Genomic DNA, 57,671 nt, shown 5'->3' on the forward strand with positions numbered 1-57,671 from the left:
GCATGGGGATGCCCAAGGCGGTTTCGGCCCAGGTCGAAGAAATGGTCAACTCCGCGAGCCTGTCGTTCGGTCTGTACCCGATGCTGACCGCCGGTGCTTGCCTGTCGATCAACGCCCACGCCAGCGACGAACTGAAAGCCGCTTACCTGCCGAACATGTACGCCGGCGTCTGGGCCGGTTCCATGTGCCTGACCGAGCCTCACGCCGGTACAGACCTGGGCATCATCCGCACCAAGGCTGAGCCTCAGGCGGACGGTTCCTACAAAGTCAGCGGCACCAAGATTTTCATCACCGGCGGCGAACACGACCTGACCGAGAACATCATTCACCTGGTACTCGCCAAACTGCCGGATGCACCGGCGGGGCCGAAGGGCATTTCGCTGTTCCTGGTGCCGAAGTTCATGGTCAATGCCGATGGCAGCCTGGGTGCACGTAACCCGGCGACCTGCGGTTCGATCGAACACAAGATGGGCATTCAGGCCTCCGCGACTTGCGTGATGAACTTCGACGAAGCCGTGGGTTACCTGGTCGGCGAGCCGAACAAAGGCCTGGCGGCGATGTTCACCATGATGAACTACGAGCGTCTGGGCGTCGGTATCCAGGGCCTGGCCTCTGGTGAGCGCTCTTACCAGAACTCCGTTGAATACGCCCGCGACCGCCTGCAAAGCCGTTCGCCGACCGGCGCGCAGAACAAGGACAAAGTGGCCGACCCGATCATCGTCCACCCGGACGTGCGTCGCATGCTGCTGACCATGAAAGCCTCGAACGAAGGCGGCCGTGCTTTCTCGACTTACGTGGCCATGCAACTGGACACCGCCAAGTTCAGCGAAGATGCGACCACCCGCAAACGCGCGGAAGACCTTGTGGCGCTGCTGACCCCGGTAGCCAAGGCGTTCCTGACTGACCTCGGTCTGGAAACCACCGTTCACGGCCAGCAGGTTTTCGGCGGCCACGGTTACATCCGTGAGTGGGGCCAGGAGCAACTGGTTCGCGACGTGCGCATCACTCAGATCTACGAAGGCACCAACGGCATCCAGGCGCTGGACCTTGTCGGGCGCAAGATCGTTGGCAGCGGCGGGGCGTTCTACAACCTGTTCGCCGACGAGATTCGTCACTTCACCGCGACGGCCAGCGCTGAGCTGGACGAGTTCACCAAGCCGTTGAACGATGCCGTGACCACCCTCGACGAATTGACGGAGTGGTTGCTGGATCGGGCGAAAAACAACCCGAATGAAATCGGCGCGGCTTCGGTCGAGTACCTGCAAACTTTCGGTTACGTGGCTTACGCCTACATGTGGGCACTGATGGCCAAGGCCGCCTTCGGTAAAGAAGCGCAGGACGATTTCTACGCGAGCAAATTGGGTACGGCGCGGTTCTATTTCGCACGCCTGCTGCCGCGTATTCACTCGTTGAGTGCGTCGGTGAAGGCCGGTAGCGAGTCGCTGTTCCTGCTGGACGCGGCGCAGTTCTGACAATGTAACGTCATGTAAGCATTCTCTTACATGACGTGCTGCTTTTCTCCCATAGATGCAAATTGGATCCACGGCTAATCTACTTCACATGGACGTCGCGCAGGAAGCGCAAAGCAACAACACGGACACGTAGGATTCTGCCAGGACGGCGGAGTGAAATGGATGTCAGGGAAACAGTCTGCAAAGCCCCGCTTCGGCGGGGTTTTCTTTTGCCCGCAGAAAAGTAGTCAGCTCATCCCGTCCAGGGTTGTCGGGACGTCATTCGGGCCATTCATCACTTCTTCAAGCAAGGTCCGCAACAACGCCAATGACGCTTGTTGCCGTTGCACATCGCGACACACCAACCCGACTTTCAATGGCACCCGTGGCTCGGTCAGCGGCTTCCAGAGCAGTTCGTCATTGCCCAGCATCTTCTGCGAGCGGCCGGGCAGGACAGTCGCCAACCGGGTGTGCGGCAGGCTGTCGAGAATCCCCGCCATGTTGTTCAGTTCGGCCTGCACTTGCGGGCGTCGCCCCAGGCTGGCCAGTTGCGTCTGCCAGATCTGTCGCACCTGAAACTCTTCACCCAGCAGTAACATCGGCAACTCGGCGGCCTGACTCATGGAGACTTTCTTGAATTCACGCAGCGGATGATCCGCCGGGATGACCAGTGTCAGTTCATCTTCGTACAGCATCACGCCGTGTAGCCCCGGCTGACGGGGCGGCAAGTAACTGATGCCGATGTCCAGCGAACCGTTGAGCAGCCGTCGTTCGATTTCCAGTCCCGTCAGTTCATAGATCTGCACCACCAGGTGCGGCTGCGCCTTGCGCACGCGTTCGAGCATCTGCGGCACCAGGCTGGTGTGGACGGTTTGCAGCACGCCAATGGCCAGGGTGCGCAGCGCTTGTCCCTTGAAGTTGCCCAATGCTTCACGCGCCCGTTGCAGGCCGTCGAGCAAGGGCAGGGCGTGGTTGTACAGCGTGTGTGCGGCCAGGGTCGGCAGCAAGCGTTTACTGCTGCGCTCGAACAGGCTCACATCGAGGTGTTGTTCGAGCTGGCGAATCTGTTGGGAGAGTGCCGGTTGGGAGATTGAAAGCCGCTCGGCGGCCCGGCCCACATGGCCCTCTTCGTAGACCGCGACGAAATAACGCAGTTGTTTAAAATCCATAAGTTTTACTTATTGAAAATGCTGGGAAATCGAAATGGCTCAAGGTCTTGCCTGAGCCTAGTCTAACCGCATTCACAGGGCTTACAGGGCCATAGAACGCGATGACTACCGTTTACGCCGAAGGTGTTTACATAGGTAAGGCAAAACACTTCACACGAGGTGTTTTCGGATGAATTTGTTCAATTTACGACGCAACGCTCCCAGCCTTGATGACCTGAGCGCGGACACTTTCCTGTCGTACAGAAGTGACAATCTTTCCAGTGAGTGCCTGATGCCCAGTGTCGAGCGGCCGAAACAGATTTTTGTGCGCGGTCAGGGCTCCTGGTTGTGGGACAGCGAAGACCGCGCCTATCTGGATTTTTCCCAGGGGGGCGGGGCCAATAGCCTCGGACATAGCCCTTCGGTACTGGTCAACGCGATCACGGCGCAAGCTCAATCGCTGATCAACCCCGGTTTCGGCCTGCACAATCGCGGCATGCTCAACCTCGCCGAGCGGCTCTGCGTCAGCACTGGCAGTGACCAGGCGTACCTGCTCAACAGTGGCAGTGAAGCCTGTGAAGCGGCGATCAAACTGGCGCGCAAGTGGGGCCAGCAACATCGCGGCGGTGCGTCGCGGATCATCGTGGCCAACAACGGTTGCCATGGCCGTAGTCTCGGGACGATCCCGGCGTCGGACAGCTCCAGGCTGACCAACCGCTTCGAGCCGCAACTTCCAGGCTTCAGCCACGTACCGTTCAATGATCTGGCCGCTCTGCACGCCGCCGTTGATGCCCGGACCGTGGCAATCATGCTTGAGCCGATCCAGAACGAAGCCGGGGTCATTCCCGCTACCGAGGATTACCTCAAGGGTGTCGAACGCCTGTGCCGTGAGCTTGGCATCCTGTTGATCTTCGACGAAGTGCAAACCGGTCTTGGTCGACTCGGCACCTTACTCGCGGAACAGTCCTACGGTGTGCGAGCCGATATCGTCGTCCTCGGCAAAGGCCTGGGCGGTGGTGTGCCCTTGGCGGCGCTGCTGGCACGTGGCAAAGCCTGCTGCTTCGACGTCGGCGAGCTGACGGGCACTCACCATGGCAACGCGCTGATGACCGCTGCTGGCCTGGCTGTGCTCGATAGTGTGCAGGACAAGGGCTTTCTCGAGCATGTCAGGGAAACCGGCCAGCACTTGGGCGAAGGCCTGGCACGTCTGGCTCATCGCTATGGGCACGGCGAACTGCGTGGTCAGGGAGTGCTCTGGGGTCTGACTCTGTCCGACGATTCGGCTGACGCCGTAGTCAAAGCAGCGCTGTACGAAGGCTTGCTGCTCGACGCCCCGCAAGCCGATTGCCTGCGATTCACCCCAGCGCTCACGGTCAGCAAATCCAACATCGACGAAATGCTCCTGCGCCTGGCCCGCGCGTTTTCCCGCGTGCGCACCGCACAACTGCAATGCCGCAAAGGGATTGCCGTCTGATCAGAACCGCCCTACACGAATTCCCGAACCGTCTCGCGGTATAACGCATCGCCCCACGTTTGATTCTTTTGACGTGGGGCGTTTTTTTGTCTGCGAACTCATTCGGGCAACGACAGTGGGCCAAGACTCGAACTGAACCCTGACGAACGGCGCAGGTCGATTGGTTGTGTGGCTCACGTGAGCCCACTTCAATTCAGGAGCTGCCCCATGGACTTCATTCGCATCCTCATCGCCATTCTGTTGCCGCCACTGGGCGTGTTTCTGCAAGTCGGTTTCGCTGGCGCGTTCTGGCTGAATATTCTGCTGACGTTGTGCGGATACATTCCGGGGATCGTGCATGCGGTGTACATCATCGCCAAGCGCTAAGGTTCGCAGCGCAAGATAGATCGCATTCGCTGGCAAGCCAGCTCCCACAGAGTTTGTGCACGCTGAAGATCCTGTAGGAGCGTGGCTTGCCCGCGAAGGGAGCGACTCGGTTTCAGCTTTCGAGCGCCATCACCCGTCGATAAAACAACCACTCCTGCTCCAGCGCATGGGCCTGATTGCCGGCCTTGCGGAAGCCGTGACGTTCGTCCGCGTAATAGTGCGCCTGTACCAGAATGCCGTTTTGCTGCAGCGCCTCGACCATGCCGCGGGTCTGTTGCGGCACGACCACAGCGTCCAGTTCGCCCTGAAAGAAAATCACCGGCACGCTGATGTTGCTCGCATGCAGCAGGGGCGTGCGTGCGGCGTAGCGCTCGGCGTCCAGCTCAGGATCGCCAATCAGCCAATCCAGGTAATCGCCTTCGAACTTGTGGGTTGCGCGGCCCAGGGCAACGGGATCGCTGACGCCGTAAAGACTAGCACCAGCGCGAAAGACCTTCTTGAACGCCAATGCACACAGCGTGGTGTAGCCGCCGGCACTGCCACCGCGAATAAACGCCTGGTCGCCATCGATCAATCCGCGCTCGGCGAGATGGGCGACTACCGCGCAGGCATCTTCCACATCCACTTCACCCCAACTCAAATGCAACGCCTGGCGGTAAGCCCGGCCGTAGCCGCTGCTGCCACGGTAGTTGAGGTCGGCCACGGCGAAGCCGCGTTGTGCCCAGTACTGGATGCGCGGATCAAGCATCGGGTAGCACGCCGAAGTCGGACCGCCGTGGATGAATACCACCAGCGGCGGTTTCGCTTCGCCGGTCATCGCCGGGTAGAAGAAGCCGTGAGCCTCGCCCGAACCGCTCGGGTAGCGCAGGGTTTGCGCGATGCTGATCTGATCGGCGGGCAGCGGCGCGATTCCACCGGCCAATACCCTGACGGCTCGGGTCTTGCGGTCGATGGCGATCACGGCTGATGAACTGACCGGCGAAGCGGCGATGCAGTAGATGAATTGTTCATCCAGTGCGAGATGTCGGAATCGGCTGTAGTCCCCGGTGAAATCTTCTGTAGCGTCACCGCCAATGCCCAGTCGGCCGAATCCGCCTTCGGTCCAACTGGCCAGATAGCTGTTTTCACTCAAGGGCAGCCAAGTGCAACCACCCAACTGCCAGGGCGCGGGTCCATGATCCGCCGCAGCGCTGGGCAACGGGCGCAACGCATCGGAAGACTCCGCCCACGGCTGCCAGTAACCGCCGCGATCCGTCAGGCAAAGCAGACGGCCACGGTCATCAAATCGCGGTTGTTGCAACGACTCCTGAATATCTTCACCCGCCAGGCAACGCGTTTGAGCGTAACGGCCATCGCTCTGGCGCTCGGCAACCATCAGGCGCGTCGCGGTCCATGGCTGGTCCGGACGGCTCCATTCGATCCAGGCCAACCGTCGAGCATCGGGGCTCAGTGTCGGCGCGGCATAAAAGTCAGCACCCTCGGCCAACAGATGCCGCGTGCTGTCCGCCAGATCGATGGCCACCAGTCGATGCCGGTCCCGATGTTCTTCAACGGCCAACACTTGCCCATTGGCAAATTGCAGATCGCCGTAGCGGCATTCACCGGACGTCAGCGCTTCGGGCATTTCGCCTTTGAGCGATTGGCGATACAGCTGCTGATCCGCCTCGTTGACGAAAACTACCCCGTCATCTGTCAGACAGAACGCTCCGCCGCCATATTCGTACACCCGACTGCGCACGCTGAAACCCATTGGCGTCAGGCAATGGGCCTGGCCATCACGCCAATGCCAGATTCGACAAGCGGCGTCCTCGGGACGGTACTCGTTCCAGAACAGGCCATGCTGGCCAACCTGCAGTTCGGCAAAGTCGACACCGGCAGCGACCGCTTTGGCGGCGCTGAAGGGTTCAGCTTTTTGCGATGAGTCGTGAGTTTCGTTCATTGCGAAAGGCCAGTTGTTCGATGGTCTGGGTCGCGTGCTCGGCTTCTTCGCGGGCCTTGAGAATCACGCCGTGATGTTCCGACTTGCTGCACACCGGGTCGGCGTTGCTGGCGTCACCGGTGAGCATGAAGGCCTGGCAGCGGCAGCCACCGAAGTCCTTTTCTTTCTCGTCGCACGAGCGGCATGGCTCGGGCATCCAGTCGTAACCGCGAAAGCGGTTGAAGCCAAACGAGTCGTACCAGATGTGCTGCATGCTGTGGTCGCGCACGTTAGGAAACTGCACCGGCATCTGTCGGGCGCCGTGACACGGCAGCGCGGTTCCGTCCGGGGTTACTGTCAGAAAAATACTGCCCCAACCGTTCATGCAGGCTTTCGGGCGTTCTTCGTAGTAGTCCGGCGTGACGAAAATCAGCTTGCACGGATGCCCTTCGGCTTCCAGTTTGGCGCGGTATTCGTTGGTGATGCGTTCGGCCCGGACCAGTTGTTCCTTGGTCGGCAACAGACCGACCCGATTGAGCTGCGCCCAGCCGTAGAACTGGCACGTGGCGAGTTCGACGAAGTCCGCCTCAAGGGCGATGCACAGCTCGATGATCCGGTCGATCTTGTCGATGTTGTGCCGATGGGTGACGAAATTCAGCACCATCGGATAACCATGTGCTTTCACTGCGCGAGCCATTTCCAGCTTCTGCGCGAAGGCCTTTTTCGAGCCGGCCAGCAAGTTGTTCACCTGCTCGTCGCTGGCCTGGAAGCTGATCTGGATATGGTCCAGGCCGGCCTTCTTGAAGTCGCTGATTTTCTGCTCGGTGAGGCCAATGCCGGAGGTGATCAGGTTGGTGTAGAAACCCAACTTGCGCGCCTCGGCAATCAGTTCGGCGAGGTCCTGGCGCACCAGCGGTTCACCGCCGGAAAAGCCCAACTGCGCCGCGCCCATTTCCCGTGCTTCGCGGAACACCTTGATCCACTGTTCGGTGCTCAACTCTTTGCCTTGTTCGGCGAAATCCAGCGGATTGGAGCAGTACGGGCATTGCAACGGGCAGCGGTAGGTCAGCTCGGCCAGCAGCCACAACGGCAGGCCGATTTCCGGTTTGGGCGGTAACTTGTCCGACACGGAATCAGGCAAGTTCGATCCAGTGCTGAGCACGGGCGACCTCCATGAATTGCTCGATGTCATCACCGAGCTCCGGCACGCCGGGGAACTGCTCGTCGAGTTCGGCGATGATCGCCGCGACGTCACGTTCGCCGTCGATCAAACCGCCGATCAGCGCGGCGCTTTCATTCAGTTTGATCATGCCTTCCGGGTACAGCAGCACATGGCCTTTCTGCGCCGGTTCGTACTGGAACCGGTAGCCTGGACGCCAGGTTGGGGTCTTGCTGCGATCAAAACTCATAAGCTGATTCCTTTGTGCCAGACCCGTTGCTCGGTCACGCTGTGATACGGCGGGCGTTTCAGTTCGTAGGCCATGCTCATGGCATCGAGCATGCTCCAAAGAATGTCCAGTTTGAACTGGAGAATTTCCAGCATGCGCTCCTGTCCTTCCCGCGTCGTGTAGTGCTGCAGGGTGATCGCCAGACCGTGTTCCACATCGCGGCGCGCCTGGCCCAGGCGGGTGCGGAAATATTCGTAACCGGCCGGGTCGATCCATGGGTAATGCTGCGGCCAGCTGTCGAGGCGCGACTGGTGGATCTGCGGCGCGAACAGCTCGGTCAATGAGCTGCTGGCGGCTTCCTGCCAATTGGCCCGGCGGGCGAAGTTGACGTAGGCGTCCACGGCGAAACGCACGCCGGGCAACACCAGTTCCTGCGAGCGCAGTTGGTCCGGGTCGAGGCCGACGGCCTGTCCCAGACGCAGCCACGCTTCGATGCCGCCGTCTTCGCCGGGGGCGCCGTCATGGTCGAGCAGGCGTTGAATCCACTCGCGACGGATTTCCCGGTCCGGGCAGTTGGCCAGAATCGCGGCGTCCTTCAGGGGGATGTTCACCTGATAGTAGAAGCGGTTGGCGACCCAGCCCTGGATCTGCTCGCGGGTCGCCCGGCCTTCGTACATCGCCACGTGATAGGGGTGATGGATGTGGTAATAGGCGCCCTTGGCGCGCAGGGCGGCTTCGAATTCGGCGGGGGACAGTGGGGTGTCAGTCATTTCGGTCTCCGGGGAATAACCGGTGGATTCTGTTGTGTCTGTTCGGACGCTTTCGCGGGCAAGCCTCGCTCCTACAGGGATAGCGCTGCCTCTGTAGGAGCGAGGCTTGCCCGCGAAGAGGCCATCCGCTACAACACAATACTCATGCCGTCATACGCCACTTCAACGTCCCGCCGAACCAGCTCGGCGCGCTCCGGCGAATCCTCATCGAGGATCGGGTTGGTGTTGTTGATGTGGATAAGCACCTTGCGCTGCTTGGGCAACTGTTCCAGCACTTCCAGCATACCGCCGGGGCCGTTCTGCGCCAGATGGCCCATTTCCCGACCGGTGCGGGTGCCGACACCACGGCGCTGCATTTCGTCGTCGTCCCACATCGTGCCGTCCACCAGCAGGCAGTCGCTGCCGGCCATGATCTCCAGCAGCGGCGCGTCGACCTTGCCCAGGCCCGGCGCGTAGAACAGCTTGCCGCCGGTGTTCAGGTCTTCAATGATCAACCCGATGTTGTCGCCCGGATGCGGGTCGAAACGGTGCGGCGAATACGGTGGCGCGGCGCTGCGAAGTGGCAGCGGAGTGAAACGCAGATTCGGGCAGGCCGGGATGGTGAAGCTGCAGTCGAGTTCGATGCGGTTCCAGTTCAGCCCGCCGTTCCAGTGGGTCAGCATGGTGAACAGCGGGAAACCGGTGCTCAGGTCTTCATGGACCATGTCGGTGCACCAGACGTTGTGCGGGCAACCCTCGCGCAGGCTGAGCAGGCCGGTGGTGTGGTCGATCTGGCTGTCCATCAGGATGATCGCGCTGATACCGGTATCGCGCAGGGCGCGGCCCGGTTGCATTGGGGTAAAATTCTGGAGCTGGGCGCGGATGTCCGGCGAGGCGTTGCAAAGCACCCAGTTCACGCCGTCATCGGAAATCGCGATGGACGACTGGGTCCGCGCCTTGGCGTTCAGACTCCCGTCGCGAAAACCTGCGCAGTTCACGCAGTTGCAGTTCCACTGGGGGAAACCGCCGCCGGCGGCGGAACCTAGAATCTGGACAAACATGGGTGCTCCATCATTTAAACGCTGAAAATAAAAACGCCTCGGCAAACCGAGGCGCTGAACGGCAGGACAAGCTTAGCGGCTTGCGAAGTACATGGTGACTTCAAAGCCGATACGCAGGTCGGTGTAAGCAGGTTTGGACCAGGACATGGGAGCGCTCCTTCAGGTGATGGGACGGTTGAGATCTATACATATAGTCCACCTCCAGCCGGAGATGTTCAGATAGTTAGGTGGCTATGTTACTCAAAATTACAGAGCGATTGGCCTGCAATCTCGGAAAAAGCTAATTGCACCAGCGGTAATGATCATTTTGCCACTTGCCAAGGCGCCTCCGGTTGCGAACTGCTGGCCAGACCGCGCCAGCCGCCCTCGGCGTTGATCAGGCGTTGTGCGGCGGCGCGCAGGGCAGAACGATCGATGTCCAGAATGGCTTGGGGAAGCTGCGCCAGATAATCCGACGAGTGGCCGGCCAGCTTGCCCTGCCAGAGCAGTTCGGCGGCCTGGACGACGGGCAACGCAGCGATCTGGAATTGATCGGCCAAGGCCTGACGCTGGGCAACGAAGGTCGCCTCGTCGATGCCGTCGATCATTGCGGGCAAGTCGTTCAGAAAGTTTTCCATGTGTTGCAGCAGGTTCAGAGGCGCGACGCTCGGTGATTGCACGCCGAACAAAACGCCCGTCTGCCCATGGACCTGACGCAGCGCACTGAACACCGCATAACCCAGTTGCAACTCCACGCGCAGACGCTGGTAGAACGGTGTCTGACAAATATGCGCGAGCAAACGCCACGCAGCTTCGTCAGAGATTTCCTGCGTGGCCGTCGGACAGAACAGCAACAGCGCGTGTTCGCTGGAACCGGTGTCGAGGGCGGTCCACAGACGCTGCCCGTTGATCGAGGACGGCGACGACGGTTGAGTGTCCGCAATGCCGGGCACGCGACTCAGGGCGAAACCCATCGCTGCTTGAGTCTGTGCCGACAACCCGATTGCCTGGCCTTCCCAGCGCGCCGTCGACCACAGCTGCTGCAAGTCATCAGCGACTGAACTTTGCTCAAGGCAATGATCAGGCAGCGCTTTCAGCAGTTGTTTAATCGGTATCAATGCGGCGCTTTTCGGTTCTTCCTGTGAGAAACCGGCGTCAGGGTTTGTCAGCTCTTTCAGCGCATGTTCGAGGACGGTCGGCATCGACTCTTGCAGCCCCGTCATTTTCAGCAACCATTCATTTCCAGAAGCACTGAAGGAAAAGTCGACGCCCGCCTGACGGGCATCCTCGCGCAGCGGCTGCAGGCGGTTTTCCAGACCCTGCTGATGGCGGGGTTGAGGTCTGGACTCAAGTCGCCAGCGCAGATAAATCGCGCCTTCAGCGGTGTTGTCCGGCAGGGCCTGGCTGAATTGCATCGGCGAGTTTTCGCGACGGCTGCGCGAGCGATCCTGCGCAAATGTCCGCAGGCCACGGTGTTTGCTGGTCTGGCCGCGAATCAGGCCGGCATTTGAGGGGGGCGCCTCGGCGCGCAAGAACGGATTCGGTGTCGGCAGTTGCCATTCACCGCTGAAGTTATCCACAGCGCCGATTTTCTTCAGGATGTCCTTGAGCGCTGCAACGCCTTGCTCGGATAACCCGGTTTCAAGCTGTTCGCTGTCGAGTCGGGCCAGTTGCAGCGCACTGCTGACTTGTTGCTGGCGCTGAAGCACGGCAGCGTACTCGTCACGCAGAAGGGCCCAATCTTGCTGAGCTGCAAAAAAGCCCAGCCAATCCAGGAGCTTCTCGCTCAGGACGCTCGCCGATGCGGTCGTTGTGAATTCAACGTGCAGCACGGCTTGTCCGGCAAATTGATACAGCGGCTTGGCATTCAGATGCTCAGCCAAACCGCATTCGCGCAATACAGTCAGCAGCCCGCCGGGTTTCGCGGCGTTCAACCAATGGCACAGAAACGCCAATGCTTCGGTCGACGCATTGGGCAGTGCTTCGAAGGTAAACAGCAGATCCAGTCGACGCTCGCCAGCCTGTTGATAACTTGCGACTGAAGATTCCATCAGCGGCACAGGAGCCTGTTGCGGGAGGTTTTTTCCCTCGGAAATCACCGCACCGAACTTCAGCGCCATTTGCTTCAACTCTTCGATACTTTGCGGGCCGACCAGGCTCAGCGTCATCTGTCCGGTCTGATAAAACCGCTGATGGAAATCCCGCAGCGCTTGCTGAAACTCCGGTTGCTGCACGGGCAGGCTGTCGCGGTTGCCGGCATGAAAGCCGCGCAACGGATGAGTCGGCGAAAGCCCATCGAACAACGCCAGTTGCTGCTGTGCCGTAGGATCCTGCGACCAGGCGACAAACTCCGCGTGCAGCACTTCCCGTTCCCGCAACTGATCGTCCAGATTCATACGCGGATGAGCGAGCATGTCTGACAGACGCTGCAATCCTTCGTTGAAGACTTGAGGTGGCAACTCGAAAAAGAAGTCGGTGGTGCGCTCGCTGGTCCGCGCATTCACTTGCCCGCCATGACCTTGTACGTAGGCCATCAGCCCTTGTTCCGCAGGAAAACGCTCGGTACCGAGAAACAACAGGTGCTCAAGAAAATGCGCCAGACCTGGCCATGCCAATGGCACGTCATGACTGCCCGCGGCGACCCGCAACGCGGCCGCACAACGCTTCAGATTCGGGGCATGACGCAGCGTTACCCGCAGGCCGTTGGCCAGGGTTTCAGTGTGAGGGCGAGGGGGATTCAGCGCAGGCATGAGCACTTCCAGAACAGGGAAGCGCTAATGCTAGCGGATTACTGGGTGTCAGCGCTTGTTCAGCTCGCCGTAAAGCTCCGGGCGGCGATCGAGGAAGTAACGATTGGCGGTGCGGGAATCGATCATCAACTGGCGATCCAGCTCACCGACAATCAGCGCTTCATCGAGGCCCGCCTGTGCGATGCGGCTACCATCCGGCGCGGCGATGCTGCTCTGGCCGCAGTAGTGGATGTCGCCTTCGTTGCCGCAGTAATTGGCATAAGCCACGTAACACTGGTTTTCGAAGGCGCGGGCGCGGACGGTGACGTCGGCGATGAAGTCGTAAGGAATCATGTTCGCCGTCGGCACCAGAATCAGTTCGGCGCCGGCCAGGGCCAGACGCCGCGCGTTTTCCGGGAACTCCATGTCGTAGCAAATCAGGAAACCGAGCTTCCAGCCGTTGAGCTCCACCAGCGGAAAATCATCCTGGCCGGCGCTGAACATCGAGTGATCGAGGTCGCCGAACAGGTGAGTCTTGCGGTAGTTGCACAGGCGTTCGCCATTGGCGTCGATCAGTTGCACGGCGTTGTAGATCTGCCCGTCTTCGGTACGCTCGGGATAGCCATACAAAATGGCGATCCCCGCTGTCTTGGCAATGCGCGCGATCTGCTGCGCCGATTCACCGTTGTGCACCTCCGCCAGGACACTGACGGCATCGACGCCGATGTTGTAGCCGGTCAGGAACATCTCCGGCAGCACCAGCAAATCGGCGCCTTTGGCCTCCAGCGCCAGTTGATGCAGGCGTTGCAAATTGCCGGCGACGTCCAGAGGCAGCGGTGGACATTGGTAAAGGGCTACGCGCATTTCGAACTCCTTTTACTCGGGCAGGGCGATCGGACCGATCTCGTTGAACACATCTCCTGGACCCGGGTTCTCGGCGTGAGTTTCACCGCCAAAGTGTTTCATGATGCCCCACACCGCATTGAGCGAGGTCTGCACCGCGCCTTCGACCCACGCCGGTGTCCACGAAACGTCGTCGCCAGCGATGAAAATCCCGCGCTGTTCGGCTGGCATATCAGCCTGCATGAAGTGTGCGTACATGCGCTGGTTGTAACGATAATGACCGGGCAATGCGCCTTTGAAGGCGCCAAGGAAATGCGGGTCGGCTTCCCACGACACGGTGATCGGATCGCCGATGATTCGCGCGGCGATGTCGACTTTCGGGTAGATCTTTTTCAGCGCGTTCAACGCCAGTTCGACGCGTTTTTCCACCGGGTGCGGAAGCATTTTCAACGCATCGCTCATCCACGAGTACGACAGGCAAATCACGCCCGGCTTGTCGTCGCCGTTATCGAACAGATAGGTGCCGCGGGTCAGGCGATCGGTGAGGGTCATGCTCATCAGGTCGCGGCCGGTTTCCGGATCCTTGTCCTTCCAGAACGGGCGGTCGACCATCACGAAGGTTTTGGAAGATTGCATGTAACGGGTGCGGTCGAGGGCCATCCACATCTTTTGCGAGAACAGGGTTTCGTCGCACTCGATCTGGGTGGTCAGCAGCCAGCTCTGGCAGGTGGTCAGCACTGCCGCGTACTCGCGGGTATCGCCGTTGTTATCGGTGACCGCAAAGCGACCGTCCGCGGCGTGAGCGATTTTTTTGACCCCGGAGCGTGGAGCGCCTCTGTGCAGCGACTTGAGGCTGGTGCCTTCGGGCCAGTGCACGCAACGTTCCGGCGCATGGCGCCAGATGCCTTGCGGTACTTGTTCGACGCCGCCGACGACCAGGTGTTGGTGATCGTCGCAGTTAGTCATCACTACGCGGAAGATTTCCAGCATCGAGTTCGGGAAGTCCGAGTCCCAGCCGCCAGTGCCGAAACCAACCTGGCCGAATACTTCGCGATGATGGAACGACAGCTTGGCGAAGGCTTCGGAGGTGGCGACAAAGTCGTAGAAGGTGCGGTCGTCCCACAGCGGAACCAGGGTGTTCCACAACTCTTTGAGGCGTGGCACGTCACGGTCGCGGATCGCTTGCTGGATATCGGAGAACTGTGAGCCGGCTTCCAGTGCGTCCGCCCACGCGTCAGCCACTTCCTGGAACAGTGCCGGAAGATCCGCCAGTTTCTGTGCGTAATGGGTTTTGCCTTCCAGGTCGATGACGGTGCTGCCAGAGGCAGGGGTCAGCGGATTGGGAAAGGGTTTGGTCTGGAGGCCGAGCTTGTCGACGTAGTGGTAAAACGCGGTGGACGACACCGGGAAGCGCATGCCGCCCAGTTCAGCGACGATGCCATCGGTCCCGTTGAACGCCTGCGAGCGCAGACGGCCGCCCAATTTAGAGGCTTCATAGACGACGGGCTTGAGGCCCAGTTTCATCAGTTCGTAGGCCGCGACCAAACCGGCGATACCGGCGCCGACAATCGCTACTTCGGCGCCGTGGTTGTGCGCAGGAATGCTGCCGAGGCCGGCCGGGTGTTCGATCCAGTCGTCGAAGGCGAAAGGAAAGTCCGGGCCAAAAATGGTGACTGGTTTTTTACCGTCTGCAGGATGGCGATTGTTCTTGTTCATGGCTGACCTTGCTGGCGACCGGACGCGGGGTGCGCGTCTGAGTATAGGAAAAGATGGCAGCCATTCTAGAGAGCGTAGAACACGTTAATAAGACGCAATGTGTCGTCGTTTTGCTAATTAATTGAGCAAAATGACGAGCTATTGCTACACACCGTCCAGTGTGGGAGCGAGCCTGCTCGCGATGACGGTGTGTCAGTCGACATTGATAGTGATGGGTAAATCGATTCGCCGGCAAGCCAGTCTCGCTCCCACCTTGGCCGGCGTTAAACCGGCTGGCCGCGATCTATCTTGCTGCTGAGAATGATCGACGTGGTCGTCTTCTCCACCCCGTCCACACTGCCGATCTGATCCAGCAACTGATCCAGTTGCTCCGGCGAATCAGTGCGCAGCCACGCCACATAATCAAATTCGCCACTCACTGCACACAACTGCTGAACCTGAGCCATCGCACTCAACCGCCGCAACACCTCCTTGCCAGAGCGCGGTTGCACCGTGATCCCGACGTACGCCTGCAATCCGCCGTCCACCACACGCTGGCCCAAGCGCACGCCGTAACCGGTGATGACCCTGGCCTTTTCCAGCCGCGACAGCCGCGACGTTACGGTGGTGCGGGCGATGCCCAATTGCCGGGCGAGCATGGCCACGCTTTCGCGGGCATTGATTTGCAGGGCCGCGATCAATTGGCGGTCGATTTCGTCAAGAACGGGCGGGCGAGTGTCAGGCAATGGTCGTCTCCAGCAACACAAATCAGTGGGTCAGCATGTTACAGCACCGCTCGCATACCGGATGTTTGATCTAGCCTCAGTACCGTTCATGCCATTTTTGCCTGCGACAATTTGCCATAAGTAACTAGGTAGTACATTATTCCGCGCTTGTCACAAATGGGGAAAATTACCGACATGAATAATTCTGGGGCTGCCGGCGGCGGCAAATGGTTGCTGTCGGGGCTGGGTGTCCTGATTGCGTTGATCGGACTCGGCCTGGCCGGTGGCGGCGGTTATCTGGTCTCGCTGGGCGGTAGCTGGTATTTCCTGCTGATGGGCCTGGCGATGCTGGTGTCCGGGCTGATGATCGCCCGTCGCAAGCCGCAAGGTGCGTGGCTGTATGGCGTGGCGCTGATGCTTACCGCGATCTGGGCCGTATGGGACACCGGTTTCGAATACTGGCCACTGGTCTCGCGCGTGCTGACCTTCGCCGTGATCGGCGTGGTCGTTGCGCTGATCTATCCGACGCTGGTCCGTGCTTCAGGCGCGACTGCCGGCCGTGGCGCTTATGGCCTCGCCGGTATTCTGGGCGTCGGCGTTGTCGCAACGATGGCCTACATGTTCGTGCCGACCCATGTGGTCAAGGCCAGCATTGAACCGGCTGTTACGCCGGTCGCTCCGGGTACCGAGCAGAAAGACTGGGCCCATTGGGGCAACACCACCGCTGGCAACCGCTTTGCTGCGCTGGACCAGATCAACAAAGGCAACATCGACAAGTTGCAGGTGGCGTGGACCTTCCGCACCGGCGACATCCCGCAAAGCACCGGCGCTGGTGCTGAAGACCAGAACACCCCGCTGCAAATCGGCGACACGGTCTACACCTGCACCGCTTACGGCAAAGTCTTCGCGCTGGACGTCGACACAGGCGCCCAACGCTGGAAGTTCGACCCGCAAGGTACTGCGCCAAACTGGCAGCGTTGCCGTGGCCTGGGTTATTCCGAGACGCCAGTGTCTTCGGATAACCAGCCCACTGCCTGTACGAAACGTCTGTTTCTGCCGACCGGCGATGCCCGTCTGATCGCGATCAATGCCGAGACCGGCAAGCCGTGTGAAGAGTTTGGCAACAAAGGCACGGTCGATCTGACCACCGACATGGGTGAAGTGAAGCCCGGTTACTACCAGCAAACCTCGACCCCGCTGGTCGCAGGTGACGTGGTGATCGTCGGTGGCCGTGTGGCCGATAACTACTCCATCGGCGAACCGCCAGGCGTGGTCCGCGCTTACGATGTACGCAGCGGTGAACTGGTGTGGGCGTGGGATCCGGGCAATCCGAACACCACCAAACGTCCACCGGCTGGTGAGACCTATACACGCGGCACACCAAACGTCTGGTCGGCCATGTCCTACGACGCCAGACTCGGTCTGGTCTACTTGCCCACCGGCAACGCCACGCCAGACTTCTTCGGTGGCCAACGCACGGCATTCGATGACAAGTGGAGTTCGTCCATCGTCGCCATCGACGTGAAGACCGGTCAGGTGCGCTGGCACTTCCAGACCACCCATCACGACCTGTGGGACTTTGACCTGCCGGCCCAACCGTTGTTGTACGACGTGCCGGACAACAAGGGCGGCCTGCAGCCAGCCTTGGCGCAAGTCACCAAACAAGGCGAGATCTTCCTGCTCAACCGCGAAACCGGCGTGCCGATCGCGCGCGTCGAAGAGCGCCCGGTTCCGCAAGGTAGTGTGCCTGGCGAACGCTATTCGCCCACCCAGCCGTTCTCGGTGGACATGCCGTCCATCGGCAACAAGACCCTGACCGAAGCCGACATGTGGGGCGCCACGCCGTTTGACCAGTTGATGTGCCGCATCCAGTTCAAAGGCATGCGCCACGAAGGCGTCTACACCCCGCCGGGCATGGACCGCGCGCTGCAATTCCCGGGTTCGTTGGGCGGTATGAACTGGGGCAGCGTCTCGGTAGATCCAAACACGAACTACATGTTCGTCAACGACATGCGCCTGGGCCTCGCCAACTACATGATCCCGCGCAACAAGATCGCCGCCGGGGCCAGCGGTATCGAAATGGGCGTCGTGCCACAGGAAGGCACACCGTTCGGGGCGATGCGCGAACGCTTCCTCTCGGCGGTGGGCATTCCGTGCCAGAAGCCGCCGTTTGGCACGATGTCCGCCATCGACCTCAAGACCCACAAACTGATGTGGCAAGTCCCGGTCGGCACCGTGCAAGACACCGGTCCGCTGGGCATCCGCATGCATTTGCAGATTCCGATTGGCATGCCGACCCTCGGTGCTTCCCTGGCCACCCAGTCCGGCCTGCTGTTCTTCGCCGGTACCCAGGATTTCTACCTGCGGGCGTTCGATACGGGTAACGGGAATGAGATCTGGAAGTCGCGTTTGCCAGTGGGTAGCCAGTCGGGTCCGATGACTTACGTTTCGCCGAAAACCGGAAAGCAGTACATCCTGCTGACGGTGGGCGGTGCGCGTCAGTCAACGGATCGTGGGGATTACGTGATTGCGTATGCCTTGCCTGAGTAAAGGCTGAATCGCACGTACGAAAAAGCCGCGCGATTGCGCGGCTTTTTCATTTTTGAAATTACTCCGTTATCTGCCAGAACGGGTCTTGGTGCCACTCCTGTGGAAATCCCATTGCTCGCTGATTCAGACTGGGAAATTCCTGCATCAGCTCTAGTAAACGGCGATCCCAATGGGTGTGTGGGCTCACTTGGTGCATCAAGTGTTTAAGGATGCACAAAACCGAAAAAATTCGCGGATGCTGTCCCTGCTGAAGTAATGCCTGTGGCCATTGAAAACTGGTTTTCTTAGGCAGTTCCGGTCGTATCCCCAGCTCCCGATTCCACAGCCGCGCGTGATGGGCGCAAATGTTGCGAATGGTGGTCAGGGTATGCAGCCACGATTGCAGCAGAGGTGCAGGTAATGCAAGGTACTTGGCGATAACTTTCTTGTCTGCATCGCGGGCAAGTCCCTTGTACAGGTGAGAAAGATCTCCCAGGGTCAGCTCTTCCAGCATGGCCCATCCGGGCATCAGTGACGGCTGGTCGTACGTTACCGGATAGTGCCGGGCATAGCTTTCTTTCGCACGTTGCCGCTTAAGGTGATCTTTACGCCGGGTATCGGTTTGCAGGCGGTCTATCCGTTGGCATTCCTTTTCGTAATCGCGTTTGGCGGTGTTTTGCTTGGTGCGTATGGTCTCCATCAATCGGGCGTGGTCATAGGTGTGCTGAAATAGCCGGACTTCCATGTACCAATGCCCGCCGTGAGTGGGGCCCATGTGGTTGCTGATCAATGAACGAACGGCAACTTCGACACGCTCGATGGCATCCATTGCAAGTAGGCGCAGCCTGCGGTCGAACTCATAGAGCGTGGTCAGTTCACGAAATTCGGAACCCTTGCGGAAAGGGTGATCTTGATCGTCTGCATGCTGAAACGTACGCATGTAAGGTGTGAGGCGGAAGAAGCTGACAGCTTGCAGGAAGTACCGTGCTCGAGCCTCATCCTGGATTTGCAGGCCACGCTGCTTGAGCAGTTCGATTTGGGCAGTGATGTCGATCACCGGTTTACCAAAGACTCTCATGCCCTAAAAACTCCGGGCAAAAAAAACCCGCTCAATTTGTGCTTGGCTGCTGACGCAACTATAGGCATGGCGGGTGTGTTGCGGCGAAGACTAGGTAGAACCGCTTCGCTTTGCAAGTTTTTTGCTGAAAGGTCGATAAGCGGATAGGCCAGGTTTTGCATGAGGAATCTCGCTGTTTTTGTTGACGAGGAACCTTGTCTTTTTCAGGTTTTGAGACTGATTGTACTGGCTGTAAACACTGACCCGAGCTCGATAGGCCGCGTAACAGGGCCTATAAGAATAGAGCTTCAACAACTTGGGAATCTTCCTACTTCGCTCGACAGAATGGACACTAACAGTCAGTCGAATTCGAAGAGTGCGGGGCAATGGAAATGACAACGAAGATGTCTCCCGCTATACGGGATCACGCATTACAGATCGCCCATCACGAAATGGGCCACTACGTCGTGGCCCGCGCATTGGGGTTTGCAACCGGCGGCGTGACTCTGTCCGTGACCATGGACTTACGGCATCAAGGAGGCGCTGCCATTACCCTGGCGCGCCCGATTTCATCGATGGACGCAATGAAAGCGCACGTGGAAGCCCGAATAATGGTCCTGATGGCTGGCGCCATGGGGCAGACATTGTCTTCGACACATCGGTCCGGGAATCGCGTAGACAAGACGAAAGCCGTCACCATCCTGAAAGGTGCGCTGGGGGCGGAGCAGGATTACGCAAAAGTAAAAGAGCTTCAGCATTTGCTGCGCAACATCACCTGTCCCGATACGGACCCTGCGTCATCTGACCGTATTGCGGCTGAGCTTCAAGCGATGACTGATCGCATGTGGGGCCGGACTCAAGCAATCGTCGAGGACCTGGCGGACACGATTACCGAATTGGGGCGCGTGTTGGTTGACGCCATGGTCATCGTGGAGCAGTGGGGCAGGGCGGCGGATACGTATGAGGTGGTGTTTACGCGTGAGATGCTTGAGCGGTTGCGGCCAGTGCAGGCCATTCCAGCGTTGGGTGTTTGGGCGTAAGACAACGCGCCACCGATCATCCTGTGAAAGCCCCGAATTCTCGGGGCTCATTCCACGGCCCATCGGCCGTTATTTTTTGGACTTCGTATCGGTGCGATCAGGTCCACGCTCCAGCACCTTCATCACATCATCGACCACGGCTTTGCTCATCGACGTGAGGTAATGCGCTGCCCAGGCGTGGCGGTCGGTGTCTTTGGCGTAGGCGGCGTCCATGGTCAGCTCCTTGGCGAGGTACAACAGATTTGAGGCCTGAGCTAGAGCATCGGCGAGGGGAACGCCACTACTGACATGGAACAGCGGTTGGTTTGAGCAGTAGATGAAGGGTGTGAGGCCGATGGTTTTCAGTTCTGAGGGGTGGAGCGGATTTGTTTGGGGCATGGTTTACTCCAGGGTTCCAGGAGCTGCCATTTTTCGTTACCACACGAAAAGGTGGCAGCTGTACGCAGGGTGGTAAACCGGGAACCAAGGAAACCGGCACGCCCGAGGGCGTCCCACGCACAGCCGCCATATCAAGAATTCAGGCCTGAAAACTACCTTCGTTCGTAATGCGTGCATTAGTGCGCTGGTTTCGCCGGGTTACCACACCCGATCACTGCATTTGCAGCGACGTCCGGAGACTATCCCGTCGAAGAACAGCGCAACAAGGCATCAAAGTGCCCACAAAACACGATTCGGAGTTTGCCTACAAGGTCTGCGGACGTCATCCGATATTGCGCCACCTGAAGTAAACAAAACCAAACGCCAGAAGCCGAACACCCGCATCCCGCTCGAAACCGCCCTTAACAATTGCATTGGCAACCAAGGTGGCCGCACGGCCGCTAATGCCTAAAGTTATTCCCTTGAGATCATATTCCTTGGGTGGCATATTGGTATGGGTTGGGAAATTGAATACACCGATGAATTTGAAGGCTGGTGGGAGAGTTTGGACGCGAAAGAGCAGTCATCGGTGTCAGCCAGCGTCGATCTGCTTGGGTTACTCGGCCCGGGCCTGCGTTTCCCACATAGCAGCGACATTAAAGGTTCACGACTGGGCAACCTCCGAGAGTTGCGGGTCCAGCATGCAGGACGTCCCATTCGCGTGCTTTATGCGTTTGATCCACGCCGATGCGCGTTACTTTTAATCGGAGGGGATAAAACCGGGCAAAACCGTTGGTATGACGAGCATGTCCCGCTGGCTGAAAAACTGTATGACGACCATTTGGAAACATTGCGTAAAGAGGGCCGCAACGATGGCTAAAAAATTTGCTGAACTTCAAGCCCGTATGACGCCAGAGTCTCGCGCAAACGCAGAGCGGTTATTCCAGCAGCACCTGAAAGAAATGCCTCTGCACGAGCTGCGTAAGGCCCAGGAGTTGAGCCAGGAAACACTGGCCAAGATGCTGCATGTCAATCAGGCGGCGATTTCCAGGATGGAACGACGTACAGACATGTACATCAGCACGCTGCGCAACTACATACGCGCAATGGGTGGCGAGCTGGAAATCATCGCGACCTTTCCTGAGGGACAGGTAAAGATCGAAAATTTTGCGAACTGAGCGAATTAAAAAAATTAGCACTGCAAAAAGCACCCGCTCAGACACGAAAAAGCCGCGCATTAAGCGCGGCTTTTTTGTTTGGTGGGCCCACACGGACTTGAACCGTGGACCAAAGGATTATGAGTCCTCTGCTCTAACCAACTGAGCTATAGGCCCTCAGTAGGCCGCGGATTATAGCGACGGTTTCTCGGCTGTGCTATCCGAAAAATCCGATACGGCTATACGAAGAAACGTCGCGGCGAATTCGTCCGCCCGCAATGGCAAGCTGACGATGTAGCCCTGAATCTGTTCGCAGCCTTCTTCGGCGAGAAATAGTTGCTGCGCCAGAGTCTCGACACCTTCGGCTATCACGGTGAATTGCATGCTGCGACCCAGCGCGATGATGGCGCGAACGATTGCCGCATCGTGGGGATCATCCGGCAGGCCGCGGACGAAAGACTGGTCGATCTTGAGAATATCCAGCGGCAGGCGTTTGAGGTAGCTCAGGGAGGAATAGCCGGTGCCGAAGTCGTCGATGGCCAGTTGCACGCCCAGGTGTTTGAGTTGATGCAGCACCGCCAGCGCTTCCTCGGCCTGGCTCATGATGAAGTTCTCGGTAATTTCCAGTTGCAATAACCCGGGCTGAAGACCGTTGTCCTTGAGCAGTTGTTCGATCCGGCCGAGCAGGTTGGGTTGACGCAGTTGTGCGCCTGCGAGGTTGACCGACAGCGGGCCGAGGCATTCATAGGTCTGATTCCATTCGTACATCTGCCGACACGCGGTCTCGAGCACCCAGTCGCCGATTTGCAGAATCATCCCGTTCTCTTCGGCCAGCGGAATGAAGTGCTCGGGCGGCACGGCGCCGAAGGTCGGGTGATGCCAGCGGATCAGCGCTTCGGCGCCGACAAGGCGATGGTCCTCCAGGCTGATTTTGGGCTGGTAACACAGGGACAGCTCATTGCGCTCGATGGCACGGCGCAGCTCGTGCTCCAGTGCGACGCGCTCGCTGGCCTGGGCGGTCAGGTCGCGGGTATAGCTTTCGACCCGGTTACGGCCCTTGGCCTTGGAGCGATACATCGCCGCGTCGGCGTTTTTGACCAGCGTGGCGACGTCACAGCCGTCCTTGGGATACAGGCTGGTGCCGATGCTGGCGCTGATGAAGAACTCATGCTCGCCCGCCTGGAATGGCGCGCTGAAGCAGTTGAGCAACTTGGTTGCGATATTGTCGGCGTCGGTGGATTGCTGCAGGCCTGGCAGCAGGATGATGAACTCGTCGCCGCCCAACCGCGCCACGGTGTCGATATCACGCAACTGCTCCTTCAGACGCACGGCGATGCCCTTGAGCAGCAGGTCGCCGACCGGGTGGCCGAGGCTGTCGTTGATGTGTTTGAAGCGGTCCAGGTCGAGGAACAACACCGCGCCCTGGCCGCCGTTTTCCTGCTGGTTGTTGAGCGCGGTCAGCAGCCGGCTTTCGAACAGTGTGCGGTTGGGCAGGCCGGTGAGCGGGTCGTGGTGCGCCTGATAATCGAGTTTGGCTTGCGCGTGCTTCAGGCTGGAAATGTCCGCGAACACGGCAACAAAGTGGGTGATGAACTTGTCGCGGTTGCGCACGGCGCTGATGGTCAGCCAGCTCGGGTACAACTCGCCGTTTTTGCGCCGGTTGGAAATCTCGCCCTGCCAATGGCCTTCGGCGGTCAGTTGATGCCACATCGCCGCGTAGAAAGCGCTGTCATGCAGGCCCGAGGCAAGCAGGCGCGGGGTGTGGCCCAGTGCTTCGCTTTCGCTGTAGCCGGTAATTTCGGTAAACGCGCGATTGACCGCGCTGATGTGTTGCTGCGTGTCGGTGATCAAAACCCCCTCGGCGGTGCTCTCGAACACAGTCGCGGCTTGTTGCAGTTTTTCCTGCATCAGGTGTCGTTCGGTGATGTCCCGGGCGATGGTCAACATGCAGTCTTCATCGCCGATCGGCAGAGGACGGCTGGACACCTCGCAGAGGCGGATCTGCCCGTCGCTGCGGCGGATATGGCAACTGAAGTCACGGACGAAACCGTCCCGGTGCAGCAGGTCGAGCATCTGTTTGCGTTCGTTGAGGTTGACCCAGATCCCCAGCTCAAGCGCCGAACGATCCACCGACATCGCACTGTTGAAACCGGTAATGCGGCTGAAGCCTTCGTTGACCTCCAGCAGCAAGCCATCGCTCTGCCGGGACAGCAGCAAACCGTCGGGGGACGCGTGGAAGGCTTTGGCGAATTTCTCTTCGGACGTTTGCAGCTGTTGCTGGGTTTCCTTGAGCTTGCTGATATCGCGCACAACCACCACCAGCGCTGGGGTCGTATCCAGGTCGAAAGGTTCGGCGGAGATCAGGCCGGTAAACACTTGGCCATTGCTGCGGCGAAAGGGCATCTCCAGGTTACGGATGCTGCCGGCCTGCAAGCGTTGCAACAGGCCTGGCCCAACGCCAGGTATGCCCCAGATGTTCAGGTCGGTGGCGGTCTGACCAATGACTTCCTCGGCTTTGAGACCAATCTGCTCCTCGAACGCTTCGTTGACCTCCAGCAGACAGCCATCCGACAACCGAGCAATGACCAGAATATCCGGGCATTGCTGGAATACCGAGGCAAACTTCTGCTCCGACAGGCGCAACGCCTCTTCGGTGCGCTTGGTTTCGCTGATGTCGATCATCAGCCCGCGCATCACCGGCTCATGACCGTGCTCGATCAGGCTGACGATGTCGCGCACCCACAGGCAACGGCCGTCGGCGGTGATGACCCGGTAATCGAGGCTGTGATCGCGCCCGGCCAGGACTTCGTGATCGCAGAAGGTCTGGGCGCGGGTCAGGTCGGCGGGGTGGATGATGTTGCGCCAGAACCCCGGAATCAGCCAATGGGACAGGGGATAACCAAGTAATTCTTCGGCGTGGGGCGACACGTAGCTGTAGGTGAAGTCGGTGATCCGTGCTTCCCAGGCAATGGCCGAAAGGCTCTCCACCAGCCCGCGATAATGGTATTCGCTGCTGCGCAGTTCCTGTTCCAGGTCGACGCGGCGGGAGATTTCCGAACTCAGTCGGCGATTGATCCGGATGACCACCGCCAGCACGGTGATCAGCAACAGCAACCCCGGCAGGCCGTAAACGATCAGATCGGACCAAAAGGTTCGATGATCGAGGACGTTACCGACCCAATGTTCCTGGATGGCGCTGATTTCTGCCGGTGTCATGTCTGCCAGGACTTTGTCGAGGATGCCGACCAGAATCTTCTTGTTCTGAGGCACGCCCATGGCCAGTTGATAGCGATAGGGTGTCTCGCCGCTGACATAGAGCCCATCGAGCTTGAGTTGACGCAAACTCCAGACGCTGGAAGCGAGATCGCCGACCACCGCGTCCACTTCATCGGTCGCCAGTGCCTGCAAGGCCGAACTGACGTTGGGCATGCCCACCAGATTCAGGTCAGGGTGGTGAGTGCGCAGCAGTTCATGAGGCGCGTAGTTTTCCACCACTGCGATTTTCAGACCGTACAACTCTTCAAGCTTGTGCGGTTGAGCGCCTCCGACGTGGGCAAGAATGACGATCGGAAAGTCGAGGTAGGGGCGCGTAAACGCCAGGTATTTCTGACGCTCCGGGGTCGACATGATGCCCGGCAACAGGTCCAGTTTCGCTTGTCTGGCCTGCTCAAGCACAGCCGTCCAGCTCACAGGCTCGATGGGCGTGAGCTTAATGGCCAGGCGTTGGCGAATCAGGTCGATGTAATCCGCCGCAAGGCCCTGATAGCGGCCCTGATCGTCACGAAACTCAAAGGGTGGCCATGACGCATCGACACCCAAGCGTAAGTCAGGGTGGGCCGTCAACCAGCTACGTTCTTCGTCGGTCAGAGTCAGCGCGCCAGCCGTTGCGGTCCAGGTCATCAGCGACAGCAAAAAAAGCACGGTCGGCAGTCTGGGCATAACGGTCTCGTTATGGCTCGGGGGAATGTTTCGAGTGTAGACGGGCAATTCGGCGGGAGGGAAGTGCGGGGGATTTAATCTGCATAAAGCAAAACCCCCGGCCTGGGCCGGGGGTTTTGTGATCACTCGTCGAGGAAGGAGCGCAGATGCTCGCTTCTCGTCGGGTGGCGCAGCTTGCGCAGCGCCTTGGCTTCGATCTGACGAATCCGTTCACGGGTCACGTCGAACTGCTTACCAACCTCTTCAAGCGTGTGGTCGGTATTCATGTCGATACCGAAGCGCATGCGCAGAACCTTGGCTTCACGGGCAGTGAGGCCGGACAGGACTTCGCGAGTCGCTTCTTTAAGGCTCTCAACGGTAGCAACATCGATTGGCGACTGCATGGTCGAGTCTTCGATGAAGTCACCCAGATGGGAGTCTTCGTCATCACCGATCGGGGTTTCCATGGAGATCGGCTCTTTAGCGATCTTCAATACCTTGCGGATCTTGTCCTCAGGCATTTCCATGCGTTCGCCCAGCTCTTCCGGGGTCGGTTCGCGACCCATTTCCTGCAACATCTGCCGGGAAATACGGTTGAGCTTGTTGATCGTCTCGATCATGTGCACCGGAATACGGATGGTGCGGGCCTGGTCGGCGATCGAGCGAGTGATCGCCTGACGGATCCACCAGGTGGCATAAGTCGAGAATTTGTAGCCGCGGCGGTATTCGAACTTGTCTACCGCTTTCATCAAACCGATGTTGCCTTCCTGGATCAGATCGAGGAATTGCAGGCCACGGTTGGTGTACTTCTTGGCGATGGAAATCACCAGACGCAAGTTCGCTTCGACCATCTCTTTCTTCGCGCGGCGGGCCTTGGCCTCACCGATCGACATGCGACGGTTGATGTCCTTGATCTCGGCGATCGTCAAACCTGTTTCGGTTTCCAGCGCGGTCAGCTTCTGCTGGCAACGAATGATGTCCGGCTGCAGGCGACCAATGGCTTCAGCATATTTGCTTTTGCCTTTGGCCAGAGCGTCGCTCCAGCTTTCGTCAACTTCGTTGCCCGGGAACTGGCGCAGGAAGTCGGCACGCGGCATACGGGCATCACGCACGCACAATTGCATGATCGCGCGCTCTTGCTGACGCAGACGATCCAGGGCACTGCGAACACGCTCGACCAGGCCTTCGAATTGCTTCGGCACCAGTTTGATCGGCATGAACAGCTCAGCCAGGGCCAACAGTTCAGCAATAGCTGCCTTGTTGTTGCGACCGTGCTTTTTCAGAGCCTTGCGGGTGATTTCCATCTGATCAGCGACAGCGCCAAAACGCTGTGCGGCGATGATCGGATCCGGACCGCTTTCGGCTTCTTCTTCGTCATCCGAAGCTTCGGCGTCATCGTCGTCGGTATCGTCGTCCGCTTTCACGGCTTTCGGATCGACTGGCGGCGGCACTTCTGCAGCAGGCGGCGCAATGCCGTCGTCCGGGTCGATATAACCGCTCAGGACGTCGGACAGGCGGCCACCTTCGGTGGTGACGCGAGTGTATTCGGAGAGAATATGGTCAACCGTGCCAGGGAAGTGCGCAATTGCGCCCATCACTTCGCGGATGCCTTCTTCAATACGTTTGGCGATTTCGATTTCGCCTTCACGTGTCAGGAGCTCTACCGTACCCATTTCGCGCATGTACATGCGCACCGGGTCGGTGGTGCGACCGATGTCGGTTTCGACCGCTGCCAACGCTGCTGCTGCCTCTTCGGCCGCGGCTTCGTCGGTATCGGCGTCGGCCAGCATAAGGGAATCCTTATCTGGCGCAACCTCGAATACGTTGATCCCCATGTCATTGATCATGCGGATGATGTCTTCCACCTGTTCCGGATCTGAAATATCCTCCGGCAGGTGGTCGTTGACCTCCGCGTAAGTCAGGTAGCCCTGCTCACGACCAAGTGTGATCAACTCTTTGATACGAGACTGCTGTTGCGCTTTTCCGGACATAACACCCTATCCACTGAAGGTCTTGGCGGGCAAAAAACAAGCCGAGGATTATACCTGAGCTATGACCTCACGCGCCAGTTGAGGTCGGGTTTGGTACAGTCATATTGCGTTTTAATAGGTCGCGCATCTGATTTGCGATCTGATTTGCTTCCTCTGCGGTCAATCCCGGCTGTCTTGCTTTTCTGATAAGTGCTTCCAGGCTATCGGTGTGTTGACCGGCTGATAGCCTAGTAATGGTGTCTAAAAACTGTTGTTCAAGGTTGCCGCCTTCAATCAGCCATTCCTTTTCCGCCAATGCTTTGAGAAGACGTCCCTGCTCCGTCCCATGCCAGCGGGCCATTAACTGAATTGAGTTTAGCTTAGGATTTTTTTGCACGGCCTCGATAAGGGCCACCAGCAATTGCGCGTAGGTGTTGCTCTCATTGGCGAAGTGATCGGCGGTTTCTACCCTGCCGGCCAGTTCCGGATGATGAATGAGCGTGCGAAGCGCAATCAGGGTCGGGGCTTCCACGGCAATCGGTGTGCGCGGGGGGCTTTGTTGATCGCGATCACCGCCACGCTTGCCATTTTTGTCCCACGGTTTCTTGTCCCATTTCTTGCCGCCGGCGCCGGGTTTCTTCGGCGTCCATTCCTGCTGCGGCACGTACATCTCTTGCGCCTGCGGCTGATGGTAATCGCCGTAATCCGGCATCGCGTCGTAATCGATGCCCGGGTCGTAGGCAGGCGGCGCGTCCTGAGGTGCGCTTTGCACCAGCTGGCTCACGGCTTCGCCACTGAGTCCGGTGATTTCGGACAGGCGCTTGCGCATGAGGATCCGCAGGTTCGCGCCCGGAACCTTGTCGATCAGCGGCGCCGCGAGGGTGGCCATGTGGGCCTTGCCTTCGAGCGAGCGCGGGTCCGATTCCTCGGTCAGTTGCTGAAAGAAATAGTCCGCCAATGGCTGCGCGTGCTGGTTGATCCGCGCGCGGAAAGCATCGGTGCCTTCGGAGCGGACCAGCGTATCCGGGTCTTCGCCTTCTGGCAGAAACAGGAAGCGCGCCCGTCGCCCGTCTTGCAGGCAAGGCAGGGTGGCTTCCAGTGCTCGCCATGCGGCGTTACGGCCAGCCTGGTCGCCGTCGAAGCAGAACAAAACGTTGGGCACGACGCGAAACAGACGCTTCAAGTGCTCTTCGCTGGTGGCGGTGCCGAGTGTGGCGACGGCATTGCGCAGGCCTTGCTGGGCGAGGGCGATGACGTCCATGTAGCCTTCGACGACGATGATTTCGTCGAGGTTACGGTTGTTTTTGCGTGCTTCATAAAGGCCGTAGAGTTCCTGGCCCTTATGGAATACCGGGGTTTCCGGTGAGTTCAGGTATTTCGGTTTGTCATCGCCCAATACCCGGCCACCGAAAGCGATGATGCGCCCGCGGCTGTCGCGGATCGGAAACATCACGCGATCGCGAAAGCGGTCATAACGCTTGCCGGTTTCGGCGTTTTCGATCAGCAGGCCGGCATCGACCATGGCTTTCTGTTGCAGGGTGTCACTGCTCAAGTGCTTGAACAGGTTGTCCCAGCCGGGCGGAGCGAAGCCGAGGCCGAAGTCCCGGGCGATCTCGCCCGTCAACCCGCGACCCTTCAAGTAATCCACCGCGGCTTTGCGCGACGGATGGCTTTTCAGTGCCTGGCGATAGAAATCGGCGGCGGCAGTGAGCAGCGGGTACAGCGGCGAGTCGGTTGGCTGCCGCGGTTTGTGCGGCCTGCCGCTTTCTTCGCGGGGGATTTCCATGCCGGCGGCTTTGGCCAGTTCTTCGACAGCCTGGATGAAGTCCAGGTTGTCGTGGTCCATCATGAAGCCGAGGGCGTTACCGCCAGCACCGCAGCCGAAGCAGTAATAGAACTGCTTGTCGGGGCTGACGCTGAAAGACGGGGTTTTTTCTTTGTGGAACGGGCAGCAGGCAGTGTAGTTCTTGCCGGCCTTTTTCAGTTGCAGGCGCGAGCTGACCACATCGACGATGTCGGTGCGGTTCAGAAGGTCGTCAATGAAGCTCTGGGGAATTAGCCCGGCCATGGCGGTCTCGTCATCTGCGCTGAAATGGACCCAAAACGAAGGGCCGGCGAACGCGGGTCATTGCTTGAGGCGCGCAAAGTGTGCGGCTCGACCAGTGTCGTCTGCGTAATCGCTGTCGGGAAGTGTATCTGCCGAAAATCCACTGACGTTAATACCAATCAGTATTCGACTATTTGAAAGTGTTTCGCTGAATCCGCTGCGGCCAGTCGATGGCCTCGGATAGCTCATAAGCGGGCACGCAAGAAGGTGCCTTGGGCTGATCGTCGTGAGAGGAATCAGTGGGTGTGCTCGTCAGTAGCCTTGGAAGGCTCGTCAGAAAAGACGTGCACCGCTGGCAAAAGAGCCAGGTCTGACGCTGTGAAGCAGGTTTGTCTCGGTCGCGTCTGCGGCTTTGACGGTGAAGCATCAAGCGTTGTCCGCAAATGCCATTAGCCCGGCTGAGGGCCGGGCTTGGCAGAAGCTTGCTACGAACGTCTGTGTATTAGTACAGACGAACGGCGCGGCGCTGTTCGCGCTGAACTTTCTTGGCGTGACGCTTAACAGCGGCTGCTGCTTTGCGCTTACGCTCAGAAGTTGGCTTCTCGTAAAATTCGCGGCTACGAACTTCAGCCAGTACACCGGCTTTTTCGCAGGAGCGCTTGAAACGACGCAGAGCTACGTCGAAGGGTTCGTTCTCTTTTACTTTGACGGCTGGCATCCAGAGCTACCTTCATTCATTACCGGGGTCAACATCCTCGCGGCAAAAGAGCACTTGAAGACGTCGGTTTTTAAGGGTTGCGGATGTTAACCCCTCATCGCTCGGAATGCAAAGCCTCTGATCGAAAACCGCTAGTCGGGGCATCACATGGCGACTATTATGCGCGCCTTCGAATTCAGCCTAAACAAGGCGCAAACCCATGCTAGTACTGGGATTAGAAACCTCCTGCGACGAAACCGGTGTCGCATTATATGACAGTGAACGCGGCTTGCTGGCCGATGCGCTGTTCAGCCAGATCGATCTGCATCGCGCCTATGGTGGCGTCGTGCCGGAGCTGGCTTCGCGTGACCACGTCAAACGCATGCTGCCCTTGATTCGTCAGGTGTTGGCCGAGGCGGGCTGCGTGCCCACCGAGATCGACGCGATCGCCTACACCGCGGGTCCGGGGCTGGTCGGGGCGCTGCTGGTCGGTGCTTCCTGTGCTCAGGCGCTGGCCTTTGCCTGGGGCATTCCTGCGCTCGGCGTGCACCACATGGAAGGCCATTTGCTGGCGCCGATGCTGGAGTCGCAACCGCCGGAATTCCCGTTCGTCGCTTTGTTGGTGTCGGGCGGTCATACGCAGCTGGTTCAGGTCGACGGGATCGGTCAATACACGCTCTTGGGTGAAACCCTCGACGATGCTGCCGGTGAAGCCTTCGACAAGACTGCGAAGATGATGGGGCTGAATTATCCGGGCGGTCCGGAAATCGCTCGTCTGGCGGAGCAAGGCGTTGCAGGACGTTTCACTTTTCCGCGACCGATGTGCGACCGCCCGGGCCTGGCTTTCAGCTTCAGTGGCCTGAAAACCTTCGCCCTCAACACCTGGCAGCAGAGCGTCAGCGCCGGGGACGACAGCGAGCAAGCCCGTTGCGACATCGCGCTGGCGTTCCAGCAGGCCGTGGTGGAGACTTTGACCATCAAGTGCAAGCGCGCCCTGAAACAGGCGGGCATGAAGCGTCTGGTCATCGCAGGGGGCGTCAGCGCCAACAAGGCACTGCGCTCTTCACTGGAAAAAATGCTCGGCGACATGAAGGGCGACGTGTTTTACGCCCGTCCGGAGTTCTGCACCGACAACGGCGCAATGATTGCGTTTGCCGGCTGCCAGCGCTTGCAGGCCGGTCAGCATGAAAGTCTGGCAATCAGCGTGCAGGCACGCTGGCCGATGGAGCAATTGTCAGGGCTGTGATGAGCGGCGCTCACGTCCGGTATTTAAAAATGCCGTTCGCGCCCGGCAAACAGGTCGCGTAGATTGCCCCGATGACGCCAGACGATCATGCCCGTGAGCGCGCTCATGGGCAGCAAGGCCGCCGGTTCCTGCCAGGCCAGCAGCGGCAGGGTCAGCGGTGTGGCGATCAGCGCGGCGAGTGAGCTGGTGCGGGTCAGGTAGAACGTCAGCAGCCAGGCACAGACCGCCAGCAGGGCTGCTGGCGGGTAAAGCCCCAGTAACATGCCGGCAGCAGTGGCGACACCTTTGCCACCGCGAAAGCGAAAATACAGCGGGAACAGGTGACCGATGACGGCACAAACGCCGATCCAGGCCTGTTCTTGCAGCGAAAGACCCGCAACACCGGCGATCAGTACCGGCAGCAGCCCTTTGCAGAGGTCGCCGATCAAGGTCAGGATGGCGAGTTTCTTGCCGGCCAGACGCAACATGTTGGTGGCACCGGCATTGCCCGAGCCACTCATTCGCGGATCGGGGTTACCGGTCAGGCGGCTGAGCAAAATGGCGAAGGACAGAGAGCCGAGCAGGTAGGCGAGAGTCGCCAGTAACCAAAACATGCTAACTATTCCGGGCGAGGACGCCCTGATTCTAACGGCGCATTGCGCCCTTGTCGTGCAGCGGAGAAAAGTGCTTGGACAGAGTGTTTATCGAGGGCCTGGAAGTCGACACCGTGATCGGTGCCTACGACTGGGAGCGAGGCATCCGACAGTGCTTGCGTCTTGATCTGAGCTTCGCCTGGGACAATCGCCCGGCCGCGGCGGGTGATGACTTGACCCTGGCGCTCGATTACGCGAGCGTTTCGTCGCGCATCCAGGCCTTTGCCGAGCAAGCGCAGTTCCAGTTGGTCGAGACCTTTGCCGAACGTCTGGTTGAAGTGCTGATGAGCGAGTTCAACATCACCTGGATGCGTCTCAAGCTGACCAAGCCAGGTGCCGTCCCGGCGGCTACCGGTGGTGTGGGCGTGGAGATCGAGCGCGGATGTCGCTGACTCAGGTGTACCTCGGGCTCGGTAGCAATATCGAGCGCGAAACCCATTTGCAGGCTGGCCTGGAAGCCCTGGCGGGTTTTCTGGTGGATATAAGATGCTCGGCGGTGTTTGAAAGCCAGCCGGTGGGGATCAAGAGCGGGCCGTTCTTCAATTTCGTGGTTTCGGCTTACACCGATTTGCCGCTGATAGAACTGGACCGCCGACTGAAATTCATCGAGGCGGACAACGGCCGCTATGCACCGGACCGCAAGGGTTTGCCGCTGGATATCGACGTGCTGTTGTTCGGTGATTTGGTGGGCAACTTCGACGGATTGATTCTGCCGCGGGCAGAGATCCTGAAAAACGCCTTCGTGTTGTGGCCGTTGTCGCTCATTGCGCCGGATCGTGTGCATCCGGGTGTAGGTAAAAGCTTTGCGGCGTTGTGGGGCGAAGCGCAGATTGATCAGGTGTTGGCGCCGGTGGCGTTTGAATGGCGTGGGGAGCCGTTGACTCCCCAGAATTTGCTGTGACCTGAATGACGCCTTCGCGGGCAAGCCTCGCTCCTACAGGACAACGCATATCTGTAGGAGCGAGCGGTGCGGCGATCCGACTTGCCCGCGAAGCTTTTTAGGCGGACGCCGCCTCTTTGTAGGCTTTCAAAGCTTTTAGCCGCTCACGCTTGATCGCCTCTCCCAACTCCGGCCCCTTGAATCCCTTCTCCAGCAGCGGTTGTACCGCCACGCTGCGGGCTGCATTCGCCGCCCCGCGCAAATAATCCGCCTGTGGATAACTTCTCTGCTCCAGCCCTTTGCGCCCGCGCGCGTCCATTTCACACGCCGCAATAAACTCTTCAAACCGCTGCGGACGACGATAGACGTCAAAACTCTGAAGCAGCTCCAGCAGCGTCGAGGGCTTTAGCTCCAGGGCGCGATGGCCATGGGTGTGATACTGCCCCACCAGCAAAGCCAGTTCCTGGCAGTCCTTCGGTGCCTTGAAACGTTCATTGACCGCTTTGATCAGCTTCAGGCCGGTGTGTTCGTGGGCGATGTGCCGCGGCCAGTCTTCTTTCGGCGTCAGTCCTTTGCCCAGGTCATGCAGCAGGCAAGCCCAGCGCACAGTCAGTGGTTGTTTGTGCAACGCTGATTGCTCAAGCACGCTCAAGGTGTGTACGCCCGTGTCGATTTCCGGGTGATGAGCTTCCGGTTGCGGTACGCCGAACAGGGCATCGACTTCTGGCATCAGCACCTTGAGAGCGCCGCACTCGCGCAGCACTTCGATAAACACTTGCGGTTGATCTTCCAGCAGGGCGCGGGAAATTTCTTTCCAGCTGCGTTCGGCGGTCAATGCCTCCAGTTCGCCCGACTCGCTGAGTTGGCGCATCAGCTCCAGCGTTTCCGGTGCGACGGTGAAGCCCAACTCCGCATAACGAGCGGCAAAGCGCGCAACACGCAGAACACGGAGCGGATCTTCGGCGAATGCGGGGGAAACGTGACGCAGAACGCGAGCTTCGAGATCGCGTTGGCCATGGTACGGGTCGGTCAAATTCTGTTGATCGTCTTCGGCCATGGCGTTGATCGTCAGGTCGCGACGAATCAGGTCTTCTTCGAGGGTGACTTCGGGGCTGGCGTGAAAGGTAAAACCGCCGTAACCGCGTCCGCTTTTGCGTTCAGTCCGGGCGAGGGCATATTCCTCACCACTTTTTGGATGAAGAAACACCGGGAAGTCCGCGCCCACCGGGCGATAGCCCTTGGCGAGCATTTCTTCGGTGGTGGCGCCGACCACGACCCAGTCGATATCGGTGACAGGTTTGCCCAGCAGGCGATCGCGTACCGCCCCGCCGACTTTATAAATCCGCATAAAAAACCTCCGTTAGCCCGACAGAATAACCGTTGCGTCGAGCTTGCGGAGGCACGAACAGGATCAAAGATGAATGACGGCCAGGTCCAGCCGGCCGTATTCGCCTTCGCTGTGCTCGCTTCTGGGCGGTACGTGGTGGGTTTTCATCACCTGATCCCCTTGCAGGGTTTCCAGGTGAATGTCGAAGCCCCAGAGGCGGTGCAAGTGTTTAAGCACTTCCTCGGTGGACTCGCCCAGCGGTTTGCGGTCGTGTTGCTGGTGACGCAGGGTCAGGGAGCGGTCTCCGCGGCGGTCGATGCTGTAGATCTGGATGTTGGGTTCGCGATTGCCCAGGTTGTACTGTGCGGCCAGGGTTTCCCGAATGGTGCGGTAGCCATCTTCGTCGTGGATGGCCGGTACCAGCAGGTCGTCCTTCTGGTCATCATCGAGAATGCTGAACAATTTCAGGTCGCGGATCACCTTCGGCGACAGGTACTGCAAGATGAAGCTTTCATCCTTGAAGCTGCTCATGGCGAACTTGATGGTGGATAGCCAGTCGGTGCCGGCGATTTCCGGGAACCAGCGATAATCTTCCTCGGTGGGGGTTTCACACATGCGCCGGATATCACGGTACATGGCAAAGCCCAGGGTGTAGGGGTTTATTCCGTTGTAGTACGGGCTGTCGAAGCCCGGCTGGAAGACCACGCTGGTGTGGGACGTCAGGAACTCCATCATGAAGCCGTCGGTGACCAGGCCTTCGTCGTACAGGTCGTTCATCAGGGTGTAATGCCAGAACGTGGCCCAGCCTTCGTTCATCACCTGAGTCTGGCGTTGCGGGTAAAAATACTGCGCGATCTTACGCACGATCCGCACGATCTCCCGCTGCCAGGGCTCCAGCAGCGGCGCGTGTTTTTCGATGAAGTACAGGATGTTTTCCTGCGGTTCGGCGGGGAAGCGTGCGTTGTCCCGGTCGCTGTACTTGTCCGCGCCTTTCGGAATGGTGCGCCACAGATCGTTGATCTGTTTCTGCAAATGCTCCTCCCGGTCCTTTTGCCGACGACGTTCTTCCTCGGCGGAAATCGGGTAAGGGCGTTTGTAGCGGTCAACCCCGTAGTTCATCAGCGCATGGCAGGAGTCCAGCAGGTCCTCGACCGCGTCGATGCCGTGGCGCTCTTCGCACTGCATGATGTACTGCTTGGCGAACACCAGGTAATCGATGATCGAGCTGGCGTCGGTCCAGGTGCGAAACAGGTAGTTGCCTTTGAAGAAGCTGTTGTGCCCGTAGCAGGCGTGAGCCACCACCAGCGCCTGCATGCAGATGGTGTTTTCTTCCATCAGGTAGGCGATGCAGGGGTCCGAGTTGATCACGATTTCGTACGCCAGCCCCATCTGCCCGCGAGTGTAGGATTTTTCGGTGCTGAGGAAGTGTTTGCCGTACGACCAATGGTGATAGCCCAGCGGCATACCGACGGAGGCATACGCATCCATCATCTGCTCGGCCGTGATCACTTCGATCTGGTTAGGGTAGGTGTCGAGCGCATAGCGAGCCGCGATACGACTGATTTCGCGGTCGTAGGCCTGGATCAGCTCGAACGTCCATTCGGAGCCGGTGGAAATGGGTTGGCGCTTCTGCTCTTTGGCGGTCATGTCACTAACCTGCGCTGGAAGAGTTCACGGAAGACCGGATAGATATCCCCGGCCGAGACCAGTTGTTGCTGGGCAAAGGTGTCAGAAAAGGCTTCGGCAATGCGCTCGTACTCGAACCACAGGGCCTGATGTTCGCGCGGGGTGATCTCAACGTAAGTGTAGTACTGCACGAACGGCATGATCTGGTTGATCAGAATGTCGCGGCAGATCGGCGAGTCGTCATTCCAGTTATCGCCGTCGGAAGCCTGGGCGGCGTAGATATTCCACTCGTTGCTCGGATAGCGTTCGGCCATGATCTCCTGCATCAGTTTCAACGCACTGGAAACGATGGTGCCGCCGGTTTCGCGGGAATAGAAGAATTCTTCCTCATCCACTTCCCGGGCACTGGTGTGGTGGCGGATGAAAACTACGTCAATCTTGTCGTAATTACGTTTGAGGAACAGGTACAGCAGGATAAAGAAACGCTTGGCGATGTCCTTGGTCGCCTGGGTCATGGAGCCGGACACGTCCATCAGGCAGAACATCACCGCCTTCGAACTGGGGTTGGGTTGCTTGATCAGCAGGTTGTACTTGAGGTCGAAAGTGTCGAGGAACGGTACGCGATGAATGCGCGCACTGAGTTTTTCGATTTCTGCCTCGATTTTCTGAATATCGCCGAAGTTGTCCGGTTCTTCCTGCTTGAGTCGCAGCAATTCCTCTTTGGCTTCGCGCAGTTTCGCCCGGCTGCTGCCGGACAGGGCGATTCGTCGGGCGTGGGCCGAGCGCAAGGTGCGGATGATGTTGATCCGCGACGGGTTGCCTTCGTTGCTGATGCCTGCACGAACGGTTTTGAAGGTATCGGTGCCGGTCAGGTTGCGCTTGACCAGATTGGGCAGTTCCAGGTCCTCGAACATGAACTCGAGGAACTCTTCCTGGGTGATCTGGAAGACGAACTCGTCCATGCCTTCGCCCGAGTTGCCAGCCTTGCCGGGCCCTCTGCCGCCGCCACCTCCGGGCGGACGGGCGATGTGCTCGCCACTGGTGAACTCTTTGTTGCCGGGGTGCACGACGGTCTGTTTGCCCCCGCGACCGTGGTGAAGCACCGGCTCGTCGATGTCGCGGCCGGGAATGCTGATCTGTTCGCCGTGTTCCATGTCGGTGATGGAGCGCCGGCTGACCGCCTCTTCGACAGCCTTTTTGATGTGATCACGGTAACGCCGCAGAAACCGCTGACGGTTCACCGTGCTCTTGTTCTTGCCATTGAGACGTCGGTCGATCACATAGCTCATGACTGCTCCTTAGAAGCTGTCCTGAAAGGGGCGAGCGGTGATGCAGCATCGGACCGGGGGCCAAGGGATATTCAACGCTCCCCCAAGCGCTTTGGATGCTGCCTGAACTCGCTACCGACTTTCGAACACCTTCCAGAGGCCTGTGTAACAGAAAATGCGTACACAGGCCTCTGGCTGACGACAACCGGTCTGACCGGCAGCGGGTTATTGTGATTTTCTGACCCGCAGGTACCACTCGGACAGCAGTCGTACCTGTTTGTCGGTGTAGCCCCGCTCGACCATCCGTGTGACGAAGTCGTTGTGCTTCTGCTGGTCCTCTTTGCTCGCCTTGGCGTTGAAGCTGATGACGGGCAGGAGGTCCTCGGTGTTGGAGAACATTTTCTTCTCGATGACCACCCGCAGTTTTTCGTAGCTGAGCCAGGTCGGGTTTTTGCCGTTGTTGTTGGCACGGGCGCGCAGCACGAAGTTGACGATTTCGTTGCGGAAATCCTTCGGATTGCTGATACCGGCCGGTTTTTCGATTTTCTCCAGTTCTTCGTTCAGCGCCACACGATTGAGGATCTCGCCGGTTTCCGGGTCGCGGTATTCCTGGTCCTGGATCCAGAAGTCGGCGTACAGCACGTAGCGATCGAAGATGTTCTGGCCGTACTCGCTGTACGACTCGAGGTAGGCGGTCTGGATTTCCTTGCCGATGAACTCGATATAACGCGGCGCCAGGTACTCCTTGAGGAATCGCAGGTAGCGTTCGCGGGTTTCAGCCTGGAATTGTTCCTGTTCGATCTGTTGTTCCAGCACGTAGAGCAAATGCACCGGGTTGGCGGCGATTTCGTGCGGATCGAAGTTGAAGACCTTCGACAGAATCTTGAACGCGAAACGGGTCGACAGACCGTTCATGCCTTCGTCGACACCGGCATTGTCGCGGTATTCCTGGATCGACTTGGCCTTCGGATCGGTGTCCTTGAGGTTTTCACCGTCGTAGACCCGCATCTTGGAGTAGATATTCGAGTTTTCCGGCTCCTTGAGGCGCGAGAGCACGGTGAACTGGGCGAGCATCTTCAGCGTGTCCGGTGCGCAGTGCGCCTTGGCCAGGGAGCTGTTGAACAAGAGCTTGTCGTAGATCTTCACTTCGTCGCTGACCCGCAGGCAGTACGGCACTTTGACGATGTAGATCCGGTCGATGAAGGCTTCGTTGTTCTTGTTGTTGCGGAAGGTGTGCCATTCCGATTCGTTGGAGTGGGCCAGCAGGATCCCGGTAAACGGAATAGCCCCCAGACCTTCGGTACTGTTGTAGTTGCCTTCCTGGGTGGCGGTCAGCAATGGGTGCAGCACCTTGATCGGTGCCTTGAACATTTCGACGAATTCCATCAGGCCCTGGTTGGCCCGGCACAGTGCGCCCGAGTAGCTATAGGCGTCGGCGTCGTTTTGCGGGAATTCTTCCAGTTTGCGGATATCGACCTTGCCCACCAGTGCCGAGATGTCCTGGTTGTTTTCGTCTCCCGGTTCGGTTTTGGCCACGGCGATCTGGTTGAGGATCGATGGATAGAGCTTCACCACGCGGAACTGGCTGATGTCGCCGCCGAATTCGGCCAGACGTTTGGTGGCCCATGGCGACATGATGGTGTTGAGATAGCGCCGCGGAATGCCGAAGTCTTCTTCGAGGATCGCGCCATCTTCGGTGGCGTTGAACAGACCCAAAGGAGATTCGAAAACCGGCGAGCCTTTGATCGCGTAGAAAGGCACCTTCTCGATAAGCTGTTTCAGCTTCTCGGCCAGGGACGATTTACCGCCGCCGACGGGGCCGAGCAGATAGAGGATTTGTTTTTTCTCTTCCAGACCCTGAGCGGCATGGCGGAAATACGAGACGATCTGGTCGATGCATTCTTCCATCCCGTGGAAGTCTTCAAAGGCCGGATAGCGGCGGATCACCTTGTTGGAAAAGATTCGCGAAAGCCTCGAGTTGGTCGAGGTGTCGAGCAGCTCCGGTTCTCCGATGGCCAGCAACAGACGCTCGGCGGCGGAAACGTAGGCGCTGCGGTCCTTTTTGCACAGCTCCAGGTACTCTTGCAGTGAGAGTTCTTCCTGGCGTGTGGACTCGAAGCGTTGTTGGAAGTGGCTAAAGATACTCATGACGTCACCTCGCTCGATACGTGGAGCCGACGCCGGATCAGTCAGTCGATGCTGGCAGCGACCGGATATGCAGTCGCTGTTTACCCCCCAGAACCCTTTCAAAGCGTACCGCCCCGAAAGCTACTCCCGATGACCCGCGCGCCGGTGTACCGGCTCTCCCCTGTTTTGGATGGCCTGCGCTTAAGGATAGTTGCTTATTCGGGAGGTAAAGGCGAGATGCGTAATTAGTTGTGGCAGACCGTTCGTCTGCCACCGCGCAAGCCCGCGGCAGCCGGGGCTTGTACGTTACAAAAAAATTATTCGGAAGTGCCTTGCGCGGTTTCCGAAGGATAAGTCGTACGCCACAGCTCAAAACCGCCGTCCATGCTGTAGACATCGGAGAAGCCCTGGCTGATCAGGTAGGCCGCTGCGCCCTGGCTGGAATTGCCGTGATAGCAGACCACCACCGTCGGTGCGTCCAGGTCCGCGCCCTGAATGAAAGCATGCAGGGAATGGTTGTCCAGATGCTTCGAGCCGCTGATGTGCAGCGCGGCAAATGTTGCCGGGTCTCGAACATCGACCACCACTGCGCCTTGTTCGCGCAAGGCCTGGGCCTGTTCTGGGGGGATACGTTTGAATTCGCTCATGGCGGGCTCCTGTGGCTCGGCTGAAAGCGCAGTCTAGCGCCGGGCGCTGGCTGGCGTTTGTTCGGAAATAGGGGAGGCGACTGACGGCAGGAAGGTGTGGCCATGCTCGTCGCATTTGCACTGAAGGCGTTCAAGGGTGTCGACGTTCATCAGGGTCATCGACCCGCCCCAGACGCAACCGGTGTCGAGGGCGAAGATGCCCGGTTCGTTGCACTGGCCTTCGAGCGCTGCCCAGTGGCCGAAGATGATCTTCACGTCCCTGGTCTTGCGCTCCTTGTAAGTGAACCACGGCGCGTAACCTGGCGGTGCGGTGTCGACGCCTTCCTTGCCCTTGAGGTCGAGTTTGCCTTCGCTGGTGCAGAAACGCATGCGGGTGAAATAGTTGGTGATCACGCGCAGGCGGGTTACGCCTTTGAGATCGCCGTCCCATTTCAGCGGTTCGTTGCCGTACATGCCGTCGAGATAAGGCGCGAAGCGATTGTCGTCGCGCAGGGCTTCTTCGACTTCGGCGGCGCACTTCAGGGCTTTGCGCAGCGACCATTGCGGGGGGATGCCGGCGTGGACCAGGGCGATGTTGCGTTGCTCGTCGTAATGCATGAGCTTTTGCTGGCGCACCCATTCCAGCAGTTCCACACGATCCGGCGCTTCGAGAATCTCGCGCAGGGTGTCGGCTTTCTTCAGGCGTTCGATGTTATGCCCGGCGGCCAGCAGATGAAGATCGTGGTTGCCGAGCACGCACACCAGTGATTCGCGAATGCTATAGAGGAAGCGCAAGGTTTCCAGCGACTGCGGGCCACGGTTGACCAGATCGCCCACCAGCCACAGTTTGTCCCGGGCAGGGTCGAAGGCGACTTGCTTGAGCAGGCATTTCAACGGTTCGAGGCAACCTTGCAGGTCGCCAACGGCATACGTTGCCATCAGTGCAGGGCTCCGGGCACCGCCAGGCGGAATGGAGCGATGATGGCGTCGAAGTGTTTGCCGTCTTCGGCAATCATTTGATAGCTGCCTTGCATGTTGCCGACCTTGGTCGTCATCACCGTGCCACTGCTATAGGTATGGCTCTCGCCTGCCTTGATCAACGGCTGTTGGCCAACCACGCCGGCACCGCGAACCTCCTCGACATGCCCGTCACCATCGGTGATCACCCAGTGCCGCGACAACAGCTTGGCCGGTAATTCGCCATTGTTGTGCACGGTGATGGTGTAAGCGAAGGCAAAGCGGTTTTGCTCGGGTTGCGATTGTTCTGCCAGATAGCGGGTGACGACGCTGACGTCGACCTGATAACGAGGATCGGACATTCAAGAGGCCTTAAAAACGAAGCGGGACGCGGGGCGTAGCTGATGGAATTCAGTCTAGGCCAAGTATCGGGTAGTAAACCAGACATGAGGGCTGGTGTCCTACCCGATAACGCTTGTTGCCTGTCAGTCGGCGGCGGGTTTCTGTAGGACTTGTTCGCTGAGTTTGTCGGCCAAGCGTACGAAGGCTGCCAGATCGAGCTGCTCTGGGCGCAGGCTGCCGTCGACACCGGCGGCGGTGATTTCGTCGTTGCTCAGCAGCAACTTGAGGGTGTTGCGCAGGGTCTTGCGGCGCTGGTTGAAGGCTTCGCGCACGACGCGCTCCAGCAAGCGGTGATCCTTGGCCGGGTGCGGCAGTACGGCGTGAGGCACCAGGCGCACGATGGCAGAATCGACTTTCGGCGGCGGGTTGAATGCGCCGGGGCCAACGTTGAACAGGTGCTCTACACGACAATGGTACTGAACCATGATCGACAGACGACCCCAGTCACCGCCGCCAGGGCCTGCCGCCAGACGCTCGACCACTTCTTTCTGCAGCATGAAGTGCATGTCGCGAATGATGCCTGCGTTGTGCAGCAGGTGGAAAATCAGCGGCGTGGAGATGTTGTACGGCAGGTTGCCCACCACACGCAGGCTGTTCGGCGCGGCGTTCAGGCTGTTGAAGTCGAACTTCAGCGCATCGCCCTGGTGCAGGTTGAAATTGCTCTTGCCGGCGAACTGCTGGTTGAGGATCGGGATCAGGTCTTTATCCAGCTCCACTACGTCCAGCTGGGCACCGCTGTTCAGCAGGCCTTGGGTCAGCGCACCCTGGCCCGGACCGATTTCCAGCAGGCGGTCTTCGGGCTTGGCATGGATGGAGCGCAGGATGCGGTCGATAACGCCGGCATCGTGCAGGAAGTTCTGGCCAAAGCGTTTGCGCGCCTTGTGTTGGTAATGCTCGGTCATAAACGGGTCTCGGCCATCTGGTAGGCGGTTTCCAGGGCGACTTGCAGGCTGCCGGTGTCGATTTTGCCGCTGCCGGCCAGGTCCAGGGCAGTGCCGTGGTCGACCGACGTGCGGATGATCGGCAAGCCGAGGGTCACGTTGACTGCTGCGCCGAAGCCTTTGTATTTCAGCACGGGCAAGCCCTGGTCGTGGTACATCGCCAGCACCGCGTCGCAGTGCTCCAGATATTTGGGGGTAAACAGAGTGTCGGCGGGCAGGGGGCCGCGAAGGTCCATGCCTTCGTCACGCAGGCGCTCTAATGTAGGTTCGATGATGTCGATTTCTTCATGGCCCAGGTGTCCGCCTTCGCCGGCATGGGGATTGAGCCCGCACACCAGGATACGCGGCTGGGCGATGCCGAATTTTTGTTGCAGGTCGGCATGCAGAATCCGCGTGACCCGCTCCAGACGCTCCGGTGTGATTGCATCGGCAATCTCGCGAAGGGGCAGGTGAGTGGTGACCAGCGCCACGCGCAATCCGCGGGTAGCAAGCATCATCACCACTTGCGTGGTCTGCGTCAGGTCGGCGAGAAATTCTGTATGCCCGGAAAAGGCGATACCCGATTCGTTGATCACGCCCTTGTGCACAGGGGCGGTGATCATGCCGGCGAAGTGCCCATCCAGGCAGCCCTGACCAGCGCGGGTCAGGGTTTCCAGAACGAAAGCAGCATTGGCTTTGTCGAGTTGACCGGCAGTCACCGGCGCATTGAGCGGTGTATCCCAGACATACAGGCTGTTGGCTGGCGCTGGGACATCCGGCCAGCTGTCCGGGGTCACCGGCAGCAAATCAACGACCACGCCCAGCTGCGCGGCCCGCTCAAGGAGCAGGTCGCGGCTGGTAATGGCAATCAGGGGATGTGGCTGGGCTTGCGAGGCAACCAGCAGGCACAGGTCAGGACCTATGCCGGCCGGTTCGCCGGGTGTCAGCGCGAAACGTTGGGGTTTCACTGCGCTGCCTGGTCTGCACCAGGGAGTTTGATCTCTACGTACGCTTCGTCACGGATCTGACGCAGCCAGGTTTGCAGCTCTTCGTCGTATTTGCGGTTACGCAGTACGGTCATTGCTTGCTGCTCACGGGCCTGGGTGGTGCTGTCCGTGGCGCGGCGGCCAAGGACTTCCAGGACGTGCCAGCCATATTGGGTCTGGAACGGCTTGGACAGCTGACCTTGCGGGGTCTTGGCCATCACTTCGCGGAACTCGGGCACCAATGCATTCGGGTCGATCCAGTTCAGGTCGCCGCCGTTGAGGGCGGAACCCGGGTCTTCCGAGAAGCTTTTCGCCAGTTCGCCGAAATCTTCGCCCGATTCGATACGGGTGTAGAGCGATTGGGCCAGGGCCTTGGTTTTTGCTTCGTCGCGGATCGGGCTAGGTTTGACCAGGATATGACGCACGTGTACTTCGTCACGGGTCTGGGTCTCGCCGCCGCGCTTGTCGAGGATCTTCAGGATGATGAAGCCGCCCGGCGTGCGCATCGGCTGGGTGACATCGCCGACCGACATGGTGCTCAGCATGCGATCGAACGGAGGTGGCAATTGAGCGGCTTTACGCCAGCCCATGTCGCCGCCTTCCAGTGCGGTTTCGCTGGCGGATTTGGCAATTGCCAACTGAGCGAAGTCAGCGCCTTGCTTGAGCTGCTGGTAAACCGCGTCGGCCTGTTTGGCAGCACTCTGAATCGCATCGGAATTAGCACTTTCCGGTGTAGGAATCAGGATGTTGGCCAAGCGGAACTCTTCGGACAGCTGCATTTTGCCAAGGTCGGAAGCGAGGAAGTTCTTCACTTCCTGCTCGGACACTTGAATGCGCTCCGCCACACGGCGTTGACGCACGCGGCTGATGATCATTTCACGACGAATCTGCTCGCGAGCGTCTTCATAAGACAGGCCATCACGAGTCAGGGCCGCGCGGAATTGATCGATCGACATGTTATTGCGCTGGGCAATGGTGCCGACCGCCTGATTCAGCTCTTCATCGGTGATGCGAATGCCGGAGCGTTCGCCGATCTGCAGTTGCAGGTTTTCGACGATCAGGCGCTCGAGCACCTGCTGATCCAGCACGCTGGCCGGCGGCGCAGCAGAACCGCGTTTGGCGATGGTTTGCTGAACTTCATGAACACGTTGGTCCAGCTGGCTCTGCATGACCACATCGTTGTCGACAATGGCCACCACTTTATCGATGGACTGTACCGCGGCATTCGCCGCAGTACCCAGGAACAGCGCGCCCAGCATCAGCGGGCGCAGACAATCAGAAAGCTTGGTCTTCACGTTCACGATAACCTTGGATGCCTTTGTCGAGGAAGCTCTCTACTTTTTGGCCAACAACGCCGCCGAGACCTTTCAGAACGATTTGGAGGAAGATGCCATGGTCGCCTTTTTCGTTTTGCGGAGCTTCCTGACTGAATTCGTCATAGGAAACCCAGTAACGGTTGATCAGGCGCAGTTTCCAGCAGCAGTTGTCGTACTCGAAACCACCGAAGGCTTCCAGGGTACGGTTCTGGTTGTAGTCATACTGCCAGCGGCTGATGGCGTTCCATTGCGGCACGATCGGCCAGATCACCGAGAAGTCGTGCTGCTGGATCTTGTAGTAGTCCTTCACGTAACCCGGGGTGCCCGGCGTGCCGTAGTCACCACCGCCCACCGACCATTTACCGGTGTTCTGGTCGTAGCGAACCTGGTCATTGCGATAGCGATAGCCGGCGTTGATGACCTTGTTCGGGTTATCTTCAGGTTGGTAGTGGAACATCGCACTGCCCGAGCGAGGGCTGCGGCTGTCCGGATCCCAGTTATAGTCGGCGGTCGTGCGCCAATCGCGGTTCCAGCGGTATTCGTATTGCAGTGCATACGGGGACACATTGGAATGTGCATCTTCGCGGGTTTTTGCGTCGATACCCGGCAACTGGACTTCGCGATCCTTGAAGTACAAGGCCTGGCCGACGCTGATGCGTTGACGTTCAAAGCCGTTTTCTTCGATCCAGCGGCTGGTTACGCCCAGCGACAGTTTGTTCTCGTCGCCGATGCGGTCAGAACCCGAGAAACGGTTGTCGCGGAACAGAGACGAATAGTTGAAGGTGTATTCGCCAGTGTCGAAGACCGGAATGTCCTTCTGATCTTCTTCAGGGACATACAGGTAGAACAGGCGTGGTTCCAGGGTCTGGCGGTAGTCCTTGCCGAACCAGTTGGTGTTGCGATCGAAATACAGGCCGCTGTCGACGCTGGCGATCGGAACGCCGCGATTTTGCGTGCTGCTGAACGACTCGCCAAGCGCCGAAGCGTTATTGCGGTTCGTCACGAGATCGTTTTTGCCGGTGCCATCAAGATCAAGGTCGTACTGAGTGTATTGATACTTGAGCGATGGCTTGACGAAACCATACGTCCAATCAAGCGGCAGGCTCACGCCTGGCTTGAGGTTCAGGCGATTGCCGTTGGCACGAGCCAGACCTGCCACGTTGGTGTCCAGGCGAGGCGACAGGTTGCCGTTTTCATCGGAAAACTGCCCTTTTTCCAGGTCGCGCTCAAAGCGTACGATTTCTGTCTCGTAGTCGAAATCCAGACCGCTCGGATGAATCGGCAGCTGACCGGCGAAAGTGAGCTGCGGCAAGCGGTCGTACGGCGTGATGTTCGATACGGTGGCCAATTGATAGGCCTGGGCGTTGAGGCGGGCGGTATAGCTCTCTCCGCGATAAGTGACCGCGGCCTGCTGATTCACGTAGTCGGAAGTTTTCACACCCAACTGATCGGTCTGCAGATCCTGGAAGTAATACGGATCGCTGATCTTTGTGTAATCAACTTGAGTCAGAACGCGGGAATCGAGACCGCCCTTGTGCTGCCAGTTGTACATGTAGCGGGTTTTTTCGTAGTCGGTCTGCAGCTTGCGCTCGTCGTCTTCATCGTTGAGATAAGCGGCGCCGAACTGACCTTCGGTGGACTTGGTCAGGTAGCGGAACTCGCCTTCCATCAACAGGCCGCGCTTGCTCATGTAGCGCGGGTACAACGTGGCATCGTAGTTCGGCGCCAGGTTGAAGTAGTACGGGGTGACCAACAGGAAGCCGGTATCGCTGCCGGTGCCAATGGTTGGCGGCAGGAAGCCGGACTGACGACGGTCGTCGATCGGGAAATAGATGTATGGCGTGTAAAGGACTGGAATGTCCTTGACCCGCAGCGTCACGTTGGTCGCGGTACCGAAACCGGTCGCCGGGTTCAAGGTGATGTTGTTGCCCTTGAGCTGCCAGGCGTTGCTGTTCGGTTCGCACGTAGTGTACGTACCATCCTTGAGGCGGATGATCGCGTTTTCGGCACGCTTGGCGTACAGCGCGTTACCGCGGACGCGGGATTTGTGCATCACGTATTCGGCGTTGTCGACCTTGGCTTCGCCGGTGTCGAGCTGCACTTCGGCGTGGTCGCCGACGATCAGCGCGCCGTTGTCGCGAATGCGTACGTTGCCGTCCAGCTCGCCACGGCTCTCGGCCTGGTAGAGGTTCGCTTCGTCGGCTTCGGCCTGCATGCTGCCCTGACGCAGGACCACGTCACCGGCCAGGGTTGCGATCTGTTCATCCTGCTTGTAGCGAGAAGCCTTGGCACCGACAAACGTCGGGGCGTCACTTTTATTCGTCTTGTCATTCATGCCAGGACGAATTGGTTCGATATAGGAACCAGAGCAGTAAGGACCGGTTTCGGCCAATTGCGCTGCAGTGAGATTCTCGCGCGGAACCCAGTCGAGGTGACTGTAGTCTGCGCTACGGGACTTGAGGGCGCGACCTTTGGATTCGGTGACGAGCACAGGCTTGGTGCCGGTGTCTTCACTGGCGCCGCTCTCGGCGGGTGCTTCACCGGTTGCGGAGACTGCGCTGCCCTCATGGATGGGACGCGGTGGCAATGCAGCCGCCGGCGTCTTGGGCGCACAGTTCCAGGCACCCGAAGCAGAGACTGAGCAGTCATACTGTTCCGCGGCGACCACGAACGAAGTGGCTAGAGGTTGCAGGGCCAGCAGACTGCCAGTGACCAACAACGGAAATTTTTTACGAAACGCGGGGGATTTCAATGCCATCTTATTAGTCCGGGCTTCCTGCGTGCCATCTGCCCGCGGTGTGGGCCGCACGCCTCTCGATGGTCTGAAAAAGATGCTGGATAATAAAGCATGACCCGCTTGACGGCTAGCGCCGTCGGAGACCCTTGCAATGCCTGACCAAGATGTACGTTTGCAACACCTGAAAGTTTGGCTCGATGAGCAGTTGGCGACCCTCTTTGCAGAGCAGAGTTGGGGCGCCGTACCCCCGGCCACGTTGACCGCGGCCAGCAGTGATGCGAGTTTTCGGCGCTATTTTCGTTGGGAAGGCGGCGGCAAAAGTTTCGTCGTAATGGACGCGCCGCCGCCCCAGGAAAACTGCAAACCCTTCGTGGATATCGCTTTTTTGCTGGCGAAATCCGGAATAAATGTGCCGAAAATTTATGCCGAAGACCTCGAACGCGGTTTTCTTTTGCTCAATGACCTGGGCAACAAGACCTATCTGGACGTTATCGACAGCGAAAATGCCGACGATTTGTTCAAGGATGCCTTGCAGGCTCTGTTGGCTTTTCAGCAGTTGCCGATGGTTGCTCCGCTGCCGAGTTATGACGTGGCGCTGTTGCGTCGCGAGCTGGAATTGTTCCCCGAGTGGTTTGTGAAGCGTGAGTTGGGCATAGAGTTCGACGCTGCGCAGCAAATGCTCTGGCAGAACGTGTCGCAGCTGCTGATCGACAGCGCCCTGGCGCAACCGAAAGTCCTGGTGCATCGCGACTACATGCCGCGCAACCTGATGCTCAGCGAGCCGAATCCCGGCGTGCTGGATTTCCAGGATGCGGTCTATGGCCCGGTGACCTATGACGTGACGTGCCTGTTCAAGGACGCGTTCCTGAGCTGGCCCGAGGAGCGAGTGCACGGTTGGCTGCAAGATTACTGGCAGCAGGCAGGCGCCCTCGGCATTCCCGTCCAGCCAGACTTCGAAGACTTCTTGCGCGCCAGCGACCTGATGGGCGTGCAGCGTCACCTGAAAGTCATTGGTATCTTCGCCCGCATCTGCCATCGCGATGGCAAGCCGCGTTACCTCGCCGACGTGCCGCGCTTCTTTGCTTATATAGAAGCAGTGATCGCCCGCCGTCCTGAACTGGCGGAACTGGATGTGTTGCTGCTGAGTCTGCGTGCTGGAGTGAATGCATGAAGGCAATGATTCTGGCTGCGGGTAAAGGCGAGCGCATGCGCCCGCTGACCCTGACCACGCCAAAACCGCTGGTCCGCGCTGGCGGGGTGCCGCTGATCGAGTATCACCTGCGCGCGCTGGCTGCTGCCGGGTTTACCGAAATCGTGATCAACCACGCCTGGCTGGGACAGCAGATCGAAGACTATCTGGGCGATGGCTCGCGTTATGGCGTGAGCATCCAGTACTCGCCCGAAGGTGAACCGCTGGAGACCGGTGGCGGGATTTTCCGCGCATTGCCGTTGTTGGGTGATGAGGCGTTTGTGGTGGTCAACGGTGATATCTGGACCGACTATGACTTCAGCGTTTTGCATCAACCCATCAGTGGCCTGGCGCATCTGGTGTTGGCGGATAACCCGAGCCACCACCCGGCAGGCGATTTCACGCTGGTCGACGGGCAAGTGCACGATGGCCAGGCAGATTCGCCGACCCTGACTTACAGCGGCATTGCAGTGTTGCATCCGCAGCTGTTCGACGGGCACACCGCCGGGGCGTTCAAGCTTGCGCCGCTGCTGCGCACGGCCATGGCCGATGGGCAAGTCTCGGGTGAGCGGCTGAGCGGACGGTGGGTGGATGTCGGAACTCACGAGCGTCTGGCGGAAGTTGAAACTCTGATTGAAGCGAGTCGCTGAGATGCTGTGGCCAGGGACTCTGATTGGAGCCGGAGCGGGCTTTGCCATTGCCAGCATTCCGGGGGCCTTGCTCGGCGCTTTATTGGGGCAGGCGCTGGATCGGCACCTGCAATTGCATTCGTGGGGGCATTTGCGTGAAAAGCTCGGTGGCAGGCCGGTGCTGCGCAACGATGAGCTGCTGTTCGTATTGCTGGGACGGCTGGCCAAATGCGATGGGCGAGTGGTAGACGGACATATCCAGCAGGCGCGCCTGGAAATGCAGGCACTGGACATGTCCGAGTCGGCCAAGCGTCGGGCGATTGCCGCGTTCAACCGCGGCAAGTCGGGCCGTGACCGGTTGCGCGGTTATCTGCGACGCTTGAGTGAGCAACCCCATGCGGCGGAAGGCGTATTACGCGCCTGTTGGCGAATGGTCTGGGCCGATGGTCGTGCCGGGCATGCCGAGCGCGAACTGATTCGCCAATGGGGTAAATGGCTGGGCTGGACGTCGTATCAGGTGCAGGCGCTGGCGTCTGACTATGAGCCGCACAAGCAATCGTCGGCCGGCACTGCCATCACTTATCAGGAAGCGTTGTCGCTGTTGGGTGTGTCTGCCACCACCGAACCGGCGCAGATCAAACGCGCCTATCGGCGCCTGTTGAGTCGTCATCATCCGGACAAAATTGCCGGCAGCGGTGCGACGGCGTTGCAGGTGCGCGAGGCAACGGACAAGACGCGCGAATTGCATAACGCCTATACGTTGATTCGTCAGCGGCGGGATTTCAAGTGATGCGTCGTCAGTGATGACGCCTTCGCGGGCAAGCCTCGCTCCTACAGGATTTAGTCAATCACAAAAATTGCAAACGACATAAACCTGTAGGAGCGAGGCTTGCCCGCGAAGGGCGCGACTCGGTCTATCAGTCCGCCGCAGCCTGAGGATTCAACCAGCCCCGCACCCGGCGAACCAACTGCTCCTGCTCTGCTTTCGAGTCACCCGGCAACGCCTTGAGCGATACCTGACTGAACGCCGAACCTTTCAAGCGCTTGCTGGCCTGCAAGCGTTCCAGAGCCGCGTTGCGGTCCAGCGGCTTGTCCTTATAGAAGATGTCGGCGGTGGGCAGTTTTAGTGTCGGCGTCAGTTCAGCCAAGCCAGGTTTCGCTGCCACGGGCGTCTGCGCAGCGACCATCGCGAACTTCTCGACTTGCGAGGGCTGCCTCTCGCTCAGATAACGCGCGGCCCAGTAAGCGCCGGTGCCATGACCCAGCACCACGATGCTGCGAGCGCTCTGCTGTTCGGCGTAGGCAACAGCCGCATCGATGCGTGCGAAAATTCGTTCGGCGTCGGCTTTGACCTGTTCATCGCTGGTTTCAGCAATGGCCTTGTCGGCCACCTCCGCTTCACCGCCCGCCGCCTGCTCGATGGGTGCCGCCGTGGTCGAGTCCTTGCTGCCGGCATCAGGTGCTTTGGGCGATGGCGTTACTTCAACAATACGTGGCGCAATGGCATCGCTTTGCACGTCTGGCAAGGTGATACTCAGGCTGCTCCACTCGGCGTCCGGCAATTGGCGCCGCAACGGGCCGATTGCCTGCGGCCAGTCAACGGTTTCGCCCGCGCCCGGGATGATAATCACCGCACCCTTGGGGTCAGCGGTATTGGCCGGTTTCCACAAGGCCAGAAACGTGTCGCTGCCGGCCTGGAGTTGTTGCTGTTCCTGAGCGGGAATTTTTCGCTCAAGTGCTGCCGCTTCTTCCTGACTACGCTCAAGCAGCGGCTGACGTTCGACCGGTTTTTCGTCTGCGGATTTTTCCGCGGCGGCCGGTGCCGGGTCTGCGGCCTCGACGGAAAAGGCGCAAGGCAGGATCAGCGACAGGCACAATGCTGGCAGTGCCAGGCGGTAGACAGGGGGCATCGGATATTCCAGGCCAGAAGTGGTTCCGGCAGCCTAATGGGTTGGTCAGTATTTGTCAGTGTGTGAGATTTCAATGATGCGTTTTTGCTGTCTGTGGGTTATCGGCTGTTTGTGGTTTCCCTTGATGGGCTGGGCGGCGCCTGCGCCACCGGAGCACGTCGCGCAGTTGTCTGCGAGCCAACAGCAATGGCTCGCGCAACATAATGAATTACGCGTCGGACTGGTGTTGCAAGTGCCCTATGCGCAATACGATCGCCGTTTGCAGCGGTTGTCCGGGGTTAACGTCGAGCTGATGAAATGGCTGGCCAAAGCGCTCAAGGTCGAGCTGAGCTGGCGTAACTATCCCGACCTTGCGCAACTGGAAGCCGCCGCACGCGAAGGTGAAATCGACATCGCCCCAGGGTTGGCGCAAACCCCCGGCGGCCTGCGCCTGTGGCAGTTTTCCGATCCATACATGCGGGTGCCGCAACTGGTGGTCAGCGACCAGAAGGGCGCCGGCGTGGTCGAGCTGGAAAAGCTCGATAGCCAGACCCGCGTCGCCGTACGCATGCCCAGCGCCACCGCCGATTACCTGCGCAGCAATTACCCGCACTTGAACCTCCAGGGCGTGCCGATCGAGCGTCAGGCACTGCAACTGTTGTTGAGTCAGCAGGCCAGTTATGCCGTGGTCGACGAAGCGCAATTCGGGCGTTTGTCTGTCGAACCGGAGTTTGCCGGGTTGGTGGTGGTCGGTGATATTGGCCTGCCGCAACTGCTGCGCGTGGCTACACGGCGGGACTGGCCGGAACTCGCCGGCATCATCGAAAGCGCGCTGCGGGCGATCCCCGCCAAGGACCTGGAGCAACTGCACAACCAATGGTTGCAAGCCAAATACCCGCGACTGACCGAGTCGCCGGGTTTCTGGCAGAACCTCTGCCTGCTGTTGGCGGTGTTGATGTTGAGCTGCATGGCGATCGTGGTCTGGCAGCGTCGGCAGCAACACAGTCTTGAGCAACGGTTGTTGGTAGCACGGGAAGACATTGCCTTGCGTGCCGCCAGCGAAGAAGCATTGCGTCTCACCCAGTTTTCCATCGACCAAAGCACCGTCGGCATTCTCTGGGTCAACTGGGACAGCCATGTGCGCTACGCCAACCGCGCCGCGGAAACCATGCTCGGCTATCCGTCGGGTGGCATCATCGATCGGCCGTTGATCGACTTTGAACCGGGTCTGCACATGGACCGCTGGCTGAACCTGTGGAAACGCGCCCGCGCCAGCGAAGAAGGGCCGCTCAGCTTTGAAACCAATTGCCTGCGAGCCGATGGCAGCATTCTGCCGACGGATGTGTCGTTGAGCTTCCTGCGTTTTCGCGATGGCGAATACCTGGTGGTCTACCTCAACGACGTCACCGAGCGTCGTCGTGCGCTGGCCGCGTTGCAGGAAAGCGAGGCGCGGCTGCAAGGGATCGCTGCCAACGTACCGGGATTGGTCTTTCGCCTGGAGCGGGCTCCGGTGACAGGGCAGATCGACTTTGCCTACATCAGCGAGGGCAGCGAGAGCCTGGTCGGTTATTCCCCCACTACCTTGGCCCACCGCGACAAAGGCCTGCGCAGCCTGGTGCATCCGGATGACAAGGCCAGTTACCACCAGACGCAGGATCATGCGCTGGACACTGACAGTGACTGGTCGTGGCAAGGGCGGATTCTCACGCGCCAGGGCGATCAGCGCTGGGCCGAGATCAAGGCCATCACGCGTCGCCTCGATGACGGCACCTATGTCTGGGACGGCATCGTCTGGGACATCAGCGAGAGCAAACGCATCGAGCTGGAACTGGCCAGCTCCCGTGAGCAATTGCGTGAATTGTCCGCACACCTGGAGAGCGTGAGAGAAGAGGAAAAGGCGCGCATCGCCAGGGAAGTTCACGACGAGTTGGGTCAGATGTTGACCGTGTTGAAACTGGAAACGTCCATGTGCGAACTGGCCTACGCCCAGCTCGACCCAGGTCTGAATGAACGTTTGAACAGCATGAAGCGCTTGATCGCTCAGCTGTTCCAACTGGTGCGCGATGTGGCCACGGCGTTGCGGCCGCCAATTCTCGATGCCGGTATTGCTTCGGCCATCGAATGGCAGGCCCGGCGTTTCGAGGCGCGCACGCAGATTCCGTGTCTGGTGCAAGTGCCGGAGAACTTGCCGGTGCTCAGCGATGCCAAGGCGATCGGCTTGTTCCGGATCCTTCAGGAAGCGCTGACCAATGTCATGCGGCATGCCCAGGCGCATACTGTTGAACTGACATTGACGCTTGAGGGCGACGAGTTGTGTCTGACTGTCAGCGATGATGGCGTAGGATTTGTCGCCGCTACTGGCCGGCCAACATCCTTTGGGGTTGTGGGCATGCGCGAGCGGGTGTTGATCATGGGCGGGGAACTGTCGCTTGAAAGTGAGCCGGGGGAGGGTACAACGTTGAGTGTGCGCGTACCTTTGGATGAGGCCTGAAGAATTTGTGTTGGTTTTACTGACGCCTTCGCGAGCCTGCTCGCGAATGATCTTGAATCTGGAGAAAGACCGTGATCCGTGTACTGGTAGCCGAAGACCACACCATCGTTCGCGAAGGCATTAAACAACTGATCGGCCTGGCCAAGGACTTGCTGGTGGTGGGCGAGGCGAGCAATGGCGAGCAGTTGCTCGAAACCTTGCGTCATGTGCCTTGCGAAGTGGTGTTGCTGGACATCTCGATGCCGGGCGTCAATGGCCTGGAAGCGATTCCGCGGATTCGCGCACTGAACAATCCACCGGCGATCCTGGTGTTGTCGATGCACGACGAAGCGCAAATGGCTGCCCGGGCGTTGAAAGTCGGCGCGGCGGGTTATGCAACCAAGGACAGCGACCCGGCGCTGCTGCTGACGGCAATTCGCAAGGTCGCGGCGGGCGGTCGATACATCGACCCGGACCTGGCCGACCGCATGGTTTTCGAAGTCGGCCTGACCGATTCGCGGCCGCTGCATTCGTTGCTCTCGGAGCGCGAATTCTCGGTGTTCGAACGCCTGGCCCAGGGCGCCAACGTCAACGACATCGCCCAGCAACTGGCCCTGAGCAGCAAAACCATCAGCACCCACAAGGCGCGGCTGATGCAGAAACTCAACATCACGTCCCTGGCTGAACTGGTGAAGTACGCCATGGAACACAAGCTGCTCTAACACGATTCACCACGGATCCTGTAGGAGCGAGGCTTGCCCGCGAAGCTTTTAGCGTCAGTAAGATCGCCTTCGCGGGCAAGCCTCGCTCCTACGAAACGTTGTGGCATATCCATTTGCGACATGCCTTTAAAACCGCTATAGCCGCTCCGTAAGGCTCGCAGCTCACCACCTGCCCCCATCCCGAAACGACATACCCATTCCCGCCATCCTTGTAGGGCAATCCCTACCCTCAACCTTCCATCCGGCTGAGGCGATTCTCTCCTGCGCCCCGATTTGCGTGCTCCCCAGCGTCCACTAGGCTTAGTCCACAGCAGTCATCAATAACAAAGGTGTGGGTATGAGCCAGGTCGATTCAAGCGCAGGGGCCAATGACATTCTGGTCAGCTTTCGTGGAGTGCAAAAGAGCTACGACGGCGAGAACCTGATCGTCAAAGACCTCAACCTGGACATTCGCAAAGGCGAGTTCCTCACGTTGCTCGGGCCATCCGGTTCCGGCAAAACCACCAGCCTGATGATGCTCGCCGGTTTCGAAACCCCGACCGCCGGTGAAATCCTCCTGGCCGGGCGCGCCATCAACAACGTTCCGCCGCACAAGCGCGACATCGGCATGGTGTTCCAGAACTATGCATTGTTCCCGCACATGACCGTCGCCGAGAACCTCGCGTTCCCGCTGACCGTGCGCGGCTTGAACAAGAGCGATGTCAGCGACCGGGTCAAACGTGTCCTGAGCATGGTTCAGCTCGAGACCTTCGCCCAGCGTTATCCGGCGCAACTGTCCGGTGGTCAGCAACAGCGTGTGGCCCTGGCCCGTGCACTGGTGTTCGAGCCGCAACTGGTACTGATGGACGAACCCCTCGGCGCACTCGACAAACAACTGCGCGAACACATGCAGATGGAGATCAAGCATCTGCACCAGCGCCTCGGCGTGACCGTGGTCTACGTGACCCACGACCAGGGCGAAGCCCTGACCATGTCCGACCGCGTGGCGGTGTTCCATCAGGGCGAAATCCAGCAGATCGCCCCTCCACGCAGCCTCTACGAAGAACCGAAAAACACCTTCGTCGCCAACTTCATCGGCGAGAACAACCGTCTCAACGGCCGCCTGCACAGCCAGACCGGCGATCGTTGCATCGTCGAACTCGGTCGCGGTGAAAAGGTTGAAGCGCTGGCGGTCAATGTCGGCAAGACCGGCGAACCCGTCACGCTGTCGATTCGTCCGGAACGCGTGAGCCTCAATGGTTCGAGCGAGTCCTGTGTCAACCGCTTCTCAGGGAGGGTGGCGGAATTCATCTATCTGGGCGACCACGTCCGGGTTCGCCTGGAAGTCTGCGGCAAGACCGACTTCTTCGTGAAACAACCGATTGCCGAGCTCGATCCCGGGCTTGCTGTCGGCGACGTGGTACCGCTTGGCTGGGAGGTCGAACACGTTCGCGCGCTCGACCCACTTCTAGAGGCGAACTGATCGCCCCCTGCTTCAACCAACCCTGCACGTGGAGAGAACAATAAATGTTGAGATCCCTGAAATTCACCGCCCTGGTCATGGGCATGATCGGTGCGGCACACGCGATGGCGGCGGGCCCGGACCTGACCGTGGTGTCCTTTGGCGGGGCGAACAAGGCCGCGCAGGTCAAAGCCTTCTACGCACCGTGGGAAGCGGCGGGTAACGGCAAGATCGTAGCGGGCGAGTACAACGGCGAGATGGCCAAGGTCAAAGCCATGGTCGACACCAAGAGCGTGTCCTGGGACCTGGTGGAAGTTGAGTCGCCAGAACTGTCCCGCGGTTGCGACGAAGACATGTTCGAGCAACTCGACCCGGCGCTGTTCGGCAAGACCGAAGACTACGTCAAAGGCGCTATCCAGCCTTGCGGCGTAGGTTTCTTCGTGTGGTCGACCGTGTTGGCCTACAACGCCGACAAGCTGGCCTCCGCACCCACCAGTTGGGTGGATTTCTGGGACACCAAGAAATTCCCGGGCAAGCGCGGCCTGCGTAAAGGCGCCAAGTACACCCTGGAATTCGCACTGATGGCCGACGGCGTTGCGCCGAAAGATGTCTACAAAGTGCTGGCCGGCAAAGACGGTCAGGACCGCGCGTTCAAGAAGCTCGATGAGCTGAAACCAAACATCCAGTGGTGGGAAGCCGGTGCACAACCGCCGCAATACCTCGCTTCCGGTGACGTGGTCATGAGCTCGGCCTACAACGGCCGGATCGCTGCCGTGCAGAAAGAAAGCAACCTGAAAGTCGTGTGGAACGGCGGTATCTACGACTTCGACGCATGGGCTATTCCAAAAGGCCTGGACAAGGCACGTGCTGAAGCGGCGAAGAAATTCATCGCGTACTCGGTGGCGCCACAGCAGCAGAAGACCTACTCGGAAAACATCGCCTACGGCCCGGCCAACACCCAGGCCGTACCGCTGTTGTCCAAGGACGTCCTGAAAGACATGCCGACCACCCCGGAAAACATCGCCAACCAAGTGCAGATCGACGTCAGCTTCTGGGCTGACAACGGCGAGCAACTGGAGCAGCGCTTCAATTCCTGGGCTGCGAAATAAGACCACCCCGTGGGCTTATCGACTCCCGTAGGAGCGAGGCTCGCCCGCGAAGACGTCAGCACATTCAACATCAATGTTGACTGACACGCTGCCTTCGCGAGCAAGCTTCGCTCCTACGGGGGGGATGTGTAGTTATCAAGAACAGAGGCGGCCTCGCGGTCAATGGATGCCGCCTCTGTAACGATCAAAGATTTCCGGAGTACGCCATGGCCACCGCCATTCCCCTGAACGCGGGCACTGACCCCACCTTGAAGCAGCGGCTCAAGCACGCCGAGCGGATCAACCGCTGGAAGGCCCAGGCCTTGATCGCGCCATTGGTGCTGTTTCTGTTGCTGGTGTTCCTGGTGCCCATCGTGGCGCTGCTCTACAAAAGCGTTGGTAACCCGGAAGTGGTCGGCGGCATGCCGCGCACCGTGGCGGCCATCGCCAGCTGGGACGGCCGTGGCCTGCCCGCTGAACCGGTTTACAAAGCGGCCAGCGAAGACCTCGCTGAAGCGCGCAAGAATCAGACCTTGGGCGACCTGTCCAAGCGCTTGAACATGGAATTGGCCGGCTATCGCAGCCTGCTGACCAAAACCGCCCGCGCCTTGCCGTTCGCTACCGAACCGGCTTCTTATAAAGACGCGCTGGAAGGGCTCGACGAGCGTTGGGGCGACCCGGCCTACTGGCAAGCGGTGCGCCGCAACACCAGCAACATCACGCCGTACTACTTGCTGGCAGCGGTCGATCACCGCATCGACGACCTCGGCGAAATCGCCCCGGCCACGCCCGATCAGGCGATTTACCTCGACATCTTCGCCCGCACCTTCTGGATGGGCCTGATCATCACCGCCATTTGCCTGGTGCTCGCCTATCCGTTGGCTTACCTGCTGGC

Annotated in this window: 48 protein-coding genes and 1 tRNA gene (2 of these 49 cut by a window edge); 18 read left to right on the forward strand and 31 right to left on the reverse strand. The window is 59.3% G+C overall.

Annotated features, from left to right (window positions below):
- Window positions 1-1,472, forward strand: partial view of an acyl-CoA dehydrogenase C-terminal domain-containing protein gene (locus KGA82_RS23385; protein ID WP_223452626.1) — the 3' portion only. It extends 307 nt beyond the left edge of the window; 1,472 of the gene's 1,779 nt are visible here — the last part of the coding sequence; the start codon falls outside the window, past its left edge; its stop codon occupies window positions 1,470-1,472.
- Between the two features lie 227 nt (window positions 1,473-1,699).
- On the opposite strand, the gene KGA82_RS23390 is transcribed toward KGA82_RS23385, so the two are convergent.
- Entirely contained in the window at window positions 1,700-2,620 is a 921-nt protein-coding gene (locus KGA82_RS23390) for a LysR family transcriptional regulator (protein WP_223452627.1), read from the reverse strand.
- A 169-nt stretch (window positions 2,621-2,789) separates the two neighbouring features.
- Here KGA82_RS23390 and KGA82_RS23395 point away from each other — a divergent pair, with 169 nt between their 5' ends.
- Window positions 2,790-4,073, forward strand: a complete 1,284-nt coding sequence (locus tag KGA82_RS23395; RefSeq protein ID WP_223452628.1) for an aspartate aminotransferase family protein — start codon at window positions 2,790-2,792, stop codon at window positions 4,071-4,073.
- A gap of 207 nt (window positions 4,074-4,280) precedes the next feature.
- Window positions 4,281-4,439: a YqaE/Pmp3 family membrane protein gene (locus KGA82_RS23400; RefSeq protein ID WP_207284819.1), complete on the forward strand. Its 159-nt coding sequence runs from the start codon at window positions 4,281-4,283 to the stop codon at window positions 4,437-4,439.
- A 112-nt stretch (window positions 4,440-4,551) separates the two neighbouring features.
- Here KGA82_RS23400 and KGA82_RS23405 read toward each other — a convergent pair whose 3' ends face one another.
- The 10 genes from KGA82_RS23405 to KGA82_RS23450 all read right to left on the reverse strand — a co-directional run bounded on the left by KGA82_RS23405 (window position 4,552) and on the right by KGA82_RS23450 (window position 15,547).
- On the reverse strand, window positions 4,552-6,378 hold the full coding sequence (locus KGA82_RS23405) for a S9 family peptidase (RefSeq protein ID WP_223452629.1): 1,827 nt from the start codon (window positions 6,376-6,378) through the stop codon (window positions 4,552-4,554).
- On the reverse strand, window positions 6,344-7,519 hold the full coding sequence (gene pqqE / locus KGA82_RS23410) for a pyrroloquinoline quinone biosynthesis protein PqqE (RefSeq protein WP_008024195.1): 1,176 nt from the start codon (window positions 7,517-7,519) through the stop codon (window positions 6,344-6,346). The genes KGA82_RS23405 and pqqE overlap by 35 nt, the downstream gene beginning before the upstream one ends.
- The gene (gene pqqD, locus KGA82_RS23415; RefSeq protein WP_223436265.1) at window positions 7,491-7,766 is read right to left on the reverse strand and encodes a pyrroloquinoline quinone biosynthesis peptide chaperone PqqD; all 276 of its coding nucleotides are present in this window, start codon (window positions 7,764-7,766) and stop codon (window positions 7,491-7,493) included. Before pqqD ends, pqqE begins: the two co-directional genes overlap by 29 nt.
- Window positions 7,763-8,515 carry a pyrroloquinoline-quinone synthase PqqC gene (gene pqqC / locus KGA82_RS23420; RefSeq protein ID WP_223452630.1) on the reverse strand — a complete coding sequence of 251 codons (753 nt, stop codon included), beginning with the start codon at window positions 8,513-8,515 and terminating at the stop codon, window positions 7,763-7,765. The genes pqqD and pqqC overlap by 4 nt, the downstream gene beginning before the upstream one ends.
- 128 nt (window positions 8,516-8,643) lie before the next feature.
- Window positions 8,644-9,555 carry a pyrroloquinoline quinone biosynthesis protein PqqB gene (gene pqqB / locus KGA82_RS23425; protein ID WP_223452631.1) on the reverse strand — a complete coding sequence of 304 codons (912 nt, stop codon included), beginning with the start codon at window positions 9,553-9,555 and terminating at the stop codon, window positions 8,644-8,646.
- Window positions 9,556-9,627: 72 nt separating this feature from the next.
- Window positions 9,628-9,702: a pyrroloquinoline quinone precursor peptide PqqA gene (pqqA, locus tag KGA82_RS23430; RefSeq protein WP_009045898.1), complete on the reverse strand. Its 75-nt coding sequence runs from the start codon at window positions 9,700-9,702 to the stop codon at window positions 9,628-9,630.
- A gap of 155 nt (window positions 9,703-9,857) precedes the next feature.
- A complete protein-coding gene (gene pqqF / locus KGA82_RS23435) occupies window positions 9,858-12,284 on the reverse strand; it encodes a pyrroloquinoline quinone biosynthesis protein PqqF (RefSeq protein ID WP_223452632.1) in 2,427 nt (808 codons plus the stop codon).
- A 48-nt stretch (window positions 12,285-12,332) separates the two neighbouring features.
- Window positions 12,333-13,127 carry a carbon-nitrogen hydrolase family protein gene (locus KGA82_RS23440; protein ID WP_223452633.1) on the reverse strand — a complete coding sequence of 265 codons (795 nt, stop codon included), beginning with the start codon at window positions 13,125-13,127 and terminating at the stop codon, window positions 12,333-12,335.
- A 12-nt stretch (window positions 13,128-13,139) separates the two neighbouring features.
- Entirely contained in the window at window positions 13,140-14,822 is a 1,683-nt protein-coding gene (locus tag KGA82_RS23445; RefSeq protein WP_207284813.1) for a flavin monoamine oxidase family protein, read from the reverse strand.
- A gap of 263 nt (window positions 14,823-15,085) precedes the next feature.
- Window positions 15,086-15,547: an Lrp/AsnC family transcriptional regulator gene (locus tag KGA82_RS23450; RefSeq protein ID WP_008027020.1), complete on the reverse strand. Its 462-nt coding sequence runs from the start codon at window positions 15,545-15,547 to the stop codon at window positions 15,086-15,088.
- Between the two features lie 174 nt (window positions 15,548-15,721).
- On the opposite strand from KGA82_RS23450, the gene KGA82_RS23455 reads away from it, so the two are divergent.
- Window positions 15,722-18,076 carry a glucose/quinate/shikimate family membrane-bound PQQ-dependent dehydrogenase gene (locus KGA82_RS23455; protein WP_223452634.1) on the forward strand — a complete coding sequence of 785 codons (2,355 nt, stop codon included), beginning with the start codon at window positions 15,722-15,724 and terminating at the stop codon, window positions 18,074-18,076.
- 58 nt (window positions 18,077-18,134) lie between these two features.
- Here KGA82_RS23455 and KGA82_RS23460 read toward each other — a convergent pair whose 3' ends face one another.
- Window positions 18,135-19,133 (reverse strand): Abi family protein, encoded by a 999-nt coding sequence (locus KGA82_RS23460; protein WP_223452635.1) that lies wholly within the window; start codon window positions 19,131-19,133, stop codon window positions 18,135-18,137.
- A 371-nt stretch (window positions 19,134-19,504) separates the two neighbouring features.
- Here KGA82_RS23460 and KGA82_RS23465 point away from each other — a divergent pair, with 371 nt between their 5' ends.
- The gene (locus KGA82_RS23465) at window positions 19,505-20,152 is read left to right on the forward strand and encodes a peptidase M41 (protein WP_223452654.1); all 648 of its coding nucleotides are present in this window, start codon (window positions 19,505-19,507) and stop codon (window positions 20,150-20,152) included.
- A gap of 69 nt (window positions 20,153-20,221) precedes the next feature.
- On the opposite strand, the gene KGA82_RS23470 is transcribed toward KGA82_RS23465, so the two are convergent.
- Entirely contained in the window at window positions 20,222-20,530 is a 309-nt protein-coding gene (locus KGA82_RS23470; RefSeq protein WP_223452636.1) for a DUF3077 domain-containing protein, read from the reverse strand.
- A 493-nt stretch (window positions 20,531-21,023) separates the two neighbouring features.
- Between KGA82_RS23470 and KGA82_RS23475 the strand changes: the two genes are divergently transcribed.
- Both KGA82_RS23475 and KGA82_RS23480 read left to right on the forward strand, forming a co-directional pair.
- Window positions 21,024-21,389, forward strand: a complete 366-nt coding sequence (locus KGA82_RS23475) for a type II toxin-antitoxin system RelE/ParE family toxin (protein WP_223452637.1) — start codon at window positions 21,024-21,026, stop codon at window positions 21,387-21,389.
- Entirely contained in the window at window positions 21,382-21,687 is a 306-nt protein-coding gene (locus KGA82_RS23480; RefSeq protein ID WP_008027032.1) for a helix-turn-helix domain-containing protein, read from the forward strand. Before KGA82_RS23475 ends, KGA82_RS23480 begins: the two co-directional genes overlap by 8 nt.
- 79 nt (window positions 21,688-21,766) lie before the next feature.
- Here KGA82_RS23480 and KGA82_RS23485 read toward each other — a convergent pair.
- From KGA82_RS23485 to rpsU, 5 genes are all read right to left on the reverse strand, one after another.
- Window positions 21,767-21,843: transfer RNA gene (locus tag KGA82_RS23485), tRNA-Ile, on the reverse strand.
- Window positions 21,844-21,858: 15 nt separating this feature from the next.
- On the reverse strand, window positions 21,859-25,605 hold the full coding sequence (locus KGA82_RS23490; RefSeq protein ID WP_223452638.1) for a bifunctional diguanylate cyclase/phosphodiesterase: 3,747 nt from the start codon (window positions 25,603-25,605) through the stop codon (window positions 21,859-21,861).
- A gap of 122 nt (window positions 25,606-25,727) precedes the next feature.
- Window positions 25,728-27,575 (reverse strand): RNA polymerase sigma factor RpoD, encoded by a 1,848-nt coding sequence (rpoD, locus tag KGA82_RS23495; protein ID WP_008027035.1) that lies wholly within the window; start codon window positions 27,573-27,575, stop codon window positions 25,728-25,730.
- 67 nt (window positions 27,576-27,642) lie between these two features.
- Window positions 27,643-29,622: a DNA primase gene (dnaG, locus tag KGA82_RS23500; RefSeq protein ID WP_223452639.1), complete on the reverse strand. Its 1,980-nt coding sequence runs from the start codon at window positions 29,620-29,622 to the stop codon at window positions 27,643-27,645.
- A 481-nt stretch (window positions 29,623-30,103) separates the two neighbouring features.
- Window positions 30,104-30,319, reverse strand: coding sequence for a 30S ribosomal protein S21 (rpsU, locus tag KGA82_RS23505; protein WP_002551877.1), 216 nt, complete (start codon window positions 30,317-30,319; stop codon window positions 30,104-30,106).
- A gap of 199 nt (window positions 30,320-30,518) precedes the next feature.
- Here rpsU and tsaD point away from each other — a divergent pair, with 199 nt between their 5' ends.
- On the forward strand, window positions 30,519-31,544 hold the full coding sequence (tsaD, locus tag KGA82_RS23510) for a tRNA (adenosine(37)-N6)-threonylcarbamoyltransferase complex transferase subunit TsaD (protein ID WP_008027039.1): 1,026 nt from the start codon (window positions 30,519-30,521) through the stop codon (window positions 31,542-31,544).
- A 23-nt stretch (window positions 31,545-31,567) separates the two neighbouring features.
- Here tsaD and plsY read toward each other — a convergent pair whose 3' ends face one another.
- Window positions 31,568-32,137, reverse strand: a complete 570-nt coding sequence (gene plsY / locus KGA82_RS23515) for a glycerol-3-phosphate 1-O-acyltransferase PlsY (RefSeq protein WP_008027042.1) — start codon at window positions 32,135-32,137, stop codon at window positions 31,568-31,570.
- Window positions 32,138-32,211: 74 nt separating this feature from the next.
- On the opposite strand from plsY, the gene folB reads away from it, so the two are divergent.
- Both folB and folK read left to right on the forward strand, forming a co-directional pair.
- Complete coding sequence (folB, locus tag KGA82_RS23520) at window positions 32,212-32,568, forward strand: dihydroneopterin aldolase (RefSeq protein ID WP_008027044.1); 357 nt, start codon at window positions 32,212-32,214, stop codon at window positions 32,566-32,568.
- Window positions 32,559-33,077 (forward strand): 2-amino-4-hydroxy-6-hydroxymethyldihydropteridine diphosphokinase, encoded by a 519-nt coding sequence (gene folK / locus KGA82_RS23525; RefSeq protein ID WP_223452640.1) that lies wholly within the window; start codon window positions 32,559-32,561, stop codon window positions 33,075-33,077. The genes folB and folK overlap by 10 nt, the downstream gene beginning before the upstream one ends.
- Window positions 33,078-33,174: 97 nt before the next feature.
- Here the strand turns inward: folK and KGA82_RS23530 are convergent, their stop codons facing one another.
- From KGA82_RS23530 to KGA82_RS23580, 11 genes are all read right to left on the reverse strand, one after another.
- Window positions 33,175-34,404 (reverse strand): multifunctional CCA addition/repair protein, encoded by a 1,230-nt coding sequence (locus tag KGA82_RS23530; RefSeq protein WP_223452641.1) that lies wholly within the window; start codon window positions 34,402-34,404, stop codon window positions 33,175-33,177.
- 63 nt (window positions 34,405-34,467) lie between these two features.
- A complete protein-coding gene (locus KGA82_RS23535) occupies window positions 34,468-36,030 on the reverse strand; it encodes a SpoVR family protein (RefSeq protein WP_008027050.1) in 1,563 nt (520 codons plus the stop codon).
- On the reverse strand, window positions 36,027-37,298 hold the full coding sequence (locus KGA82_RS23540; protein ID WP_007947798.1) for a YeaH/YhbH family protein: 1,272 nt from the start codon (window positions 37,296-37,298) through the stop codon (window positions 36,027-36,029). The genes KGA82_RS23535 and KGA82_RS23540 overlap by 4 nt, the downstream gene beginning before the upstream one ends.
- A gap of 204 nt (window positions 37,299-37,502) precedes the next feature.
- Window positions 37,503-39,425, reverse strand: a complete 1,923-nt coding sequence (locus tag KGA82_RS23545) for a PrkA family serine protein kinase (RefSeq protein WP_008027052.1) — start codon at window positions 39,423-39,425, stop codon at window positions 37,503-37,505.
- A 296-nt stretch (window positions 39,426-39,721) separates the two neighbouring features.
- On the reverse strand, window positions 39,722-40,051 hold the full coding sequence (glpE, locus tag KGA82_RS23550) for a thiosulfate sulfurtransferase GlpE (RefSeq protein ID WP_008027054.1): 330 nt from the start codon (window positions 40,049-40,051) through the stop codon (window positions 39,722-39,724).
- Between the two features lie 33 nt (window positions 40,052-40,084).
- Window positions 40,085-40,969: a symmetrical bis(5'-nucleosyl)-tetraphosphatase gene (locus KGA82_RS23555; RefSeq protein ID WP_223452642.1), complete on the reverse strand. Its 885-nt coding sequence runs from the start codon at window positions 40,967-40,969 to the stop codon at window positions 40,085-40,087.
- Window positions 40,969-41,349 (reverse strand): Co2+/Mg2+ efflux protein ApaG, encoded by a 381-nt coding sequence (apaG, locus tag KGA82_RS23560; protein ID WP_008027059.1) that lies wholly within the window; start codon window positions 41,347-41,349, stop codon window positions 40,969-40,971. Before apaG ends, KGA82_RS23555 begins: the two co-directional genes overlap by 1 nt.
- 123 nt (window positions 41,350-41,472) lie before the next feature.
- On the reverse strand, window positions 41,473-42,291 hold the full coding sequence (gene rsmA, locus KGA82_RS23565) for a 16S rRNA (adenine(1518)-N(6)/adenine(1519)-N(6))-dimethyltransferase RsmA (RefSeq protein WP_008027060.1): 819 nt from the start codon (window positions 42,289-42,291) through the stop codon (window positions 41,473-41,475).
- Entirely contained in the window at window positions 42,288-43,277 is a 990-nt protein-coding gene (gene pdxA / locus KGA82_RS23570; RefSeq protein ID WP_223452643.1) for a 4-hydroxythreonine-4-phosphate dehydrogenase PdxA, read from the reverse strand. Before pdxA ends, rsmA begins: the two co-directional genes overlap by 4 nt.
- The gene (gene surA, locus KGA82_RS23575; protein WP_192229280.1) at window positions 43,274-44,590 is read right to left on the reverse strand and encodes a peptidylprolyl isomerase SurA; all 1,317 of its coding nucleotides are present in this window, start codon (window positions 44,588-44,590) and stop codon (window positions 43,274-43,276) included. The genes pdxA and surA overlap by 4 nt, the downstream gene beginning before the upstream one ends.
- Entirely contained in the window at window positions 44,571-47,369 is a 2,799-nt protein-coding gene (locus KGA82_RS23580; protein WP_223452644.1) for an LPS-assembly protein LptD, read from the reverse strand. The genes surA and KGA82_RS23580 overlap by 20 nt, the downstream gene beginning before the upstream one ends.
- Window positions 47,370-47,499: 130 nt before the next feature.
- On the opposite strand from KGA82_RS23580, the gene KGA82_RS23585 reads away from it, so the two are divergent.
- Genes KGA82_RS23585 through KGA82_RS23595 form a run of 3 tightly spaced genes read left to right on the forward strand, consistent with a single transcriptional unit; the run spans window position 47,500 to window position 49,956 of the window.
- Complete coding sequence (locus KGA82_RS23585; protein ID WP_223436290.1) at window positions 47,500-48,519, forward strand: aminoglycoside phosphotransferase family protein; 1,020 nt, start codon at window positions 47,500-47,502, stop codon at window positions 48,517-48,519.
- Window positions 48,516-49,187 carry an N-acetylmuramate alpha-1-phosphate uridylyltransferase MurU gene (gene murU / locus KGA82_RS23590; protein WP_223415943.1) on the forward strand — a complete coding sequence of 224 codons (672 nt, stop codon included), beginning with the start codon at window positions 48,516-48,518 and terminating at the stop codon, window positions 49,185-49,187. The genes KGA82_RS23585 and murU overlap by 4 nt, the downstream gene beginning before the upstream one ends.
- Window position 49,188: 1 nt before the next feature.
- The gene (locus KGA82_RS23595; RefSeq protein WP_008035968.1) at window positions 49,189-49,956 is read left to right on the forward strand and encodes a TerB family tellurite resistance protein; all 768 of its coding nucleotides are present in this window, start codon (window positions 49,189-49,191) and stop codon (window positions 49,954-49,956) included.
- Window positions 49,957-50,083: 127 nt separating this feature from the next.
- Here KGA82_RS23595 and KGA82_RS23600 read toward each other — a convergent pair whose 3' ends face one another.
- Window positions 50,084-51,076: an alpha/beta hydrolase family protein gene (locus KGA82_RS23600; RefSeq protein ID WP_223452645.1), complete on the reverse strand. Its 993-nt coding sequence runs from the start codon at window positions 51,074-51,076 to the stop codon at window positions 50,084-50,086.
- Between the two features lie 73 nt (window positions 51,077-51,149).
- Here KGA82_RS23600 and KGA82_RS23605 point away from each other — a divergent pair, with 73 nt between their 5' ends.
- The 5 genes from KGA82_RS23605 to KGA82_RS23625 all read left to right on the forward strand — a co-directional run.
- Window positions 51,150-53,546, forward strand: coding sequence for a PAS domain S-box protein (locus KGA82_RS23605; protein ID WP_223452646.1), 2,397 nt, complete (start codon window positions 51,150-51,152; stop codon window positions 53,544-53,546).
- A gap of 71 nt (window positions 53,547-53,617) precedes the next feature.
- A complete protein-coding gene (locus KGA82_RS23610) occupies window positions 53,618-54,247 on the forward strand; it encodes a response regulator transcription factor (RefSeq protein WP_003210977.1) in 630 nt (209 codons plus the stop codon).
- Window positions 54,248-54,584: 337 nt separating this feature from the next.
- Window positions 54,585-55,709 (forward strand): ABC transporter ATP-binding protein, encoded by a 1,125-nt coding sequence (locus KGA82_RS23615; RefSeq protein ID WP_008027079.1) that lies wholly within the window; start codon window positions 54,585-54,587, stop codon window positions 55,707-55,709.
- 44 nt (window positions 55,710-55,753) lie between these two features.
- A complete protein-coding gene (locus tag KGA82_RS23620) occupies window positions 55,754-56,797 on the forward strand; it encodes an ABC transporter substrate-binding protein (RefSeq protein ID WP_008035977.1) in 1,044 nt (347 codons plus the stop codon).
- Window positions 56,798-57,003: 206 nt separating this feature from the next.
- On the forward strand, window positions 57,004-57,671 hold the 5' portion of the coding sequence (locus tag KGA82_RS23625) for an ABC transporter permease (protein ID WP_008027082.1). The gene runs 580 nt beyond the window's last position; only the first 668 of its 1,248 coding nucleotides appear in the window; the start codon lies at window positions 57,004-57,006; its stop codon lies off the right edge, out of view.

The organism is Pseudomonas sp. BF-RE-22, from assembly GCF_019956155.1.
Lineage (GTDB): Bacteria > Pseudomonadota > Gammaproteobacteria > Pseudomonadales > Pseudomonadaceae > Aquipseudomonas > Aquipseudomonas migulae.

Excerpts from the sequence above, each read along its gene's own strand:
- KGA82_RS23390 (WP_223452627.1), bottom strand. The coding sequence starts at position 2,620 with ATGGATTTTAAACAACTGCGTTATTTCGTCGCGGTCTACGAAGAGGGC.
- KGA82_RS23395 (WP_223452628.1), top strand. The coding sequence starts at position 2,790 with ATGAATTTGTTCAATTTACGACGCAACGCTCCCAGCCTTGATGACCTG.
- KGA82_RS23400 (WP_207284819.1), top strand. The coding sequence starts at position 4,281 with ATGGACTTCATTCGCATCCTCATCGCCATTCTGTTGCCGCCACTGGGC.
- KGA82_RS23405 (WP_223452629.1), bottom strand. The coding sequence starts at position 6,378 with ATGAACGAAACTCACGACTCATCGCAAAAAGCTGAACCCTTCAGCGCC.
- pqqD (WP_223436265.1), bottom strand. The coding sequence starts at position 7,766 with ATGAGTTTTGATCGCAGCAAGACCCCAACCTGGCGTCCAGGCTACCGG.
- pqqC (WP_223452630.1), bottom strand. The coding sequence starts at position 8,515 with ATGACTGACACCCCACTGTCCCCCGCCGAATTCGAAGCCGCCCTGCGC.
- pqqB (WP_223452631.1), bottom strand. The coding sequence starts at position 9,555 with ATGTTTGTCCAGATTCTAGGTTCCGCCGCCGGCGGCGGTTTCCCCCAG.
- pqqF (WP_223452632.1), bottom strand. The coding sequence starts at position 12,284 with ATGCCTGCGCTGAATCCCCCTCGCCCTCACACTGAAACCCTGGCCAAC.
- KGA82_RS23440 (WP_223452633.1), bottom strand. The coding sequence starts at position 13,127 with ATGCGCGTAGCCCTTTACCAATGTCCACCGCTGCCTCTGGACGTCGCC.
- KGA82_RS23445 (WP_207284813.1), bottom strand. The coding sequence starts at position 14,822 with ATGAACAAGAACAATCGCCATCCTGCAGACGGTAAAAAACCAGTCACC.
- KGA82_RS23455 (WP_223452634.1), top strand. The coding sequence starts at position 15,722 with ATGAATAATTCTGGGGCTGCCGGCGGCGGCAAATGGTTGCTGTCGGGG.
- KGA82_RS23460 (WP_223452635.1), bottom strand. The coding sequence starts at position 19,133 with ATGAGAGTCTTTGGTAAACCGGTGATCGACATCACTGCCCAAATCGAA.
- KGA82_RS23465 (WP_223452654.1), top strand. The coding sequence starts at position 19,505 with ATGACAACGAAGATGTCTCCCGCTATACGGGATCACGCATTACAGATC.
- KGA82_RS23470 (WP_223452636.1), bottom strand. The coding sequence starts at position 20,530 with ATGCCCCAAACAAATCCGCTCCACCCCTCAGAACTGAAAACCATCGGC.
- KGA82_RS23475 (WP_223452637.1), top strand. The coding sequence starts at position 21,024 with ATGGGTTGGGAAATTGAATACACCGATGAATTTGAAGGCTGGTGGGAG.
- KGA82_RS23480 (WP_008027032.1), top strand. The coding sequence starts at position 21,382 with ATGGCTAAAAAATTTGCTGAACTTCAAGCCCGTATGACGCCAGAGTCT.
- KGA82_RS23490 (WP_223452638.1), bottom strand. The coding sequence starts at position 25,605 with ATGCCCAGACTGCCGACCGTGCTTTTTTTGCTGTCGCTGATGACCTGG.
- rpoD (WP_008027035.1), bottom strand. The coding sequence starts at position 27,575 with ATGTCCGGAAAAGCGCAACAGCAGTCTCGTATCAAAGAGTTGATCACA.
- dnaG (WP_223452639.1), bottom strand. The coding sequence starts at position 29,622 with ATGGCCGGGCTAATTCCCCAGAGCTTCATTGACGACCTTCTGAACCGC.
- rpsU (WP_002551877.1), bottom strand. The coding sequence starts at position 30,319 with ATGCCAGCCGTCAAAGTAAAAGAGAACGAACCCTTCGACGTAGCTCTG.
- tsaD (WP_008027039.1), top strand. The coding sequence starts at position 30,519 with ATGCTAGTACTGGGATTAGAAACCTCCTGCGACGAAACCGGTGTCGCA.
- plsY (WP_008027042.1), bottom strand. The coding sequence starts at position 32,137 with ATGTTTTGGTTACTGGCGACTCTCGCCTACCTGCTCGGCTCTCTGTCC.
- folK (WP_223452640.1), top strand. The coding sequence starts at position 32,559 with ATGTCGCTGACTCAGGTGTACCTCGGGCTCGGTAGCAATATCGAGCGC.
- KGA82_RS23530 (WP_223452641.1), bottom strand. The coding sequence starts at position 34,404 with ATGCGGATTTATAAAGTCGGCGGGGCGGTACGCGATCGCCTGCTGGGC.
- KGA82_RS23535 (WP_008027050.1), bottom strand. The coding sequence starts at position 36,030 with ATGACCGCCAAAGAGCAGAAGCGCCAACCCATTTCCACCGGCTCCGAA.
- KGA82_RS23540 (WP_007947798.1), bottom strand. The coding sequence starts at position 37,298 with ATGAGCTATGTGATCGACCGACGTCTCAATGGCAAGAACAAGAGCACG.
- KGA82_RS23545 (WP_008027052.1), bottom strand. The coding sequence starts at position 39,425 with ATGAGTATCTTTAGCCACTTCCAACAACGCTTCGAGTCCACACGCCAG.
- glpE (WP_008027054.1), bottom strand. The coding sequence starts at position 40,051 with ATGAGCGAATTCAAACGTATCCCCCCAGAACAGGCCCAGGCCTTGCGC.
- KGA82_RS23555 (WP_223452642.1), bottom strand. The coding sequence starts at position 40,969 with ATGGCAACGTATGCCGTTGGCGACCTGCAAGGTTGCCTCGAACCGTTG.
- apaG (WP_008027059.1), bottom strand. The coding sequence starts at position 41,349 with ATGTCCGATCCTCGTTATCAGGTCGACGTCAGCGTCGTCACCCGCTAT.
- rsmA (WP_008027060.1), bottom strand. The coding sequence starts at position 42,291 with ATGACCGAGCATTACCAACACAAGGCGCGCAAACGCTTTGGCCAGAAC.
- KGA82_RS23580 (WP_223452644.1), bottom strand. The coding sequence starts at position 47,369 with ATGGCATTGAAATCCCCCGCGTTTCGTAAAAAATTTCCGTTGTTGGTC.
- KGA82_RS23585 (WP_223436290.1), top strand. The coding sequence starts at position 47,500 with ATGCCTGACCAAGATGTACGTTTGCAACACCTGAAAGTTTGGCTCGAT.
- murU (WP_223415943.1), top strand. The coding sequence starts at position 48,516 with ATGAAGGCAATGATTCTGGCTGCGGGTAAAGGCGAGCGCATGCGCCCG.
- KGA82_RS23595 (WP_008035968.1), top strand. The coding sequence starts at position 49,189 with ATGCTGTGGCCAGGGACTCTGATTGGAGCCGGAGCGGGCTTTGCCATT.
- KGA82_RS23600 (WP_223452645.1), bottom strand. The coding sequence starts at position 51,076 with ATGCCCCCTGTCTACCGCCTGGCACTGCCAGCATTGTGCCTGTCGCTG.
- KGA82_RS23605 (WP_223452646.1), top strand. The coding sequence starts at position 51,150 with ATGATGCGTTTTTGCTGTCTGTGGGTTATCGGCTGTTTGTGGTTTCCC.
- KGA82_RS23615 (WP_008027079.1), top strand. The coding sequence starts at position 54,585 with ATGAGCCAGGTCGATTCAAGCGCAGGGGCCAATGACATTCTGGTCAGC.
- KGA82_RS23620 (WP_008035977.1), top strand. The coding sequence starts at position 55,754 with ATGTTGAGATCCCTGAAATTCACCGCCCTGGTCATGGGCATGATCGGT.